The sequence below is a fragment of the Streptomyces sp. NPDC002867 genome (genome assembly GCF_053591895.1).
Genome location: NZ_JBSFUR010000049.1, coordinates 1 through 43,583, shown reverse-complemented (window position 1 = coordinate 43,583; position 43,583 = coordinate 1). Strand labels below are relative to the sequence as shown.

35 protein-coding genes, 1 tRNA gene and 1 rRNA gene are annotated in these 43,583 nt (G+C 71.0%); 23 read left to right on the top strand and 14 right to left on the bottom strand.

All coding sequences use genetic code 11. The annotated features are described in order from the left end of the window. Both rrf and ACWD0A_RS29745 read left to right on the top strand, forming a co-directional pair. Positions 1-86: ribosomal RNA gene (gene rrf / locus ACWD0A_RS29750) — 5S ribosomal RNA — on the top strand; the annotation flags it as partial. Positions 87-264: 178 nt separating this feature from the next. Beyond that, a tRNA-Thr gene (locus ACWD0A_RS29745) sits at positions 265-337 on the top strand. A gap of 52 nt (positions 338-389) precedes the next feature. Here ACWD0A_RS29745 and ACWD0A_RS29740 read toward each other — a convergent pair. Continuing rightward, positions 390-3,044, bottom strand: coding sequence for a SpoIIE family protein phosphatase (locus tag ACWD0A_RS29740; RefSeq protein WP_451303069.1), 2,655 nt, complete (start codon positions 3,042-3,044; stop codon positions 390-392). A gap of 268 nt (positions 3,045-3,312) precedes the next feature. Between ACWD0A_RS29740 and ACWD0A_RS29735 the strand changes: the two genes are divergently transcribed. From ACWD0A_RS29735 to ACWD0A_RS29690, 10 genes are all read left to right on the top strand, one after another. Beyond that, positions 3,313-8,769 (top strand): HAMP domain-containing protein, encoded by a 5,457-nt coding sequence (locus tag ACWD0A_RS29735; protein WP_451303067.1) that lies wholly within the window; start codon positions 3,313-3,315, stop codon positions 8,767-8,769. 274 nt (positions 8,770-9,043) lie between these two features. Beyond that, a complete protein-coding gene (locus ACWD0A_RS29730; RefSeq protein WP_177151715.1) occupies positions 9,044-9,727 on the top strand; it encodes a response regulator in 684 nt (227 codons plus the stop codon). Between the two features lie 135 nt (positions 9,728-9,862). Continuing rightward, the gene (locus ACWD0A_RS29725; RefSeq protein WP_451303064.1) at positions 9,863-12,670 is read left to right on the top strand and encodes a DNA translocase FtsK; all 2,808 of its coding nucleotides are present in this window, start codon (positions 9,863-9,865) and stop codon (positions 12,668-12,670) included. A gap of 189 nt (positions 12,671-12,859) precedes the next feature. Further along, complete coding sequence (locus ACWD0A_RS29720) at positions 12,860-13,681, top strand: helix-turn-helix domain-containing protein (RefSeq protein WP_451303062.1); 822 nt, start codon at positions 12,860-12,862, stop codon at positions 13,679-13,681. A 101-nt stretch (positions 13,682-13,782) separates the two neighbouring features. Continuing rightward, complete coding sequence (gene rimO, locus ACWD0A_RS29715; protein ID WP_451303060.1) at positions 13,783-15,249, top strand: 30S ribosomal protein S12 methylthiotransferase RimO; 1,467 nt, start codon at positions 13,783-13,785, stop codon at positions 15,247-15,249. Beyond that, on the top strand, positions 15,246-15,932 hold the full coding sequence (gene pgsA / locus ACWD0A_RS29710; RefSeq protein ID WP_451303058.1) for a CDP-diacylglycerol--glycerol-3-phosphate 3-phosphatidyltransferase: 687 nt from the start codon (positions 15,246-15,248) through the stop codon (positions 15,930-15,932). Before rimO ends, pgsA begins: the two co-directional genes overlap by 4 nt. Further along, the gene (locus ACWD0A_RS29705; protein ID WP_451303056.1) at positions 15,929-16,438 is read left to right on the top strand and encodes a CinA family protein; all 510 of its coding nucleotides are present in this window, start codon (positions 15,929-15,931) and stop codon (positions 16,436-16,438) included. Before pgsA ends, ACWD0A_RS29705 begins: the two co-directional genes overlap by 4 nt. Positions 16,439-16,547: 109 nt before the next feature. Then, the gene (locus ACWD0A_RS29700) at positions 16,548-16,931 is read left to right on the top strand and encodes a helix-turn-helix domain-containing protein (RefSeq protein WP_177151709.1); all 384 of its coding nucleotides are present in this window, start codon (positions 16,548-16,550) and stop codon (positions 16,929-16,931) included. Between the two features lie 146 nt (positions 16,932-17,077). After that, positions 17,078-17,548, top strand: coding sequence for a Dps family protein (locus ACWD0A_RS29695; protein WP_451303053.1), 471 nt, complete (start codon positions 17,078-17,080; stop codon positions 17,546-17,548). Between the two features lie 193 nt (positions 17,549-17,741). Then, the gene (locus ACWD0A_RS29690) at positions 17,742-17,981 is read left to right on the top strand and encodes a hypothetical protein (protein WP_451303051.1); all 240 of its coding nucleotides are present in this window, start codon (positions 17,742-17,744) and stop codon (positions 17,979-17,981) included. On the opposite strand, the gene ACWD0A_RS29685 is transcribed toward ACWD0A_RS29690, so the two are convergent. From ACWD0A_RS29685 to ACWD0A_RS29675, 3 genes are all read right to left on the bottom strand, one after another. Then, positions 17,929-18,741 (bottom strand): SDR family NAD(P)-dependent oxidoreductase, encoded by an 813-nt coding sequence (locus ACWD0A_RS29685; RefSeq protein ID WP_451303049.1) that lies wholly within the window; start codon positions 18,739-18,741, stop codon positions 17,929-17,931. The genes ACWD0A_RS29690 and ACWD0A_RS29685 overlap by 53 nt on opposite strands. A 32-nt stretch (positions 18,742-18,773) precedes the next feature. Continuing rightward, positions 18,774-19,574 carry an Fpg/Nei family DNA glycosylase gene (locus ACWD0A_RS29680; protein ID WP_451303047.1) on the bottom strand — a complete coding sequence of 267 codons (801 nt, stop codon included), beginning with the start codon at positions 19,572-19,574 and terminating at the stop codon, positions 18,774-18,776. 151 nt (positions 19,575-19,725) lie between these two features. Then, complete coding sequence (locus tag ACWD0A_RS29675; RefSeq protein WP_451303045.1) at positions 19,726-24,351, bottom strand: ATP-dependent helicase; 4,626 nt, start codon at positions 24,349-24,351, stop codon at positions 19,726-19,728. A gap of 89 nt (positions 24,352-24,440) precedes the next feature. Between ACWD0A_RS29675 and ACWD0A_RS29670 the strand changes: the two genes are divergently transcribed. Genes ACWD0A_RS29670 through ACWD0A_RS29660 form a run of 3 tightly spaced genes read left to right on the top strand, consistent with a single transcriptional unit; the run spans position 24,441 to position 26,453 of the window. Continuing rightward, the gene (locus ACWD0A_RS29670; RefSeq protein ID WP_451303043.1) at positions 24,441-25,313 is read left to right on the top strand and encodes a helix-turn-helix domain-containing protein; all 873 of its coding nucleotides are present in this window, start codon (positions 24,441-24,443) and stop codon (positions 25,311-25,313) included. Positions 25,314-25,323: 10 nt separating this feature from the next. Further along, entirely contained in the window at positions 25,324-26,148 is an 825-nt protein-coding gene (locus ACWD0A_RS29665; protein WP_451303041.1) for an AzlC family ABC transporter permease, read from the top strand. Continuing rightward, the gene (locus ACWD0A_RS29660; protein WP_451303039.1) at positions 26,145-26,453 is read left to right on the top strand and encodes an AzlD domain-containing protein; all 309 of its coding nucleotides are present in this window, start codon (positions 26,145-26,147) and stop codon (positions 26,451-26,453) included. Before ACWD0A_RS29665 ends, ACWD0A_RS29660 begins: the two co-directional genes overlap by 4 nt. A gap of 82 nt (positions 26,454-26,535) precedes the next feature. On the opposite strand, the gene ACWD0A_RS29655 is transcribed toward ACWD0A_RS29660, so the two are convergent. Continuing rightward, entirely contained in the window at positions 26,536-27,471 is a 936-nt protein-coding gene (locus tag ACWD0A_RS29655) for a hypothetical protein (RefSeq protein ID WP_451303037.1), read from the bottom strand. Positions 27,472-27,550: 79 nt separating this feature from the next. Here ACWD0A_RS29655 and ACWD0A_RS29650 point away from each other — a divergent pair, with 79 nt between their 5' ends. The 4 genes from ACWD0A_RS29650 to recX all read left to right on the top strand — a co-directional run bounded on the left by ACWD0A_RS29650 (position 27,551) and on the right by recX (position 31,021). Then, positions 27,551-27,745, top strand: a complete 195-nt coding sequence (locus tag ACWD0A_RS29650; RefSeq protein WP_451303035.1) for a DUF3046 domain-containing protein — start codon at positions 27,551-27,553, stop codon at positions 27,743-27,745. Positions 27,746-27,929: 184 nt separating this feature from the next. Next, positions 27,930-29,090 carry an AI-2E family transporter gene (locus ACWD0A_RS29645; RefSeq protein ID WP_451303071.1) on the top strand — a complete coding sequence of 387 codons (1,161 nt, stop codon included), beginning with the start codon at positions 27,930-27,932 and terminating at the stop codon, positions 29,088-29,090. A 233-nt stretch (positions 29,091-29,323) separates the two neighbouring features. Continuing rightward, positions 29,324-30,448, top strand: a complete 1,125-nt coding sequence (gene recA / locus ACWD0A_RS29640; protein WP_177151699.1) for a recombinase RecA — start codon at positions 29,324-29,326, stop codon at positions 30,446-30,448. A 3-nt stretch (positions 30,449-30,451) separates the two neighbouring features. Beyond that, the gene (gene recX, locus ACWD0A_RS29635) at positions 30,452-31,021 is read left to right on the top strand and encodes a recombination regulator RecX (protein WP_451303033.1); all 570 of its coding nucleotides are present in this window, start codon (positions 30,452-30,454) and stop codon (positions 31,019-31,021) included. A 16-nt stretch (positions 31,022-31,037) separates the two neighbouring features. Here the strand turns inward: recX and ACWD0A_RS29630 are convergent, their stop codons facing one another. The 8 genes from ACWD0A_RS29630 to ACWD0A_RS29595 form a co-directional block, all read right to left on the bottom strand. After that, the gene (locus ACWD0A_RS29630; protein ID WP_451303031.1) at positions 31,038-31,424 is read right to left on the bottom strand and encodes a rhodanese-like domain-containing protein; all 387 of its coding nucleotides are present in this window, start codon (positions 31,422-31,424) and stop codon (positions 31,038-31,040) included. Continuing rightward, on the bottom strand, positions 31,421-31,981 hold the full coding sequence (locus ACWD0A_RS29625; protein WP_451303029.1) for a cysteine dioxygenase: 561 nt from the start codon (positions 31,979-31,981) through the stop codon (positions 31,421-31,423). The genes ACWD0A_RS29630 and ACWD0A_RS29625 overlap by 4 nt, the downstream gene beginning before the upstream one ends. Before the next feature lie 67 nt (positions 31,982-32,048). Next, a complete protein-coding gene (locus tag ACWD0A_RS29620) occupies positions 32,049-32,120 on the bottom strand; it encodes a putative leader peptide (RefSeq protein WP_309544753.1) in 72 nt (23 codons plus the stop codon). Between the two features lie 47 nt (positions 32,121-32,167). Next, the gene (locus tag ACWD0A_RS29615; protein WP_451303027.1) at positions 32,168-33,763 is read right to left on the bottom strand and encodes an FAD-dependent monooxygenase; all 1,596 of its coding nucleotides are present in this window, start codon (positions 33,761-33,763) and stop codon (positions 32,168-32,170) included. A 175-nt stretch (positions 33,764-33,938) separates the two neighbouring features. After that, the gene (locus tag ACWD0A_RS29610) at positions 33,939-34,844 is read right to left on the bottom strand and encodes an amino acid ABC transporter permease (protein ID WP_451303025.1); all 906 of its coding nucleotides are present in this window, start codon (positions 34,842-34,844) and stop codon (positions 33,939-33,941) included. After that, entirely contained in the window at positions 34,841-35,509 is a 669-nt protein-coding gene (locus tag ACWD0A_RS29605) for an amino acid ABC transporter permease (protein ID WP_451303023.1), read from the bottom strand. The genes ACWD0A_RS29610 and ACWD0A_RS29605 overlap by 4 nt, the downstream gene beginning before the upstream one ends. A gap of 74 nt (positions 35,510-35,583) precedes the next feature. Next, entirely contained in the window at positions 35,584-36,423 is an 840-nt protein-coding gene (locus ACWD0A_RS29600; protein ID WP_451303021.1) for a glutamate ABC transporter substrate-binding protein, read from the bottom strand. A 51-nt stretch (positions 36,424-36,474) separates the two neighbouring features. Continuing rightward, the gene (locus ACWD0A_RS29595; RefSeq protein WP_451303019.1) at positions 36,475-37,257 is read right to left on the bottom strand and encodes an amino acid ABC transporter ATP-binding protein; all 783 of its coding nucleotides are present in this window, start codon (positions 37,255-37,257) and stop codon (positions 36,475-36,477) included. 308 nt (positions 37,258-37,565) lie between these two features. Here ACWD0A_RS29595 and ACWD0A_RS29590 point away from each other — a divergent pair, with 308 nt between their 5' ends. Further along, positions 37,566-38,273, top strand: a complete 708-nt coding sequence (locus ACWD0A_RS29590) for a response regulator transcription factor (RefSeq protein ID WP_307717695.1) — start codon at positions 37,566-37,568, stop codon at positions 38,271-38,273. Positions 38,274-38,288: 15 nt separating this feature from the next. Beyond that, entirely contained in the window at positions 38,289-39,683 is a 1,395-nt protein-coding gene (locus tag ACWD0A_RS29585) for a sensor histidine kinase (protein ID WP_451303017.1), read from the top strand. A gap of 57 nt (positions 39,684-39,740) precedes the next feature. Here the strand turns inward: ACWD0A_RS29585 and ACWD0A_RS29580 are convergent, their stop codons facing one another. Beyond that, positions 39,741-40,739, bottom strand: coding sequence for a TAXI family TRAP transporter solute-binding subunit (locus tag ACWD0A_RS29580; protein ID WP_451303015.1), 999 nt, complete (start codon positions 40,737-40,739; stop codon positions 39,741-39,743). 227 nt (positions 40,740-40,966) lie between these two features. Between ACWD0A_RS29580 and miaB the strand changes: the two genes are divergently transcribed. Together miaB and ACWD0A_RS29570 are read left to right on the top strand one after the other, a co-directional pair. Continuing rightward, positions 40,967-42,457 (top strand): tRNA (N6-isopentenyl adenosine(37)-C2)-methylthiotransferase MiaB, encoded by a 1,491-nt coding sequence (miaB, locus tag ACWD0A_RS29575; RefSeq protein WP_451303013.1) that lies wholly within the window; start codon positions 40,967-40,969, stop codon positions 42,455-42,457. 300 nt (positions 42,458-42,757) lie between these two features. Then, entirely contained in the window at positions 42,758-43,465 is a 708-nt protein-coding gene (locus tag ACWD0A_RS29570; protein ID WP_451303011.1) for a class III extradiol dioxygenase subunit B-like domain-containing protein, read from the top strand. Positions 43,466-43,583 lie beyond the last annotated feature (118 nt).

Genomic DNA, 43,583 nt, shown 5'->3' with positions numbered 1-43,583 from the left:
GTTACATTCCGAACCCGGAAGCTAAGCCTTTCAGCGCCGATGGTACTGCAGGGGGGACCCTGTGGGAGAGTAGGACGCCGCCGAACAATCATTGAGCCTCAACCCCCGGATGCGGTCCGGGGGTTGAGGCTTTTCTGTGTTCCGCTGCTGCCCTGGCGTCCCGCTCGCCGGCTCGGCACCAAGGCGCTCACACGTTTTGGAATCGCCCGTACGGATGGGCTATGCTTCATCTCGTTGCCGCGAGGAACACCGCGAAAGCAACAGGCCCCTATAGCTCAGTCGGCAGAGCGTCTCCATGGTAAGGAGAAGGTCAACGGTTCGATTCCGTTTGGGGGCTCCGCAATCAAGAAGGCCCCCCGCCATCATGGCGGGGGGCCTTCCGCGTTCGGTCAGTCCTGGTGCGGTTCGTGGACGCGCATCGCCAGGATCGCCATGTCATCCGATGCCGGTTCCGCGGCGAAGCGTTCGACCGCCCTGAGCACGCGGGCCGCCACCGCCCCCGCCGTCAGGCCCGTGCACGTGGTGAAGACGTCGGAAAGGCCGTCGTCGCCCAGCATGCGCGTGCCCTCGCGGCGCTCGGTCACACCGTCCGTGACGCACAGCAGGACGTCGCCCGGATCCAGCGTCACGACCTGCTCGTAGAGCTCCAGGTCGTCCATCACGCCGAGCAGCGGCTGAGGGTCGGCCGCCGGCTCCACGGTGCCGTCCTGGCGCAGGCGCAGCGGCAGCGGGTGGCCGGCACACACGACCTTGAGGACGGCGCTGCCGTCCTCCTGCGGCCACAACTCCCCGTACAGCAGCGTGAGGAATCGGCTGCGGGCGCCCTCGTCGAGGATGGCGGCGTTGAGCCGCTCCAGCACCGCGGGGCCGCCGAAGCCCTCACGAGCCAGCAGCCGCAGGGCGTGGCGTGCGAGGCCGGTGACGGCCGCGGCCTCCGGGCCCGTGCCGCAGACGTCGCCGATGGCGAAGCCGTAGACGCCGTCGCGGATCGGGAAGAGGTCGTAGAAGTCGCCGCCCACCTCGTTGCCCTCGCCGGCGGCGCGGTAGATGACCTCGACCTCGACGCCCGGGATCTGCGGCAGTTCGGGCGGCAGCAGACTGCGCTGCAGGGACTGGCTGATCGCCATGCGCTCGGAGTAGAGGCGGGCGTTGTCGAGGGCGAGAGCGGCCCGGCGTGAGAGGTCCTCGGCGAGTTCCAGGATCTCCTGGCGGAAGTGGTCGTCGGACGGCTTGCCGAGCGTGAGCATGCCGATGACGCGGTTCCTCGCGACGAGCGGGAGAACGACGGTCTCGCCGCCGACGGCCGCGGCCGTCGCCAGCGTCGTGCCGATGCCGGAGGAGACCGGCGGAGTGGAACCGAGGCCCAGTTCGCGCTTGGAGGCGAGCAGAGCGGCGCGCTGTGCGGTCTCTGCGGGCGCGTTCCACACGCGGGCGCCCGGTGTCGGTACGGGGTCCGGGGGATCGATCCCGGACAGGAGGGCCTTGAGACCGTCGATGCGGTCCTCGTCCTCGTGGAGCACATAGCTGAGGTACGGCTCCGACGACTGGTCGGCGATCGTGTAGACCGCGCACCAGGTGGCGAGGGTGGGGACCGTCATCTGGGCCATCAGGGCCAGGGTCTGGTCGCGGTCCAGAGTGCCGGCGAGCAGGTCGGACGCCTCGACGAGGAAGGACAGGGAGCCGCGTCGCAGTCGTTCCAGTTCGCCGAGGCGTGCCGACTCGACGGCCAGGGCGATACGGTCGGCGGCGAACTGCAGCCGCAGCGCCTCCTCGTTGGTGTAGCGGCCCGCGGATTCGGCGGCGACGCCGAGGGAGCCGGTGAGCCGGCCCTCGACCTTGAGCGGGACGGTGACGACCGAGCGCATGCCGGTGGAGTTGAGGAGAGGCACGGCGCCGGGAACGGCGGTGAGATCCTCGTGGACGGCGGGCATGCGCGCCGAGCCGTAGCGGCCCGTGCCGGCCTCGACCGGGACGCGGGCGAAGCGCTGGCGTGCCGAAGGGAGTCCGGTGGTGGCGCGCACTTCCAGCTCGGTCTCGTCGTCGGTGGCGAGGAGCAGGAAGGCGGCGTCGCCGTCGAGCATGTCCCGGGCTCGTTCGACGGTGCGCTGGAGCAGGCCGTCAAGATCGTCCGGGGCGGGCGATCCGATGAAGACCTCGAACGGGTCGGTCGCGCGGTTCTCGGAGCCGTGGTCGGAGCCCGGAGTGCGGTGAGGGGTCTGCAGAATGGCCCGCTCGTCGTCGCGTACGAGGAGACAGACCGTGGACGGCTCACCCTTCGTGTCGCGTACCCGCAGGTGGGAGGCGTAAACGGGAACGACGCGGCCGTCCGTTCCGCGGATGCCGTAGCTGCCTTCCCAGCGGGAGAGTCGCAGTGCCTCGGCGATGCCGGTGCCGATGCCGGGGGTCTGCGGCCAGGCGGCGAAGTCGGTGAGCGGTTTGCCGATGACCTGTTCCGACGGGTAGCCGAAGAGGCGCTCGGCGTCCTCGTTCCATACGACGATCGACCCGCTGCGGTCGATCTGGGTCACGGCCACGCGCACCCGTTCGTCGGCGACCGGGAGCACGGCCGTGGGGAGGGCGGGGCCGGCGGACCGCGTGCCCACCATGCGCTGCGGCAGGTCGAGTTGGAACCAGACCCGTTTGTGGGTGGGCGTGTACTCGACCCCCCATCGGGAGGCGAGTGCCGCGCACAGCAGCAGGCCGCGGCCGTTCTCCCGGTCCGGGCTGCCGAAGTGACGGCCGCTGCCCTGGATCGGGATCTCGCGTTCCGGGTAGCGGTCGGCGACCTCGATCCGGACGCCGTCCTCGCTGCGCAGGCACAGGACGTCGGCCGAGGTGCCCGCGTGGACGACGGCGTTGGTGACGAGCTCACTGGTGAGGACCACGGCGTCGTCGACGACGTCCGAGTACCCCCAGCCCTGGAGGGTGTCGCGGACAAAGGCACGAGCGGTCGCGACGGACCGCCCGACGGGGTCGAAGCTGGCGGCCGCCCGCGCGGTGATCACAGAACTCCTCGTACGCGTCTCGACGCCCGGCTCTGCCATGATCGGCTTGCCCCTCCCCGTGCCCGGTGGTCGTAGATGCACCGCACCGCCCCCGCCGGGCGGACCGGGGCGGTTGGACAGCCGGATGCCAGGTTACTTACCTTCGCTGTCCGAGCGGATGCCGGTTACGGCTGTTTCCGCCCTCCGGGGGTGGGGACGCTATGCGAAGCTGCCGAACTGTTATGGCCTGGTTCCGGCATGGTGAAACACTGGGCAGGCTTCTTGAGTATGCCCGGGCAGTACGGTCAACCCCTGCGGGAGGGACACGGTGGAGTCTGGCGTGGCGGCGCGTGGCAAGGATGCGCGCGCGAAAGGCGGACGGTCCCGGAACAATGGGACAACCGAAGTCGACACAGCGGCTCTGAACCGACTGATGTCGGCTCTGGTGGCGATGCGCGACGGGAACTTCCGCCGTCGCCTGACGGTGTCCGGCGACGGCGTCATGGCCGAGATCGCGGCGGTCTTCAACGAGGTCGCGGACCGTAATCTGCATCTCACCGGGGAGATCGCGCGCGTCCGCAGGATGGTCGGTCGCGAGGGAAAACTCACAGAACGGCTGGAGACCGGGGCCTGCGAGGGCTCGTGGGCCGCCGCAATCGACGCCTCCAACGAGCTGGTGGACGACCTTGCGCGGCCCGTCTCCGAGGTCGGCCGTGTGCTGTCGGCGGTCGCCGAGGGCGATCTGGACCAGCGCATGGAGCTGCGTTCGCAGTCGACCGACGGCCAGGACGGCACGGTGCGGCCGCTGCGGGGCGAGTTCCTCAAGGTCGCCCGTACGGTGAACAGCCTGGTGGACCAGCTGTCGGCGTTCACCGACGAAGTGACGCGGGTCGCACTGGAGGTGGGTACCGAGGGCAAGCTCGGCGGCCAGGCCCAGGTGCGCGGAATGTCCGGTTCGTGGAAGGATCTCACGGATTCCGTCAACACCATGGCGTACCGGCTGACCGCTCAGGTGCGGGACATCGCGCTGGTCACGACGGCCGTCGCCAAGGGGGACCTGTCGCAGAAGGTGACCGTCCATGTGGCGGGCGAGATGCTGGAGTTGAAGAACACCGTCAACACGATGGTGGACCAGCTCCAGTCCTTCTCCTCCGAGGTGACGAGGGTTGCCCGCGAGGTGGGCACGGAGGGTGAGCTGGGCGGTCAGGCGACCGTTCCGGGTGTGGCCGGCGTGTGGAAGGACCTCACCGATTCGGTGAACACGATGGCCGGCAACCTGACGTCCCAGGTGCGGGGCATCGCCGAGGTGACCACGGCGGTGGCCAACGGTGATCTGTCGCAGAAGGTCACGGTCAGCGCGCGCGGCGAGGTGGCGCAGCTCGCCGAGACGATCAACCAGATGACCGAGACGCTGCGGACGTTCGCGGACGAGGTCACGCGTGTGGCCAGCGAGGTCGGCGCGGAGGGACTGCTGGGCGGTCAGGCGCAGGTGCCGGGTGCGGCGGGCACGTGGAAGGATCTCACCGATTCGGTGAACACCGTCTTCCGTAACCTGACCACCCAGGTGAGGGACATCGCGCAGGTGACGACAGCGGTGGCCAACGGTGACCTGTCGCAGAAGGTCACGGTCGACGTCGCGGGCGAGATGCTCGAGCTGAAGAACACCGTGAACACCATGGTGGACCAGCTCCAGTCGTTCGGTTCCGAGGTGACCCGGGTGGCCCGGGAGGTCGGCGTCGAGGGCCGGCTGGGCGGGCAGGCCGAGGTGCCGGGTGCGGCGGGCACGTGGAAGGACCTCACCGATTCGGTGAACACCGCGTTCCGCAACCTCACCGGGCAGGTGAGAGACATCGCGCAGGTGACGACGGCGGTGGCCAACGGTGACCTGTCGCAGAAGGTCACGGTCGACGTCGCGGGCGAGATGCTCGAGCTCAAGAACACCGTCAACACGATGGTGGCGCAGCTGTCCTCGTTCGCCGACCAGGTCACGCGGATGGCCCGGGACGTGGGCACCGAGGGCCGGCTCGGCGGTCAGGCCCGCGTGGACGGCGTCAGCGGTACGTGGAAGGAGCTGACGGACTCCGTCAACTTCATGGCCGGCAATCTGACGTCCCAGGTGCGCCAGATCGCACAGGTGACGACGGCGGTGGCGCGCGGTGATCTGTCGCAGAAGATCGACGTGGACGCGCGCGGCGAGATCCTGGAGCTGAAGAACACCATCAACACGATGGTCGACCAGCTCTCCGCGTTCGCGGAGCAGGTGACCCGGGTGGCCCGCGAGGTGGGCACCGACGGGCGGCTGGGCGGTCAGGCGCAGGTGCCCGGGGTGGCCGGCGTGTGGCGCGATCTGACGGACTCGGTGAACGGCATGGCCGAGAACCTCACCGGCCAGGTGCGCAACATCGCCCAGGTGGCGACGGCGGTGGCGCGCGGTGATCTGTCGCAGAAGATCGACGTGGACGCGCGCGGCGAGATCCTGGAGCTGAAGAACACGCTCAACACGATGGTCGACCAGCTCTCCAACTTCGCGGAGCAGGTGACCCGGGTGGCCCGCGAGGTGGGCACCGAGGGCATCCTCGGCGGCCAGGCGGAGGTGCAGGGCGTCTCCGGCACCTGGAAGGACCTCACGCAGTCCGTCAACTTCATGGCGAACAACCTGACGAGCCAGGTGCGCAACATCGCCGAGGTCACGACGGCGGTCGCCAAGGGCGACCTGTCGAAGAAGATCACCGTCGACGCCAAGGGCGAGATCCTGGAGCTGGTGACGACGGTCAACACGATGGTCGACCAGCTGTCGGACTTCGCGGACGAGGTGACGCGGGTCGCCCGCGAGGTGGGTACGGAAGGTGTGCTGGGCGGCCAGGCGCGGGTGCGCGGCGTCACCGGCATCTGGAAGGACCTCAGCGACAACGTGAACCTGATGGCCAACAACCTGACCAACCAGGTGCGCAACATCGCGCGGGTCTCCTCGGCGGTCGCCAACGGTGACCTGACCAAGAAGGTGACGGTCGAGGCGCGCGGCGAGGTGGCCGAGCTCGCGGACACGGTCAACACGATGGTGCGGACGCTGTCGTCCTTCGCCGACGAGGTGACCCGCGTGGCCCGTGAGGTGGGCACCGACGGGCGGCTGGGCGGTCAGGCGCACGTGCCGGGCGTATCCGGCACCTGGAAGGACCTCACCGAGTCGGTGAACTCCATGGCCTCCAACCTCACCGGCCAGGTGCGGCAGATCGCCACGGTCACCACCGCCATCGCGAAGGGCGACCTCACGCGCAAGATCGACATCGATGCGCGGGGCGAGATCCTGGAGCTGAAGACGACGATCAACACGATGGTCGACCAGCTGTCGTCGTTCGCCGAGGAGGTCACGCGCGTGGCCCGTGAGGTGGGCACCGACGGGCAGTTGGGCGGTCAGGCGCGGGTGCGGGACGTCGACGGCACCTGGCGCGACCTGACCGAGTCGGTGAACGAGATGGCCGGGAACCTGACCCGGCAGGTGCGCGCCATCGCGGCCGTCGCCACGGCGGTGACCCGCGGCGATCTGAACCTGAAGATCGACGTGGACGCGGCGGGCGAGATCCAGGTCCTCCAGGACAACATCAACACGATGATCGCGAATCTGCGCGACACCACCCTCGCCAACGAGGAGCAGGACTGGCTGAAGGGCAACCTGGCCCGTATCTCCGGTCTGATGCAGGGCCGGCGCGACCTGGACGACGTGGCCTCGCTGATCATGAGCGAGCTCACTCCGGTCGTCTCGGCGCAGCACGGCGCCTTCTTCCTGGCGATGCCGACGGGCAGCGGCCAGGAGGTGCCGGACGGCGGGGAGTCGTACGAGCTGGTCATGCGCGGCAGCTACGGCTACTCGGCGGGGCTGATGCCGACGTCGTTCCGGCCGGGGGAGACCCTGATCGGTACGGCGGCGGAGGAGAAGCGGACGATCCAGGTCAATGTGCCGCCGGGTTATCTGAAGATCTCATCGGGGCTCGGTGAGGCGTCGCCGGCGTATGTGATCGTCCTTCCGGTGCTGTTCGAGGGGAAGGTCCTCGGCGTCATCGAGCTGGCGTCGTTCCAGCCGTTCACGCAGATCCAGCGGGACTTCCTGAACCAGATCGCCGAGATGATCGCCACGAGCGTCAACACGATCAGCGTCAACACCAAGACCGAGGTGCTGCTGAAGCAGTCGCAGGAGCTCACGGAGCAGCTGCGCGAGCGCTCCGCCGAACTCGAGAACCGGCAGAAGGCGCTCCAGGCGTCCAACGCCGAGCTGGAGGAGAAGGCCGAGCTGCTGGCGCAGCAGAACCGCGACATCGAGGTGAAGAACACCGAGATCGAGGAGGCGCGGCAGGTGCTGGAGGAGCGGGCGGAGCAGCTCGCGGTCTCCATGCGCTACAAGTCGGAGTTCCTCGCGAACATGTCGCACGAGCTGCGGACGCCGCTCAACTCGCTGCTCATCCTCGCGAAGCTGCTCGCGGACAACGCGGACGCCAATCTCTCGCCGAAGCAGGTGGAGTTCGCGGAGACGATCCACGGCGCCGGTTCCGATCTGCTCCAGCTGATCAACGACATCCTCGACCTGTCCAAGGTCGAGGCGGGCAAGATGGACGTCAGTCCGACGCGTATCGCGCTGGTGCAGCTCGTCGACTACGTCGAGGCGACGTTCCGGCCGCTGACGGCGGAGAAGGGGCTCGACTTCTCGGTCCGGGTCTCCCCGGAGCTGCCGGCGACGCTGCACACCGACGAGCAGCGGCTGCTCCAGGTGCTGCGCAATCTCCTGTCGAACGCGGTGAAGTTCACCGACAGCGGCGCCGTCGAGCTGGTGATCCGGCCGGCCGGCGCCGATGTGCCGCAGTCGATCAGGGAGCAGTTGCTGGAGGCGGGCTCGCTGCGGGACGCGGACGCGGATCTGATCGCCTTCTCGGTGACGGACACGGGCATCGGGATCGCGGCCGGCAAGATGCGGGTGATCTTCGAGGCGTTCAAGCAGGCGGACGGCACGACCAGCCGGAAGTACGGCGGTACGGGTCTGGGTCTGTCGATCAGCCGGGAGATCGCGCGGCTGCTCGGCGGCGAGATCCACGCGGCGAGCGAGCCGGGCCGCGGCTCCACGTTCACGCTGTACCTGCCGCTGCAGCCGACCGAGTTGCCGCCGCACGGGTACCCGCAGCTCGAGCCCGGGACGGGCGGCGCACAGGACGAGGAGATGGACGCGGAGGACGTGGGCGCACAGGTGCGGACCGCTCCCTCGCGTCCGGCCGAGCCCCCCGTGGGCCCGGCGGCGCTGCTGCGCCGGCGCCGCAAGGCTCTGAACGCGAGGAGCGGGCGGCAGGCACAGGCCGGGGAGGCGCAGCCGTGGGGCGATGCGACGGCCGGGCAGGAGGGGGCCGAGGAGCGGCGGGTGTTCGGGTTCGACGGCGAGAAGGTGCTGATCGTCGATGACGACATCCGCAACGTGTTCGCTCTGACGAGCGTGCTCGAGCAGCACGGCCTGTCCGTGCTGTACGCGGAGAACGGCCGTGAGGGCATCGAAGTCCTGGAGCAGCACGATGATGTGACAGTCGTACTGATGGACATCATGATGCCGGAGATGGACGGGTACGCGACGACGACGGCGATCCGCAGGATGCCGCAGTTCGCGGGTCTGCCGATCATCGCCCTGACAGCGAAGGCGATGAAGGGGGACCGGGAGAAGGCGATCGAGTCCGGAGCATCGGATTACGTGACGAAGCCGGTCGATCCCGACCATCTTCTCTCCGTGATGGAGCAGTGGATGAACGTCAAGTGAGCGGGCCCCGCCCGAATCACTGGTTGTTGCTGATCGATCGCGTTCGAAAGCGTGTGGGGCTGAGATTTTCGGGGAACTATCCGATCTCCCCCCACGTTTTTGGTGCGTGCACAGTGACATCACGGTGACAGGGTGTGGCGACGGGCGGGGTGCGGCTACGATGACCGGCACAAGGACGGGCGACGCAAGGGAGTCGTCCCCTGGGGCGGCGCCCGGTGCGTCCTCCGGCTCTTCGAGCCGGAGAGACCCCATGCCGGGGCGAGGAGGACGGGGCATGGTGCAGAAGGCCAAGATCCTCCTGGTCGATGACCGGCCGGAGAATCTGCTCGCGCTGGAGGCCATCCTCTCCGCGCTCGATCAGACACTGGTGCGGGCATCGTCAGGGGAGGAAGCGCTCAAGGCGCTGCTGACGGACGACTTCGCGGTCATTCTGCTGGATGTTCAGATGCCGGGAATGGACGGCTTCGAGACCGCCGCGCACATCAAGCGGCGTGAGCGGACCCGTGACATCCCGATCATCTTCCTCACCGCGATCAACCACGGCCCCCACCACACCTTCCGTGGGTACGCCGCAGGTGCCGTCGACTACATCTCCAAGCCGTTCGACCCCTGGGTGCTGCGCGCCAAGGTGTCGGTGTTCGTCGAGCTCTACATGAAGAACTGCCAACTGCGGGAGCAGGCGGCACTGCTGCGGCTCCAGCTGGAGGGCGCCGGCCAGGCCGAATCGGGCGGCAGTCGCGAGCCCGCCGGCCTCCTCGCGGAACTCTCGGCGAGGCTCGCGGCAGTTGAGGAGCAGGCCGAGGCGCTGTCCAAGCAGCTCGACGACGACTCCGCCGACGCCGCGGCGGTGGCGACCGCCGCCCATCTCGAGCGCAAGCTCACCGGTCTGCGCCGCGCGCTCGACGCGCTGGAGCCCGGCACCGGCGGGGGCGCGCCGACGCTGCCGTCCCAGAGCTGATTCGTGGCGGGCGGCGCCACAGAGGCCACCAGCCCCTGAGGGAGCGTCAGTTCACTGCCGCTGCAGGCACGACACGAACGGGTGAAGCAGTGGGCACACGTGTCCGCTGCCGTCAACACCGGTAACCTCACCACCATGGCCTCACGTACGTCCGGCAAGGGTTCCCAGGGCACGGCGGGCACCGCGAAGCCGCGCGCCGGCCGTACGACCGGCGCGGCGAAGAAGGCGGCGCCCGCCAAGAAGACCGCTGCGAAGAAGTCCGCACCCGCGAAGAGGGCACCGGCGAAGAAGGCCGCGGCCCGCAAGACGGCTGCGCCGAAGCCCGCACCGTCGCCCACCGGGGGCGTGTACCGGCTCGCGCGCGCCCTGTGGCTCGGCCTCGCCCACGCGGTGGGCGCGATGTTCCGCGGGATAGGGCGCGGCGCCAAGGGACTTGACCCGGCGCACCGCAAGGACGGCCTCGCGCTGCTGCTCCTGGGCCTCGCGCTCATCGTCGCGGCCGGCACCTGGTCGAATCTGCGCGGACCGGTCGGCGATCTCGTCGAGATGCTGGTGACGGGCGCCTTCGGACGCCTCGATCTGCTCGTCCCCCTGCTGCTCGGCGCGATCGGCGTGCGGCTGATCCTCTATCCCGAGAAGCCCGACGCCAACGGACGGATCGTGATCGGTCTGTCCGCGCTCGTCGTCGGCGTGCTCGGCCAGGTCCACATCGCCTGCGGATCGCCCGGCCGCGGGGACGGCACCGAGGCCATGCAGGACGCCGGCGGCCTGATCGGCTGGGCCGCCTCCAAGCCGCTGATCTTCATGATGGGCGAGGTGCTGGCGGTCCCGCTGCTGGTGCTGCTCACCGTCTTCGGCCTGCTCGTCGTGACCGCGACTCCCGTCAACGCCATCCCCCAGCGCCTGCGCCTGCTCGGCTCCAAGCTCGGCCTGGTCGACGCCGCGCCCGAGCCCGATGAGGGCACCCGCTACGACCAGCGCTACGACGAGCAGTGGCGCGAGTCCCTGCCCGGCCGTCAGCGTCGCTCCACCGCGCGCCGCCCGGACGAGGCCGACGCCTACGACCACGATCACGATCACGCCGAGCAGGAGGCGCTCCAACGGCGCAGACGACCGCGCCGGCCGTCGGTGCAGCCCGCCATGGGACGCGAGATGGACGCCGTGGACGTCGCCGCGGCCGCGGCGGCCGCTCTCGACGGAGCCGTGCTGAACGGCATGCCGCCCTCCCCGCTCGTCGCCGACCTCACGCGCGACGTCACCGCCGAGCGCCGGCGGGCGGCCTCGCAGGTACCCACCGCGCGCGAGCCCGAGGAGGTGGGGCCGGAGCCGCAGAAGCCGGCGGCCCAGGGCCCCGTACCCGACCTGACGAAGCCGGCGGCCAAGGGCTCCGTACTCGACCTGACGAAGCCGGCGCCCGAGGAGTCCCAGCCCCTGCCGGCGCGCGCCGAGCAGCTGCAGCTGTCGGGCGACATCACGTACGCGCTGCCCTCGCTGGACCTGCTGGAGCGCGGCGGCCCGGGCAAGACGCGCAGTGCCGCCAACGACGCGATCGTCGCCTCGCTGACCAACGTCTTCATGGAGTTCAAGGTCGACGCGGCCGTCACCGGCTTCACTCGTGGCCCGACGGTCACCCGCTACGAGGTGGAGCTCGGCCCGGCCGTGAAGGTCGAGCGCATCACGGCCCTGACCAAGAACATCGCGTACGCGGTCGCGAGCCCCGACGTGCGGATCATCTCGCCGATCCCCGGCAAGTCCGCGGTCGGCATCGAGATCCCCAACACCGACCGCGAGATGGTCAACCTCGGCGACGTGCTGCGCCTCGCGGACGCTGCCGAGGACGACCACCCGATGCTCGTGGCGCTCGGCAAGGACGTCGAGGGCGGCTACGTGATGGCCAACCTCGCCAAGATGCCGCACGTCCTGGTCGCCGGCGCCACCGGCTCCGGCAAGTCGTCGTGCATCAACTGCCTGATCACCTCGGTGATGATAAGAGCGACCCCGGAGGACGTCCGGATGGTGCTCGTCGATCCCAAGCGGGTCGAGCTCACCGCGTACGAGGGCATCCCGCACCTGATCACGCCGATCATCACCAACCCCAAGCGGGCCGCCGAGGCCCTGCAGTGGGTGGTGCGCGAGATGGATCTGCGCTACGACGACCTCGCGGCCTACGGGTACCGGCACATCGACGACTTCAACCAGGCCGTGCGCAACGGCAAGGTCAAGCCGTCCGAGGGCAGCGAGCGAGAGCTCCAGCCGTACCCGTACCTGCTGGTCATCGTCGACGAGCTCGCGGACCTGATGATGGTCGCCCCGAGGGACGTCGAGGACGCCATCGTGCGCATCACGCAGCTGGCGCGCGCGGCCGGCATCCATCTGGTACTGGCGACCCAGCGGCCCTCGGTCGACGTCGTCACCGGCCTCATCAAGGCGAACGTGCCCTCACGGCTCGCGTTCGCGACCTCCTCGCTCGCGGACAGCCGGGTCATCCTCGACCAGCCGGGAGCGGAGAAGCTCATCGGCAAGGGCGACGGGCTGTTCCTGCCGATGGGGGCCAACAAGCCGACGCGTATGCAGGGCGCCTTCGTCACAGAGGAAGAGGTCGCGGCCGTTGTACAGCACTGCAAGGACCAGATGGCCCCCGTCTTCCGCGACGACGTCGTGGTCGGCACGAAGCAGAAGAAGGAGATCGACGAGGACATCGGCGACGACCTCGACCTGCTGTGCCAGGCCGCTGAGCTGGTCGTCTCCACACAGTTCGGCTCCACGTCGATGCTCCAGCGCAAGCTGCGCGTGGGCTTCGCGAAGGCCGGCCGGCTGATGGACCTCATGGAGTCGCGCAACATCGTCGGCCCCAGTGAGGGGTCCAAGGCGCGTGACGTTCTCGTGAAACCGGACGAATTGGATGGAGTGCTCGCCGTGATCCGGGGAGAGACTCTCTCGTAAGGGTTTCGGGAGCAACCGTCTCCCTTGGTCGTACGTCAAGTTGGAGGGAGGGACAGAACGGTGTTCCGCCCCTGGGAACTGCGGCCATTCCGATGGCGTACAAAGTCCCGCCGCCCGGTTGCCCCACCCTTTCGTACCACCCATAGACTGAACCTCCAGCAGGTGGCTACACGCTCGAAAGGCGCCCCCGTGTCCATCGGCAACTCCCCCGAAGACAACCGGCCTTCCGTCGAAGACGCCCGGCCGTCGATCGGTCACATCCTGCAGCAGGCGCGTGTCGGCGCCGGCCTGACCGTCGACGAGGTCAGCTCCTCCACCCGGGTGCGCATCCCCATCGTGCACGCGATCGAGGAGGACGACTTCTCCCGCTGCGGCGGCGACGTGTACGCGCGCGGTCATATCCGCACGCTCGCACGCGCCGTCGGGCTCGATCCGGAACCGCTGGTCGAGCAGTACGACGCCGAGCACGGCGGGCGCCCTTCGCCGACGTCCGCCGCACCGCTGTTCGAAGCCGAACGCATCCGTCCCGAGCGACGACGGCCCAACTGGACCGCGGCCATGGTCGCCGCCATCGTCGTCGTGGTCGGCTTCGCCGGCTTCACGCTCTTCAGCGACGGCAACGGCCAGGGCACCCAGGTCGCGGAGGGTCCGGCGCCCGAGGCCAAGCCCACCCCGACGAAGGCGGGCGGGACCAAGCCGGCCGACCCCAAGCCGGACCCCTCGGACAGCGCCATCGCGGCGGTGCCCAAGGACAAGGTCACGGTGAAGCTCTCCGCCACCCACGACAAGAGCTGGATCTCCGCCAAGTCGCACAACGGCAAGCTGCTCTTCGACGGCACGCTGCTCAAGGGCGAGTCCAAGACCTTCCAGGACGACGAGCGCGTCGATCTGATCCTCGGCAACGCGGGCGCGATCGAGCTGTTCGTCAACGGCAAGAAGGTCGAGGGCGACTTCGAGATGGGCGGCGTCGAGCGGCTGTCCTACACCAAGGGCGACCCCGCGGCCGGCTGACCGGCCCGGGAGCGCCCGGCCCACGGGCGGACGACGGGGGCCAACGGTACGGAGAACCCTCGGGGCAGGGGCGCGGGCCGGGACAAAGTAGTCTTGAGTCCATGCCCGAACGCCGTACCGTCGCCCTCGTCACTCTTGGCTGCGCCCGTAACGAGGTGGACTCGGAGGAGCTCGCAGGCCGCTTGGCAGCGGACGGCTGGGAGCTCGTCGAGGAAGCCTCCGACGCAGATGTCGCCGTCGTCAACACCTGCGGATTCGTCGAGGCCGCCAAGAAGGACTCCGTCGACGCCCTGCTGGAGGCCAACGATCTCAAGGATCATGGCCGTACCCAGGCCGTCGTCGCGGTCGGCTGCATGGCCGAGCGGTACGGCAAGGAGCTCGCCGAGGCACTGCCCGAGGCCGACGGCGTCCTCGGCTTCGACGACTACGCCGACATCTCCAGCCGCCTCCAGACCATCCTGAGCGGCGGCAGCGTGGAGGCCCACACCCCGCGCGACCGGCGCAAACTGCTGCCGCTGAGCCCCGTGGAGCGCCAGCAGGCCACCGAGGTTGCCCTGCCCGGCCACGGTGACGTCGCACCGGCGCCCGAGGACCTCCCCGACGGCGTCGCGCCGGTGTCCGGTCCGCGTGCGCCGCTGCGCCGCCGCCTCGGCACCAGCCCCGTCGCCTCCGTGAAGCTGGCCTCCGGCTGCGACCGCCGGTGCACCTTCTGTGCCATCCCGTCCTTCCGCGGCTCCTTCATCTCGCGCCGCCCGAGCGATGTGCTCGGCGAGACGCGCTGGCTGGCCGAACAGGGCGTCAAGGAGATCATGCTGGTCTCCGAGAACAACACCTCGTACGGCAAGGACCTCGGCGACATCCGTCTCCTCGAGACGCTCCTGCCCGAGCTGGCCGCCGTCGACGGCATCGAGCGCGTCCGCGTGAGCTACCTGCAGCCCGCGGAGATGCGCCCCGGCCTGATCGACGTGCTCACCTCGACGCCCAAGGTCGCACCGTACTTCGACCTGTCCTTCCAGCACTCCGCCCCCGGCGTGCTGCGCGCCATGCGCCGGTTCGGCGACACGGAGCGCTTCTGGGAGCTTTTGGAGACCATCCGGTCCAAGGCCCCCCAGGCAGGTGTGCGGTCCAACTTCATCGTCGGCTTCCCCGGCGAGAGCGAGGCCGACTTCGCCGAGCTGGAACGCTTCCTGGGCGCCGCCCGCCTCGACGCCATCGGCGTCTTCGGCTACAGCGACGAGGAGGGCACCGAGGCCGTCTCCTACGACAACAAGCTCGACGAGGACGTCATCGCCGAGCGCCTCGCGCACCTGTCGAGACTCGCGGAGGAGCTCACCGCGCAGCGCGCCGAGGAGCGCATGAGTGAGACCCTCGAAGTACTCGTCGAAAGCGTGGACGACGAGGACGGCGCCACGGGGCGCGCCGCGCACCAGGCGCCGGAGACGGACGGCCAGGTGCTGTTCACCTCCCCCGAGGGCCTGGTGCCCGGCCGGATGGTCGAGGCGAAGGTCGTGGGTACGGAGGGCGTCGATCTGGTCGCGCAGTGTCTCGGCGAGGAGGCGGGCAGATGACCGGAGTGCCGGCATCCGCTGCGGGCGGCACCGGGAGGCCGGCGCCCGGCGGCAAGCTGGGCGCTGCGGCCGTCAACCAGGCCAGCCTGTGGAACATCGCCAACATCCTGACCATGGTGCGCCTGGTGCTGGTGCCGGGCTTCGTGGTGCTGATGCTCCAGGACGGCGGCTACGACCCCGCCTGGCGTGCGTGGGCCTGGGCGGCGTTCGCCGTCGCCATGATCACGGACATCTTCGACGGCCATCTGGCACGGACGTACAACCTGGTCACCGACTTCGGGAAGATCGCCGACCCCATCGCCGACAAGGCGATCATGGCGGCCGGGCTGATCTGCCTGTCGGCTCTCGGTGACCTGCCGTGGTGGGTGACCGGCGTCATCCTCTTCCGCGAGCTCGGAATCACGCTCATGCGGTTCTGGGTGATCCGGCACGGGGTCATTCCGGCCAGTCGCGGCGGCAAGATGAAGACGCTCGCGCAGGGCACCGCGGTCGGCATGTACGTGCTGGCGCTGACCGGTCCGCTGGCGACCCTGCGCTTCTGGGTGATGGCGCTCGCGGTCGTTCTGACGGTGCTCACCGGTCTCGACTACGTGCGACAGGCGATCGTCCTGAGGCGCAAGGGGCTCGCGCAGGAGCGCGCGGCCCGGGCGGCGCGGACCGGGGCCGAGGACGCGGAACGGTGAACACGGCGGCTCGCGTGCTGGCGCTGCTTGCGGAGCGTGGTGAGACGCTGGCCGTCGCCGAGTCCCTCACGGGCGGTCTGGTGGCCGCGCAGCTGACGGAGGTGCCAGGAGCCTCGCAGTCCTTCCGGGGGTCCGTGACGGCCTACGCGACCACCCTGAAGAGGGATCTGCTGGGCGTGGACGGGACCCTTCTGGCCGAGCGCGGCGCGGTCGACGCGGAGGTGGCGGCGCAGATGGCGGCCGGTGTACGGGGCCGTCTGGACGCCGTCTGGGGCATCGCGACCACCGGTGTCGCCGGCCCCGAACCGCAGGACGGACAGCCGGTCGGCACGGTCTATGTTGCCGTTTCGGGACCTTCCGGAGCCGGGAAAGTGGCCGCATTGCGGTTGAACGGCGACCGGGAGGAAATCCGTAGAGAGAGTGTACGCAGAGTGCTCGACCTGCTCTCTGACGAACTTCACGGGAATGCGCGGACACAGGATACGGAACAGAACGGGGGGACTTGATGTTTGCAGCCCTGAGTGAACACGACATCGCTCCCCGCACGGCCGCGGCGCGAGGCGGTACGGTGGGGCGAGAAGGATGCGGCTACGCGGTCCGAGGAGGGAGCCACCGATGATTCTGCTCCGTCGCCTGCTTGGTGACGTGCTGCGTCGGCAGCGCCAACGCCAGGGCCGTACTCTGCGCGAAGTCTCCTCGTCCGCCCGAGTCTCGCTCGGCTATCTTTCCGAGGTGGAGCGGGGGCAGAAGGAGGCATCCTCCGAGCTGCTCTCCGCCATCTGCGACGCGCTTGACGTACGGATGTCCGAGCTCATGCGTGAGGTGAGCGACGAGCTGTCTCTGGCCGAACTGGCCGAGTCGGCAGCCGCCACCGAGCCGGTGCCTGCACCGGTACGCCCGATGCTCAATTCCGTCTCCGTGACGTCGGTGGCAGGAGTGCCGACGGAGCGGGTGACGATCAAGGCGCCCACGGAAGCGGTCGACGTCGTCGCCGCCTGATCCGTAAGGCACTGCACGACTGGGTTTGAGGCAGGCCCCGAGTGGTACGCGAGTACCGGTCGGGGCCTTCTTCTTGCCCCCGAATGACCCTTTTGTGTAGTTGTGCGATCGTGGAGCGTAGTCGCGTACCCCAAGGGAGGACACGCATGTCTGTCGTGAAGAGCCCTCTGTCCGAGGCCGATCTCAAGACGGTCGGCGACGCGCTGAAAGGTGCGCTGGTCGATCTGATCGATCTGGCCCTGGTGGCCAAGCAGGTCCACTGGAACGTGGTCGGTCCGCGCTTCAGGTCGGTCCACCTGCAGCTCGACGAGGTCGTCGACACGGCGCGTCAGCACTCCGACACGGTGGCCGAGCGTTCGTCGGCGATCGGTGTGACGCCGGACGGGCGGGCCTCGACGGTGGCCGCGCAGAGCGCGATCGGATCCGTGCCGGACGGCTGGATCAAGGACGTGGACGCGGTGCGGACCCTGGTCGACGCGCTGGGCGCGGTCATCGGCCGGATGCGGGAACGCATTGACGCGACGGAGAAGCCGGACCCCGTGAGCCAGGACATCCTGATCGGTCTGACGGCCGACCTCGAGAAGCACGCGTGGATGTTCCAGGCGGAGTCCGTGTAACGGGCGGCGGGGCTCGGAGAGTTCGCGATGCCGCGCCTGCGGTGCTCGCGATGAGGGCATTGGGTGAGGGGTTCCGGCGGCTCCCGGTGCCGGTCGGCCGGGCGGACGCGGCCGTTCGAGCGCCGGGCGCCGCCACCCGTGCGCCCTCCCGGCGATCGTGCCCGCCCCGCTAGCGTGGCCCGGAGGAGGCGGCATGGCGATACGCACAGCGGTTCTCGTGCCCGTCGCGCTGCTCGGGCTCGTGGCGGGCGCGGTGTGGTGGTGGGCCGTCCTTCGGCTGGCTCTGGTGCCGGAGCACGCGGGGGTCATCGAGGGGGCGGTGGCGGCGGGTGGTTGGGGGCTGAGCCTGCTGCCCGTCCATGTCTCGGCGGCCCGCGGCGTCACCAGGGCATGGCGACGCCGCCGTTCGGACGGCATATCTGACCCGTCGTGAACGACGAGGCGTCGGACGCCAGGTGGAGCACCGTGTGCGCGATGTCCTCCGGTTCGCCGACGCGGCGCAGCGGCGACATCCGGATGAGTGCCGCCTCGACCTGCTCCTGGACCCTTGCCTCGTGACGGTTCGTCATGGGGGTGCGGACCCACCCGGGGGCCACCGCGTTGACGCGGACGGCGTGCGGCCCGAGCTCGGTCGCGAGGGTCCTGGTGAGCTGGACGACTGCCGCCTTGGCCACGCTGTAACAGAGCAGCCCCGCCTGGGCCGCGTCGACGGCTCCGGACGTCATGGTGATGATCGAGCCGCGGCTGCGGCTTTCGCCGGTGTCGCGTGGCCGCGGACCCTCGGCCGGCCGGACAGTCGAGGCGATCATGGCGCGGGCCGCCTCCTGGCAGGTGTACAGCACGCCCTTGAAGTTGACCGCCAGGACACGGTCGAGGTCCTCGTCCCGGGTGTCGAGCACCGTGCTGGTGTGCATGATCCCGGCGATCGCGGCCACGATGTCGAGTCCTCCCGTGCTGTCGACCGCGGACCTGACCTGCGACCGGTCGGTGACGTCGACGGTGTGGGTGACGGCGGTGCCGCCGGTCCCGCGGATCAGGGACGCGGTCTCGGCGAGGCCCTTCTCGTCGATGTCGGCGCAGTGCACGACGGCCCCCGCCTCGGCGAGCAGGACGGCCGAGGCGCGGCCGATGCCGCCCGCGGCTCCGGTGACGAACGCGGTCCGGCCGCTGAGGTCGTACGCCGAGAGACCCATGAGCGGACCGTACGGCCATATCTGACGGACCGTCAATCAGGTGGACCCGCCTGACAGCCCGGACACCAGTAGGTGGGGCGCTCGCGGCTGCCGTCTCCCTGGTCGGCCTTGCGCACCGGGGCGCCGCAGCGCGGACACGGCCGGCCTTCACGGCCGTAGACGTACAGCCGTTGCCCGGGGCCGCGGCGGCCCGTGGTGACCCGGTCGGGACGGGACTTGTTGGCCTCGAGGAGCCGCTGGGCGGTGGCCACGAGACGGGCGAGCGTGTCGGCGGGCAGCTCGCCGACAGGGAGCCAGGGCGTCACGCGGGCCAGGAAGGCCAGCTCGGACTTGTAGACGTTGCCGATGCCGGCGAGATTGCGCTGGTCGAGAAGGGCTTCGCCGAGGGGGCGGGCCGGGTCGGCGAGGAGGTTGGCCACCGCTGTGTCCGGGTCCCAGTCGGGGCCGAGGAGATCGGGGCCCAGATGGCCCACGGCCTGCTCCTCGTCGGTGGTCCGGAGCAGCTCCAGGACGGGCAGGCGGTAACCGACCGCCGTGTACGCCTCGTTGCCGAGGACGGCACGGATCTGGTGCGCGGGGCCGCCGCGCCAGCGCTCACCGGTCCCGTACACCTGCCAGGAACCGTCCATCCGCAGATGCGAGTGCAGCGTGAGGCCGCCCTCGATGCGGGTGAGGAGGTGCTTGCCGCGCGGGGTGACGTCCAGGACGGTCCGGCCGGTGAGGTCCGCCGTGGCGAACCGGGGCACCCGCAGATCGGATCTTGTCAGCACGCGGTTGGCCAGCGCGCTGTGCAGGCGGTGGGCGGCCAGCCAGACGGTGTCTCCTTCGGGCATGGCATCCATGATGCGCGACGGCGGGGGAGTGGGCCGTCGCCGCCGGGGCCTGCCCGGAGGTACGCCGGTGCCTCGGGCACGGGCGCCGGTCGGGTGGGGAGGCGGGTGCGTGGGCCACGGGCGCTGGTCCGGACGTACGCCGGTGCGTGGGTCACGGGCGCAGGCGCAGCCCCCTCGGTGTGGCGTGGAACCCGGCGGTCTCCAGGACGCGGCCCAGGGATGAGGTGAGGGCCGGAGAGCCGTTGGCCCGCTCCACGGTCACCGTGCCCAGCGCGCCCTCGCGGGCCGCCGAGGCCAGGGCGGCGGCCGCCGCGTGCAGAGCCGGAGCCTCCGGGTCCGTCACCCAGGAGAGCAGCGTCTTTCCGCCGCGTTCCATGTAGAGCGTCAGCTCGCCGTCCACCAGGACGACGAGGGAGCCGGCCTTGCGGCCCGGCTTGTGCCCGGCGCCCTCGGGAGGCTCGGGCCAGGGCAGCGCCGCCCCGTACGCGTTCGCCGGGTCGGCGGCGGCCAGGACGACCGCGCGGGGTGCCGCCTGCCCCTCTTCCCGGTCCCGGGCGCTGGAGGCGGCGCGCAGCCGGTCGACCGCGCCGTCCATCGCGAACTGGGCGGCTCCGAGGCCCTCGACGACGTAGCCCCGACGGGCCTGCCCGCTGTCCTCGAAGGCCGACAGGATGCGGTACGTCGCGGAGAATCCGCCCTCCACGCCCTCGGCGGCCACCGCGCCGCGGGTCACCACTCCATGGCGGTCGAGCAGGGTGCGGGCGAGAGCGTGCGCCCGGTGGGTCGGCTCGGGCTCGGCGGCCGGCAGCAGGGACCAGCGGCCGCTCACGGTCGGCGGGCCGGAGCGGGAGGTGGGGCGGGCTGTCGCCGTCAGGGTGCCGTAGCGGCCGCGGGGCACCGTCCGCTTGGCGCGGTGGGCCGTCGAGCCTGCCGTGCGGCCCGAGCCCAGCAGGGCGCGCAGGGGCGCGAGGGTGTCGTTGGTGAGCCGGCCGGACCAGGTCAGGTCCCAGACGGCGTCGGCGAGTTGCGGATCGGTGGCGTCGGGGTGGGTGGTGGCGCGGACCTGGTCGGCGATCTGGCGGAAGAACAGTCCGTACCCGCCGGACAGCGCGCCGAGCACCGACTCGTGCAGGGCCGTCAGCTCCAGCGGGTGCGGCGGCGGGAGCAGGAGCGGGGCGGCGTCCGCGAGGTAGAGGGAGACCCAGCCGTCCTTGCCGGGCAGGGCGCCGGCGCCCGCCCACACCACCTCACCCGTGGTGGTCAGTTCGTCGAGGAGCGTGGTGCTGTAGTGGGAGACGCGGGACGGGAGGACGAGCTTCTCCAGCGCGGAGGCGGGAACGGCGGCGCCCTGCAGCTGCTCGACGGCGCGGGCCAGCCCGTCGATGCCGCGCAGCCGGTTGCTGCCCATGTGCTGCCACTGGGGGAGGAACGCGGCGAGCGCGGCGGGCGGGACCGGCTCCAGCTCGTGCCGGAGCGCGGCCAGGGAGCGGCGGCGCAGACGGCGCAGCACGGCCGCGTCGCACCATTCCTGTCCGATGCCCGCGGGATGGAACTCGCCCTGGACGACGCGCCCCGACGCGGCGAGACGGGCCAGGCCGCCCTCCGTGACGGCCGGCCCCATTCCGAAGCGGGCCGCCGCCTGGGCCGAGGTGAACGGTCCGTGCGTCCGCGCGAAACGGGCGAGGAGGTCACCGAGGGGGTCCTTGACCGGCTCCGTGAAAGCCTCGGGGACACCCACGGGCAGCGCGGTGCCCAGGGCGTCGCGCAGCCGGCCCGCGTCCTCGACCGCGGCCCAGTGGTCGGCGCCCGCGATACGGACGCGGATGGCGCGGCGTGCGGCCGCCAACTCCTGCGGCCAGTCCGGGTCGCCACCGCGCTCGGCCAGCTCCGCATCAGTGAGGGGCCCGAGAACGCGCAGGAGATCGGCGACGCCCTCGGCGTCCTTGACCCGCCGGTCGTCAGTCAGCCACTGCAGCTCACGCTCCAGCTCCGTCAGGACGTCCGCGTCGAGCAGCTCCCGGAGCTCGGCCTGCCCCAGCAGCTCGGCCAGGAGCCGGGAGTCCAGCGATAGGGCCGCCGCGCGCCTCTCGGCGAGCGGCGAGTCGCCCTCGTAGAGGAACTGGGCCACGTAGCCGAAGAGCAGGGAGCGGGCGAACGGCGAGGGCTCGGGGGTGGTGACCTCGACCAGGCGGACCCGGCGCGACTCGATGTCGCCCATGAGCTCGGTGAGCCCGGGGACGTCGAACACGTCCTGGAGGCATTCGCGGACCGCTTCCAGGACGATCGGGAACGAGCCGAACTCGCTCGCCACCTGGAGCAGTTGAGCCGCACGCTGGCGCTGCTGCCACAGCGGCGTGCGCTTGCCGGGATTGCGCCGCGGCAGCAGCAGCGCGCGGGCCGCGCACTCCCGGAACCGCGAGGCGAACAGGGCCGAGCCGCCAACCTGGTCGGTCACGATCTGGCTGATCTCGCCCTTGTCGAAGACCGTGTCCGCGGCTCCCACCGGTGCCTGCTCGCTGTCGTACGCCGTGTCCACGTGGACCGGGTCCTGATCGAGCAGGTCGAGTCCCATCAGGTCGGCGTCGGGCAGCCGCAGCACGATGCCGTCGTCCGCGTGCATGACCTGTGCGTCCATGCCGTACCGCTCGGCGAGGCGGGCGCCCAGCGCCAGCGCCCAGGGCGCGTGGACCTGCGCGCCGAACGGCGAGTGGATCACCACGCGCCAGTCGCCCAGCTCGTCCCGGAAACGCTCCACGAGGATCGTGCGGTCGTCGGGGACATGGCCGCAGGCCCGGCGCTGCTCGTCGAGATACGCCAGCACATTGTCCGCCGCCCACGCGTCCAGACCCGCCGCCACCAGGCGCAGTCGGGCGTCGTCGGGCGCCAGCCCGCCGACCTCGCGCAGGAACGCGCCGACCGCGCGGCCCAGCTCCAGCGGGCGGCCGAGCTGGTCGCCCTTCCAGAAGGGGAGGCGGCCGGGGAGGCCGGGGGCGGGCGAGACCAGCACCCGGTCCCGGGTGATGTCCTCGATCCGCCACGACGTGGTGCCCAGGGTGAAGACGTCACCCACTCGGGACTCGTACACCATCTCCTCGTCGAGCTCTCCCACCCTGCCGCCGCCCTTCTTGGGGTCGGCACCGGCGAGGAAGACCCCGAAGAGGCCACGGTCGGGGATGGTGCCGCCGGAGGTGACGGCGAGCCGCTGCGCGCCCGGCCGGCCGGTCACCGTGCCCGCCACGCGGTCCCACACCACGCGCGGGCGCAACTCGGCGAACGCGTCCGACGGATAGCGCCCGGCGAGCATGTCGAGGACCGCGGTGAACGCCGACTCGGGCAGCGAGGCGAACGGCGCAGCACGGCGGACCAGTGCCAGCAGGTCGTCGAACTGCCACGTGTCCATGGCGACCATGGCCACGAGCTGCTGGGCCAGCACGTCCAGGGGATTGGCCGGGACGCGCAGCGATTCGATGGAGCCCGTGCGCATCCGCTCCGTGACCACGGCCGCCTGCACCAGGTCGCCGCGGTACTTGGGGAAGACGACACCCGTGGAGACGGCGCCCACCTGGTGTCCCGCGCGACCGACGCGCTGGAGGCCGGAGGCGACCGAGGGCGGTGACTCGACCTGGACGACCAGGTCGACCGCGCCCATGTCGATGCCCAGCTCCAGACTGGAGGTGGCGACGACGGCGGGCAGCCGCCCCGCCTTGAGGTCCTCCTCGACCAGGGCCCGCTGCTCCTTGGAGACCGAGCCGTGGTGGGCGCGGGCCAGGAGCGGCGGGGCGCCCTGGGCTGCCCCGGACTGCGCCATGATCTCTGCCGGAGGCCCGTCCTCCGGCAGAGGAGCACCCGTAGCACGCTCGTAGGCGATCTCGTTGAGCCGGTTGCACAGACGCTCCGCGAGGCGGCGGGAGTTGGCGAAGACGATCGTCGAGCGATGGGCCTGGACGAGGTCGGCGATCCGCTCCTCGACGTGCGGCCAGATCGAGGGCCTCTCCCCGGGCCCCTCGGACGCGTCGGCTGCGGGCGAGCCCCCGAGCTCGCCGAGGTCCTCGACGGGGACGACGACCGAGAGGTCGAACTCCTTGCCGGAGGGCGGCTGGACGATCTCGACCCTGCGCTGCGGCGACAGGTAACGGGCGACCTCGTCGACCGGGCGCACCGTCGCGGACAGGCCGATCCTGCGCGCGGGGCGCGGCAGCAGAGCGTCGAGACGCTCCAGGGACACGGAGAGGTGCGCGCCGCGCTTGGTGCCCGCCACGGCGTGGACCTCGTCCAGGATGACCGTCTCGACACCCGACAAGGCTTCCCGCGTGGAGGAGGTGAGCATCAGGAACAGCGACTCGGGCGTGGTGATGAGGATGTCCGGCGGCCGTGAGACCAGCGACCGGCGCTCGGCGGCCGGGGTGTCACCGGAACGGATGCCGACCCGCACCTCGGGCTCCGGCAGGCCCAGCCGCACCGCCTCGTGCCGGATTCCCGTGAGCGGACTGCGCAGATTGCGCTCGACGTCGACCGCGAGCGCCTTGAGCGGAGACACGTACAGCACGCGGCAGCGCTTCTTCGTCTCCGCGGGCGGCGGTGTGGACGTGAGCCGGTCGAGGGCGGCGAGGAAGGCGGCGAGCGTCTTGCCCGAGCCGGTCGGCGCCACGACCAGGACGTCCGAGCCCTCCCCGATGGCTTGCCAGGCCCCCTCCTGCGCGGCGGTGGGCGCGCTGAACGCCCCCGTGAACCAGCCTCGGGTCGCGGGGGAGAAGGAGTCGAGCGCAGTCCTGGCCATGCCCCCCATCGTGCACCCGACCACTGACAACCGTGTCCAGGACGTGGACGGGCAGGTCAGGGGCCGGGCCGGCGGCGCAGAATTGCCGTATGGAGAGCGACGCGGCACCGGACCGGAAGGACGAGTGGGCGCGGCACTGGCAGTACCCCGGCGTACCGGGTCTGGACCTGCTGCAGGCCCGCTATGTGCGTCACTCCTTCACCCGGCACACGCACGAGGGCTTCGTCCTCGGCGCCGTTCGCCGCGGCATCGAGGACGTGCTCATGCCGGACGGCACGATCAGTGCCAGGCCGGGCACCGTGGTGATGATCAACCCTGAGGTGCCCCACTCGGCGAAGGCGGGGGTCCCCGAGGGCTGGGTGTACTCGACCCTCTACCCGTCGTCCGAGCTGGTCGCGACGATCGCCGAGGAGGTGACCACCCTGCGCGGCACGGCCGGCTTCGCGGAGACGATCGTCGAGGACCCGGACACCTCCCGCCTGGTGCACGAGGTGCACTGCGCCGCCGAACAGGGCAACGCGCTCGCGGCCGACAGCGTGCTGCGCATCGCGGTCGCGCGGCTGCTGCGGCGCCACGGCCGCGCGCTGCCCGCTCGCGCGCCGCTCGCCTCCGGGGCCCGCACCGCGGAGCTCGCCCGACAGCTCCTGGAGGAGCGGATGGCCGAGCCGCCGTCCCTGGAGGAGCTCGCGCAGGAACTCGGCACCAGTCCCTTCGCGCTCCTGCGCGCGTTCAAGTCCGCGTACGGGCTGCCGCCGCACACCTGGCTGACGGACGCGCGCGTGCGCCGCGCCCGCCACCTGCTGGACGCCGGGACGGCGCCGGCCGAGGCGGCCGTCGCCGTCGGCTTCACCGACCAGCCGCATCTCAACCGTCACTTCACCCGGATCGTGGGCGTGCCTCCCGGGGCCTACCGGCGCGAACGCGCAAGAACGTACAAGACGCCTCACCGGAAGCCTGCGTAACGTCCCTGACGTGGCAGAACAGACAGCTCACCCAGAGATATCCGCGACCGCGGCACCGGGATCCGGGCCGCAGGGAGTGACCAAACCGGACTCGGCCGTCGTCCGGGACGCACTCGGCGTCGGGATCGCCGTCGGCCTGTCCGGATTCGCCTTCGGCGTGACGTCGGCGGGATCCGGTCTCACTCTTCTGCAGACCTGCGCGCTCAGTCTGCTGGTGTTCACCGGCGCCTCGCAGTTCGCGCTCGTCGGCGCCATCGCCGCGGGCGGCAACCCGTTCGCCGCCGCCGCGGGCGCGTTCTTCCTCGGCGTGCGCAACGCCTTCTACGGGCTGAGGCTGTCCCAGCTGCTCGCCCTGCCCCGCTTCCTGCGGCCGTTGGCCGCCCACTGGGTCATCGACGAGACCACCGCCGTCGCCCTCGCACAGCCCACGCGGCGCAGTGTGCGCATCGGCTTCACGGTCACCGGGCTCACCCTCTACGTGCTGTGGAACCTCACCACGCTCCTCGGGGCGCTGGGCGCCGAGGCCATCGGCGACACCGGCGCGTGGGGACTGGACGCGGCCGGGCCCGCCGTCTTCCTCGCCCTGCTCGCACCCATGCTGCGCACGGCCACCGAGCGCGCGGTGGCCGGGCTCGCGGTCGTGCTCGGACTCGGATTCCTGCCCGTCCTGCCCGCCGGAGTGCCGGTGCTGGTGGCGGCGCTGGCCGCGCCCGCCGTGCTGTGGCTCAAGGGCCGTGCGATCGGTCGGCCGGACCGGGTCACCGGCCGCGGACACGACGGAGGAAAGGCCGACGGGCCGGCGCGTACGGCCCGTGGGAAGGGAGAGGACCGTTGAGCGTCTGGATCGCGATCGCGGCGACCGCCGCCGGCTGCTACCTCGTCAAACTCGTCGGCCTGCTGGTGCCCGCCGACACCCTGGAACGTCCGCTCGTGCAGCGGCTGGCCGCGCTGCTGCCCGTAGCCCTGCTGGCCGCGCTCACCGCACAGCAGACCTTCAGCGTCGGGCACACTCTCGTCCTCGACGCACGGGCGGCCGGTCTGGGCGCCGCAGCCGTCGCCCTCGTACTGCGCGCCCCCTTCCTGGTCGTCGTCGGAGCGGCCGTGGCGGTCACGGCGGGCGTACGGGCGCTCGGGGGCTGAGCGCCCACGCGCGCGTGGGCGTCGTCGTCACCCGCGCTTGCGCGCCGGGGCCGGCCGCTCCGCCGGGGAGGGGCCCGGTGGATCATCCGATGGGACGGCCGTACGCCTGGAGGGTCCGCAACGCCTCGACGGTCGCCAGCGGCCGGGCCTCCAGCGCCGTCCCGGGCGCCCACGCGCGGTAGGTGATCGGCCATCCGCCGTCCGGCTCCTGCTGCGCCGCCAGGTGCTCCAGGGAGAGGGCCATTTCCTCGTCCGTGAACCAGCGGCGGGCCAGGGATGTCGGCGTGGGCGCGTAGTGGTGCGGGAAGTGGTGCTCGCCGGGCGCGTAGCCCGGCGCCACCGGCTGGTCGTCGAGCCGGCGGGGATCGAGCGCGACCAGTCGCTGTTCGCGGACCATCCGGCCGAGCCGGTCGGCGGCGGCCTCGGCGCGTGAACGGTCCGGGGCGCTGTCCAGGAAGGCGACCGCCGCCTCGATCTCGTACGGATGGGACTTGTCCAGGGCGTCGACGGCCGCCCAGCAGAAGTCCGTGGCCCGGAACAGCCAGGCGTGCCACACCTGATTGCGGTGCAGCAGGCCCACGACCGGGCCGGTCGCCAGCAGTTCGCTCGGCGGGTCGTCGACGATCTGGAGGAACGGCGCGGCCGGATATCCGCGCTGGGACGGGTGGATGGCAGGCAGCGCCCCGTCCGATGTCGACACCTGCGTGAAGTAGCGGCAGATCCGCTCCACGCGCAGACCGCCGCAGCGGCCGATGGAGGCCAGCACCCGAAGGGCGTGCGCCGTGTGCAGGGGCTGGCTGACAGGGCCGCGCAGATCGGGTTCGAGCGCGTGGCCGTAGCCGCCGTCCTCGTTGAGGTACGCGGCGAGAGCCGTCTCGACGGCGTCCGAGCCGCCGCCGAGGAAGTGGTACGCGAACCGCCGCTGTTCGAGGACACGGGCGGTCAGCCAGATGAAGTGCTCGGCGCGGGCGAGCGGAGACGCGAGAGGGGCCTCATGGGTTGCTCCGGTTCCAGCCATGTTCCGACGGTAGGGCGGAAAGGGCTTCAGGCAAGCCCGACGGGCAGGGCTGCACTCTCAGGGGCGGGATACTGGGGGCATGCGGTTGACGATTTTCTGGGAGCGGATGGCCGACCACTTCGGCGCGGCCTACGCCGACTCCTTCGCACGCGATCATGTGATGGCCGAACTCGACGGCCGCACGGTGCATGAGGCGCTGGCCGCGGGCTGGGAGGCGAAGGACGTGTGGCGCGGGGTCTGCGCCGCGATGGACATCCCCGCCGACAAGCGCTGAGACACCGGGCGGACCACCCCCTGTCACCGGCGTACGGGACACTTGTTTGGTGGACCGGACCGACAGGAACGCCCAGAACGAGACCGCCGCGGACGCGACCGCGCGGGACACCACCGCCGCCCCCACCACACCGCCCGGGACGCCCCCGCCGACCGCGGCCGGCGGGAACGGCGGTCCCGTCCGCATGCCGCGCTGGCTGCCCCGCGCCATGGTGCTGGCGCTCGCGCTCTACGCCTGCTTCCAGCTCGGCAGCTGGGCCTTCCACCAGCTCATCGGGCTGCTGATCAACATCCTGATCGCGTTCTTCCTGGCGCTCGCCGTGGAGCCGGCCGTGGGACGCATGGCCGCGCGCGGTATGCGCCGCGGGCTCGCCACGTTCCTGGTCTTCATCGCGGTGCTGGTGGTGGGAGTCGGCTTCGTCGTTCTGCTCGGCTCGATGCTGGCCGGGCAGATCATCGACATGGTCGAGGACTTCCCCAAGTACCTCGACTCCGTCATCCGCTGGATCAACGGCATCTTCCACACCGAGCTGTCCCGGGTCGAGGTGCAGGACAGTCTGCTGCGCTCCGACTGGCTGCGGAAATACGTGCAGAACAGCGCCAGCGGAGTGCTCGACGTCTCGGCGACCGTGCTGGGCGGGCTGTTCAAGCTGCTGACGATCTTCCTGTTCTCGTTCTACTTCGCGGCCGACGGACCGCGGCTGCGCCGCGCGCTGTGCTCGGTCCTGCCGCCGGCCAAGCAGACCGAGGTGCTGCGCGCCTGGGAGATCGCGGTCGACAAGACCGGCGGGTACCTCTACTCGCGCGGACTGATGGCGCTGATCTCCGGCGCCGCCCACTTCGTCCTCCTGGAGATCCTGGGGGTGCCGTACGCTCCCGCTCTCGCGGTGTGGGTCGGCCTCGTCTCGCAGTTCATCCCGACCATCGGCACCTACCTCGCGGGCGCGCTGCCGATGCTGATCGCGTTCACCGAGAACCCCTGGTACGCCCTGTGGGTGCTCGGGTTCGTCGTGGTGTACCAGCAGTTCGAGAACTACGTGCTGCAGCCCAAGCTGACGGCCAAGACCGTGGACATCCATCCGGCGGTCGCCTTCGGTTCGGTGGTGGCGGGGACGGCGCTGCTGGGGGCGGTCGGCGCGCTGATCGCGATCCCTGCGATCGCGACGCTCCAGGCGTTCCTCGGTGCCTACGTGCGGCGGTACGACGTGACCGACGACCCGCGTGTGCACGGACACCACCGGCCACGCGCGAGCCGGGCGCTCGCCCAGATCCGGGGCGCGTTGCGGCGCGGCCGGGTGGCACGGGACACGGATGCGTCCGGCCCGGGAAGCTCGCCGGAGGCGTGACCTGCGCCGGATGGCCGGAGGACCCTGGAGCTGTGCCGCCGGGCGGGGGCGCGCCGACGGGTGGTGCGCTTGACACCAAAATCGAACATCCATTCTCATGGGGTTCCGGCCCGGATCTCGGCGGAATCCCGTGAGTTATCCACAGGCTGGAGGGACGGCGGGGCCCATTGTCAGTGGCAGGGGTTAGCGTCTTTGACGTGAAGCGATCGACTCAAGCAAATCGGGTGGAACCCATGGCAGGAACCGACCGCGAGAAGGCGCTCGACGCCGCGCTCGCACAGATTGAACGGCAATTCGGCAAGGGCGCCGTGATGCGTCTGGGCGAGCGGCCGAACGAGCCCATCGAGGTCATCCCCACCGGGTCGACCGCGCTCGACGTCGCCCTCGGCGTCGGCGGCCTTCCCCGCGGCCGTGTGGTGGAGGTCTACGGCCCCGAGTCCTCCGGTAAGACGACCCTGACCCTCCACGCGGTGGCCAACGCCCAGAAGGCCGGCGGCACCGTGGCCTTCGTGGACGCGGAGCACGCGCTCGACCCGGAGTACGCGAAGAAGCTCGGCGTCGACATCGACAACCTGATCCTGTCCCAGCCGGACAACGGCGAGCAGGCGCTGGAGATCGTCGACATGCTCGTGCGCTCCGGCGCGCTCGACCTGATCGTCATCGACTCGGTGGCCGCCCTGGTGCCCCGGGCGGAGATCGAGGGCGAGATGGGCGACTCGCACGTCGGTCTGCAGGCGCGTCTGATGAGCCAGGCGCTCCGGAAGATCACCAGCGCGCTCAACCAGTCCAAGACGACGGCCATCTTCATCAACCAGCTCCGCGAGAAGATCGGCGTCATGTTCGGCTCGCCGGAGACCACGACCGGTGGCCGCGCGCTCAAGTTCTACGCGTCGGTGCGTATCGACATCCGCCGTATCGAGACGCTCAAGGACGGCACCGAGGCCGTCGGCAACCGCACCCGCTGCAAGGTCGTCAAGAACAAGGTCGCGCCGCCCTTCAAGCAGGCCGAGTTCGACATCCTCTACGGCCAGGGCATCAGCCGCGAGGGCGGCCTGATCGACATGGGCGTGGAGCACGGCTTCGTCCGCAAGGCGGGCGCCTGGTACACGTACGAGGGCGACCAGCTCGGACAGGGCAAGGAGAACGCGCGCAACTTCCTGAAGGACAACCCCGACCTCGCCAACGAGATCGAGAAGAAGATCAAGGAGAAGCTGGGCGTCGGTGTCCGCCCGGAGGCGCCGGAGGCCGAGCCCGGCGCCGACGCGGCAGGCGCGGCGGCGCCCGAGGACGCGGCGAAGTCGGTCCCCGCACCGGCTTCCAAGGCGAAGTCGGCCAAGACGGCGGCGGCCAAGGGCTGATCCATGGCCCGGCGTACCGAATGGCCGGGCGACAGCGCCGACTCGTCGAGGGCCGAGCAGGCGCTGCCGCCCCAGGATCCGGGGGAGCGGGCGCGGGCGATCTGCCTGCGCCTGCTCACCGGGACGCCCCGCACCCGCAAGCAACTGGCGGACGCGCTGCACAAGCGGGAGATCCCCGCGGAGGTGGCCGAGGAGGTCCTCTCGCGTTTCGAGGACGTGGGGCTGATCGACGACGCCGCCTTCGCCGGCGCCTGGGTGGAGTCGCGGCACCACGGCCGTGGCCTCGCCCGCCGGGCGCTGGCCCGTGAGCTGCGGACCAAGGGCGTCGACGCCACGCTGATCGACGAGGCGGTGGGCCGGCTCGACGCGGACCAGGAGGAGGCGACGGCACGGGAGCTGGTCGAGCGCAAACTGCGCGCCACCCGTGGCCTCGACCGCGACCGCCGCCTCCGGCGCCTCGCCGGGATGCTCGCCCGCAAGGGATATCCCGAAGGCATGGCGCTCAGGGTGGTCAAGCGCGCCCTCGAGGAGGAGGGCGAGGACACCGAGGACCTGGACGACACGGCGTTCTAGCCGGCGGGGTCCGGACCTACGTCGCGACCGGCAGGCCGGCCGCACGCCACGCCTGGAAGCCTCCGATCAGGTCCGTGGCGCGGTGCAGGCCGAGCTGGTGCAGTGAGGCCGCGGCGAGGGAGGACGCGTAGCCCTCGTTGCAGATCACCACGATCCGCAGGTCGTGCCCCGTCGCCTCCGGCGCGCGGTGGCTGCCCTGCGGGTCGAGCCGCCACTCCAGCTCGTTGCGTTCCACGACCAGCGCGCCGGGGATCAGCCCGTCCCGCTCGCGCAGCGCCTGGTAGCGGATGTCCACGAGGAGCGCTCCGTGCTCGGCCGCCTCGTATGCCTCCCGCGGCCCGACGCGCACCAGCCCTTCCCGTATGCGCTCCAACAGCTCGTCGATGCCAGGGTGTTCACTCACTGCCAGTCCTCCGGACGCTCGAGCTGCTCCAGCCGCAGCACCGCGCCCGACCGGCTGAAACGCCGCATCAGCGGGAGCGGCGGATAGTACGCGTGCACGGAGACGGCGTGGACGGTGGACGACTCGTTGAGCACTTCGTGCACGTGGTGCTGTCCGAAGGCGCGTGCCCGGCCCGCCCCCAGGTGGCGCACGCGGTCCACGCCGTCGTTCAGTTCGAGGGTCTTCCAGCCGCTCGCCGGAAGCCGGACGGCCAGGGAGTGCTCCGTCAGCTGCCCCTCGGCGGTGGCGAACGCACCCAGGGACTCGGCGTGGTCGTGCCAGCCGGTACCGGTGCCGGGCGGCCAGCCGATCAACCAGGCCTCACTCCCGCGCGGACCGTCCAGCCGCAGCCAGGTGCGGCCCTCGGGGTCGCGCGGAAGGGAGGCGATCAGTTCCTTGTCGGCGGCGGCGCGCTGTACGAAGTCGAGCAGCTCGGCGGCGGTCGGCCCGCCCGGCTCGAGGGCGTCGGCCGGGCGCGGAGACGAGGTGACAGCGGATGCGGGAGCAGGGTGGGACACGGATACCGTCCTGGAAGTTCGCTGGAGAGCGCGCGGGCACAGCAGGCCACGGCGCGGGGAAGGCGATTCAGCAGGACGGGCGACACACGCAGCCCGCGTAGCGGACGAGGTCCATATGGACCCTCCGCCACAGGCGCACATCGGTGTCGGTCACGCTCCGGAGTACACCATGTGCACCCGCGAGGGTCAATTGATGTCCGCAGTGCGGCCGGTGCGAGCCGTGGACGGTGCGCCGCCGCGGACCGTGTCCGCCGCCGCGTACAGGTCGGCGGGCCGTACACCGGCGAACGCGGCCGCCAGATGCCCGTCCGGCCGGACGAGCAGCACCGTGTGCGCCGCCGCGCCCGGATAGCTCTCCGTCACCAGCAGCTCCGCCGGGACCGGAAGCCCGGCGACGGCCTCCGCCAGCCTCGGCATCACTCCGGCGCTCACCCAGTGCCGCCGGTCCCACACGCCGGTGCCCGGCGCGACGAGGACGACGAGGAGGCGGCCTCGCCCCAGCCGGTCCCCCAGACGTGCGGCCGTGCCGTCAGGAGCCGTCACCCGCACGTCCTCGACGGGGGCACCCGCCTCGGTGGCGACCGCGGCCGACGGGGCCACCGGCTCGGGCGTGAGCACCGAGTGGCCGTAGACGGGGGGCGCGCCGAGCGCGCCCTGACCGAGGTGGCCGTCGGTGAGCATCGTGTCGTGGCCACGCGCTGCTCCGGGCAGGTAGGTCCGCAGACCGCTGCCGCTGCGCAGTATCGGCAGCGACTGGTCGGCGGCGCGAAGCCGTGCGGCGACGGCGGTGCGGCGCTCGTCCTGGTAGCTGTCCAACAGGGTGTCGGAGGGTCCGTGGTGCCAGGCCTGCGCCAGCTTCCAGGCCAGGTTGCCGATGTCCCGCAGCCCCTCGTCGACCCCCTGCGTGCCGAGGGCACCGAGCAGATGCGCTGCATCGCCGGCGAGGAAGGCCCGGTCGACGCGCCAGCGGCGGGCCAGCCGGTGGTGAAGGGTGTAGACGCCGGTGTCGATCAGCTCGTACGGCGGGGTGTTGCCGCACCAGCCCGCCAGGGTGTCCCGCACCCGGGCCACCAGCGCCTCCGGGGTGACCAGTTCGCCGCGCGGCGGCAGCAGCCAGTCCAGGCGCCACACGCCGTCCGGCAGGGGGCGCGCGACGACCTCGTCGCCCCCCGACGGCCACGGCGGACGGCGGTGCAGCAACGCCTCGCCGGACCACGGGAGTTCGGTGCGCAGGGCGGCCACCGCATGGCGTTCCACCGCCGTACGGCCGGGGAAGCGGATGCCGAGGAGCTTGCGGACCGTCGACCTGGCGCCGTCGCAGCCGACGAGATGACTGCCCCGCCACCAGGTGCCCGAGGGCCCGCGGCTGTGCGCGGTGACGCCGCTGCCGTCCTGCTCCAGCGAGTCGAGGCGGCTGTCGGTGACGAGCCGTACGAGGCGCTGCTCGGTGACCGCGTTCCGCAGGCCGCGGGTGAGCGCGTGCTGCGGGATGTGCAGCGGAGCGGGCGTGAGGCCGTCGCCGAGAGGCAGGTGCCGCACCTCCTGCCTGCGCCGCATCGACCGCCAGCCCGTCCAGCGGACGCCCTCTTCACGCAGGGTGTCGCAGCCGAGTCGTTCCACCAGGGCGGCCGTGTCCGCGCGCAGGACGACGGTGCGGGCGGGCCGCGGCTCGTCCTTTCCGTTGCTCTCGTCGAGCACGACGGACGGGACGCCCTGGGACGCGAGGGCCAGGGACAGGGCCAGGCCGACCGGGCCCGCCCCGACCACGATCACCGGATCCACGAGGTGACTCCTCGGGCGCGAAGGGTCGTGCGAAGAGGTGCGGAGGGAGCCCGGTGCGCGATCACAGAACGTATGCAACTCACTGCCGCTGCCTGCGTCAAGCGACACCGGGGTGCGGCGAGGGGCGGTGGCCACATGGCCACCGCCCCTCACTGGTCGAACATCCGATGAACCGTCAGACGGTCCGGCCGCCCTCGGGATTCACGCCCGGCTCGGCAACCGGCTCCTCGGCGCCGCCCTGTTCGGCCGGCAGGACCGCGCCGGTGCTGCGCTTGGCGCGCCGCAGGCGGCGCTCCAGCCACGAGGCGAAGGTCGTGAGGATCAGGTTCAGGACGATGAAGATCACCGCGACGACGATGAAGCTGGGGATGACGTTGGCGTAGTTGGCGGCCAGCGTGCCCCTGGCGTTGAGCAGTTCGGCGAAGGCGAGGACCGCGCCGCCGAGCGCCGTGTCCTTGACGATGACGACGAGCTGGCTGACCAGGGCCGGCAGCATCGCGGTCACGGACTGCGGGAGCAGGATGGTCGTCATCGTCTGGCCCTTGCGCAGGCCGATCGCCTTGGCGGCCTCCGTCTGGCCCTTGGGCAGCGACAGGATGCCGGCCCGTACGACCTCCGCGAGGACCGACGCGTTGTACAGCACGAGGCCGGTGACCACGGCGTACAGCGGACGGACATCGCTGCTGATGTCAGTGGACGTCGAGTAGAACTGGTTCGCGAACAGCATCAGGAGGAGGACCGGAATGGCACGGAAGAACTCCACCACGACCGCGGCCGGAACCCTGACCCAGCGGTGGTCGGACAGCCGCGCGATGCCGAACACGGCGCCCAGCGGAAGCGCGATGACCATCGCCAGCGCTGCCGCCTTCAGCGTGTTGGTGAGTCCGGGCAGCAGATACGTCGTCCAGGCCTGGGCCTCGGTGAAGGGCTTCCACAAGGACCACTCGAGCTGTCCGTTGTCGACCATGACCTCGATGGCCCACCACACGCCGAGCGCGAGCAGGACGAGGAAGGCGACCGTGTAGACGATGTTGCGCCGCTTGGCGCGGGGCCCGGGAGCGTCGTACAGGACCGAGGTCATCGCTTCACCGCCACGCGCTTGCTGACCCAGCCGAGGAGCAGACCGGTGGGAAGGGTCAGAATGACGAAACCGAAGGCGAAGATCGCCGAGATGAGCACGAGCTGTGCCTCGTTCTCGATCATCTCCTTCATGAGCAGAGCCGCCTCCGCCACACCGATGGCCGCCGCGACCGTGGTGTTCTTGGTGAGGGCGATCAGCACATTGGTGAGCGGACCGACGACCGAACGGAAGGCCTGCGGGAGAACGACGCTTGTCAGCACCTGCGTGAAGCTCAGGCCGATGGCCCGTGCCGCTTCCGCCTGGCCGACGGGCACGGTGTTGATGCCGGACCGCACTGCCTCGCACACGAAGGCCGCGGTGTAGGCCGCGAGGCTCAGCACAGCCAGCCGGAACGCCAGCGCGTCGAAGTCGTCCGCCGCGCCCAGGGTCATGCCGAAGACATGGGCGAGACCGAGCGAGGAGAAGACGATGATGACGGTCAGCGGGATGTTGCGGACCACGTTCACATAGACCGTGCCGAACGCACGCATCAGGGGAACCGGGCTCACCCGCATCGCGGCGAGTATGGTGCCCAGCACCAGGGAGCCGATACCGGAGAAGACGGTGAGTTTCACCGTCATCCAGAACGCCCCGAGCAAGTCGTAACCTTCAAGAAAGTCGAACACGATCTCCCGCGCTTCCGCGTGTAGGAGGGCGCGGCGCGCCGCCGTCAGCGGCGGCGCGCCTGGTCAGCCCTGCTTCACTTGACGATGTTGCCGATCTTCGGGGCGGGCTCGTTCTGGTAGTTCGCCGGGCCGAAGTTGGCCTTCACCGCCGCCTCCCAGGACTTGTCCTGGACCATCTTCTCGAGGGCGGCGTTGATCTTCTTGACCATCTCGGCGTCGCCCTTCTTGACGCCGATGCCGTAGTTCTCGTTGCTCAGCTTGAGGCCGGCGAGCTTGAACTTGCCCTTGTACTGGTCCTGCGAGGCGTAACCGGCCAGGATCGAGTCGTCCGTGGTCAGCGCGTCGAAGGCGCCGCTCGCGACTCCGTTGAGGCACTCGGAGTAGGTGCCGACCTGCTGGAGCTGGGCCTTCGGGGCGAAGTCCTTCTTGACGTTCTGCGCGGACGTGGAGCCGGTGACCGAGCACAGCTTCTTGCCATTGAGGTCGTCACCCTTGGTGACGTTGTCGTCGGCGCGGATCAGCAGGTCCTGGTGGGCGAGCAGGTACGGGCCCGCGAAGTCGACCTTCTGCTTGCGCTCGTCGGTGATCGAGTAGGTGGCGACGATGAAGTCGACGTCACCGCGGTCGAGCGCGGTCTCGCGGTCGGCGCTCTTCGTCTCCTTGAACTCGATGTCGCCCTCGGCGTAACCAAGCTCCTTGGCGACGTACTTGGCGACGTCGACGTCGAAGCCGGTGAACTTGCCGTCCGGCGTCTTCAGGCCGAGGCCGGGCTGGTCGTACTTGATACCGACCGTGATCTTCTTGTCGCCGCCGTCGCCCGAGCCGCTGTCCTTGTCGTCGGAGCCACAGGCGGTGGCCGTCAGGGTGAGCGCGAGCACAGTGGCCGAAGCGGCGGTGACCTTGCGAAGCTTCATGATGTGACTTCCCTATGTTGACGCGAAGTGGTGGATCAGCTGATCCAGGACTCAGTGGTGAAGGATCTTCGACAGGAAGTCCTTGGCCCGGTCGCTGCGCGGGTTGCTGAAGAACTCCTCGGGCGTTGCCTCTTCGACGATCTTGCCGTCCGCCATGAACACGACCCGGTTCGCGGCGGATCGGGCGAAGCCCATCTCGTGGGTGACGACCACCATTGTCATCCCGTCACGCGCCAGCTGCTGCATGACCTCGAGAACCTCGTTGATCATCTCGGGGTCGAGAGCCGACGTCGGCTCGTCGAAGAGCATGACCTTCGGATCCATCGCCAGCGCCCGTGCGATCGCGACGCGCTGCTGCTGACCGCCGGAGAGCTGGGCGGGGTACTTGTCGGCCTGCGCGCCGACCCCCACCCGGTCGAGCAGCGCCCGCGCCTTCTCCTCGGCGGCCTTCTTGTCCGTCTTGCGCACCTTGACCTGGCCGAGCGTCACGTTTTCCAGCACGGTCTTGTGCGCGAAGAGATTGAACGACTGGAACACCATGCCCACGTCGGCGCGGAGCCGTGCGAGCTCCTTGCCTTCCTGGGGCAGCGGCTTGCCGTCGATCGTGATCGAGCCGGAGTCGATGGTCTCCAGTCGGTTGATGGTGCGGCACAGCGTGGACTTTCCGGACCCGGACGGTCCGATCACGACCACGACTTCGCCGCGGGTGATCGTCAGGTCGATGTCCTGGAGCACATGCAGCGCGCCGAAGTGCTTGTTCACGTCGCTCAGTACGACCAGGTCGCCCGCAGCGGGTACGGCTTCGTCGCCCTTGGTCACTGACACTCCGCTCATCGGCTTCTTGCTCCGTCCTCCTCGGTTGCAGAGGACCCTAAGCACGCAGTGCGACGACAGTCATTACATCTGAGGGGAAATTGAGCATAACGATCCGGTCGCAATCGGACACTCTGCGTGAACAGGGCGGTGATCAGGGTACCGGCTGGGTAACGGAAACCCCTGTGTAACAGGATGCCCCTTGACTCGGTGCGGGGGCATCGGCGTTCATGCCCTGTTAGGTGCCGGGCCAATACCCTGTCACGCTCACGTCCACAAGATCCCGCGTCGCCGACCGTACGACCATGACGCATGAACGTAGGGGGCCCATGAGGCTGCTGCTCGTCGAGGACGACGACCACGTCGCCGCTGCCCTGTCCGCGGTGCTCGCGCGGCACGGGTTCCAGGTCGTCCACGCCCGCAACGGCGAGGAGGCGCTGCGGGCCGTGCTCCCCGACAGCCACCCCGACAAGCCGCCGTTCGGCGTCGTGCTCCTCGATCTCGGCCTGCCCGACCAGGACGGCTACCAGGTCTGCGGCAAGCTGCGGAAGCTCACCTCCACGCCCGTGATCATGGTGACCGCGCGTTCGGACGTCCGGTCCCGCATCCACGGGCTCAACCTCGGCGCCGACGACTACGTGGTCAAGCCGTACGACACCGGTGAGCTGCTGGCCCGTATCCATGCCGTCAGCCGGCGCACCGGAGCGGGCGACGACGCCTCGCAGGGATCGACGGACGACGCCCTGCGGCTCGGCGCGGTCGTCATCGAGCTGCCCACCCGGCGCGTCAGCGTCGACGGCTCGGATGTCCAGCTCACGCGCAAGGAGTTCGACCTGCTGGCGCTGCTCGCGCAGCGGCCCGGGGTCGTCTTCCGTCGCGAGCAGATCATCAGCGAGGTGTGGCGCACCAGCTGGGAAGGGACCGGCCGCACGCTGGAGGTGCACGTCGCGTCCCTGCGCTCCAAGCTGCGCATGCCGGCACTGATCGAGACCGTGCGCGGCGTCGGCTACCGGCTCGTCGCGCCCGCCGGGGCGTAGGGCCGGCCGTTCCCGGTGCGTACCCGACTGCTTCCGCTGCTCATCGTGCTCATGGCCGGTGTGCTGCTCGCGCTCGGCTTCCCGCTGGCCGTGAGCATCGCGGCCGCCCAGCAGCAGCGCGTCGTCGTCGACCGGATCGACGACACCGTGCGCTTCGCGGCGCTGGCCCAGTTCGTCACGAAGGCGCCGTCGGTGAGGGACGAGCGCCGCTCCACCCTCCAGGAGCAGCTCGACCGCTATTACGACACGTACGGCATACGGGCGGGCGTCTTCTACCGCGAGATGGACTCCATGGCGCGCGCGCCGCAGACCTGGACGCTGCCGGGGGAGGGCGAGGGGTACGAGGCCTTCGAGGAGGCGCTCACCGGCCGGCGCAGTCAGGACCCGCCGCAGGTCTGGCCCTGGCAGCGGGGCGAGCGGCTGGTCGTCGCCTCACCGGTCGTCCGGGACGGGGACGTCGTCGCGGTCGTGTTCACCGACTCGCCGACCGGCCAGCTGCGTTCACGCGTGCTGCGGGGCTGGCTGCTCATCGCGGCCGGTGAGTCCGCGGCGATGCTGCTCGCCGTGGGCGCCGCGTTCCGGCTCACCGGCTGGGTGCTGCGGCCCGTACGCGTCCTGGACGCGGCCACGCACGACATCGCCACGGGCCGGATGAACTCGCGGGTCGCCGCCGCGGGCGGTCCGCCGGAACTCAGGCGGCTGGCGCGCTCCTTCAACGAGATGGCCGACAACGTCGAGGAAGTCCTCGAACAGCAGAGGGCCTTCGTCGCCGACGCCTCCCATCAGCTGCGCAACCCCCTGGCCGCCCTCCTGCTGCGCATCGAGCTGCTGGCGCTGGAGCTGCCCGAGGGCAACGAGGAGATCGCCTCGGTGCGCACCGAGGGGAAGCGCCTCGCCCAGGTGCTCGACGATCTCCTGGACCTGGCGCTGGCCGAGCACGCCGCCGCCGACCTCCAGCTGACCGACATCGGCGAGCTGGCCGCCGAGCGGGTCGCGGCATGGCGGCCGCTCGCGGAGGAGAAGGGAGTCCTGCTGGGCGGGGACACGGCGCCCGTCACCGCGTGGGTGGACCCCGTCGCGCTCTCCAGTGCCCTGGACGCGTTGATCGACAACGCTCTGAAGTTCACTCCGCGCGGGGAGTCGGTCGCCGTCGACGTCGCGTCGAACGGCGCCGCGTCCACGATCGTGGTGACGGACGGCGGCCCGGGGCTGACGGACGAGGAACTGTCCCGTATCGGCGACCGTTTCTGGCGCAGCGGCCGCCACCAGAACGTGAAGGGGTCGGGCCTCGGGCTCTCCATCGCCCGCGCGCTGCTGATGGCGGGCGGCGGCTCGATCGACTACGCCCACCACGAGCCGCACGGCCTGCGCGTGACGGTGAGGGTGCCGCGCACGCCGCCGGGCGGCTGAGGCCGGCGGTGATGCCCGCCTCCCGGTCCCCGGACGGCTACGGCTTGGCAGACCGGGCTACGGCTTGGCCGACCGGTAGTAGCGCCGGGCGCCCTCGTGGAGAGGCAACGGGGCCGTGTAGACCGCGGTGCGCAGATCCACCAGCTGGGCCGGGTGCACCGTGTTGCCGATGTGATCGCGGCTGTCGATCACCGTCCGCGTGAAGCCCTCCGTCATCGCCGCGTCGGTCCGTTCCGTGGTCACGAGGAGGTTCGCGACCGCCACGGTGGACACGTCCGTCCCGCCCTGCGCCTGCATGTACGCGTCCGCCGGCATCACCGCGGAGCGGTAGTAGCTGGTCGTGTCGCCCGTGGCGTGCAGCTTGTCGACGAGCTCCGGTTCCAGCGGGACCAGCCGGACGTCGAACCGCTCGGACAGTTCCTGGACGGTGTTCGTGGGCAGGCCGCCCGACCAGAAGAACGCGTCGAGGCTGCCGTTCTCCAGCCGCCCGGGCATGGTGTCGATCCCGGCGGGGACGGGCGTGATGTCCCGCTCCGGATCGAGACCCGCCGCGGTCATCAACCGGTCGGCGACGAGCCGGACACCCGACCCCTGCTGGCCGACGCCCACCACCTTGCCCCGCAGGTCTCCCACCGACGAGACCGGCGACTTCTGCGGCACGATCAGATGCACGTAGTCGTCGTAGAGCCGCGCGCAGCCGCGCAGCCTGTCGGCGCCGGGCAGACCCTCCCGCTTGTACTTGGCGACCGCGTCGGCCGTGGCGATGGTGAAGTCCGCCTCGCCGGACGCCACGCGCGCGAGGTTCTGCTGCGAGCCCTCACTGGTGATCAGGTCGACCTCCACATCGGGCATGTCCTTGGCCAGCGCCTGCTCCAGCAGCACGCCGTAGCGCTGGTAGACGCCGCTGCGCGACCCCGTGCTGAAGGTGAGCTCCCCGCTCGGCGACGTCCGCCCGATCGGCAGCAGCCACCACAGCAGCAGCCCGAAGGCGACGAGGGCGGCCGCCGAGCCCGCGAGGGCACGACGGCGGCTGATGCGGAGGCCGGCCGGGAACATGGCGCGATCCTGCCAGCTCACCGGGCGTGCTGGCCAGGCCCCTCCGCGGCGGACAGGTCCCGCACGCCCAGGCGGTCCGGTGCGGACAGGGGCCGTGTGTCCCGGGCCGTCCGGTGCGGACGGCGCCCGTGTGCCGGTGCGGTCCGGCGGCGGACGGGGGCCGTGCGTCCGGGGCCGTCAAAGGCAGGGGCGGGGCGGCCCGGGGACCCCGTACCCTGGTTGGCGCGATGAGTGCGAAAACTTACGAGGTGCGCACCTACGGGTGCCAGATGAACGTCCACGACTCCGAGCGGCTGTCGGGCCTGCTGGAGGACGCCGGTTACGTCCGCGCGCCCGAGGGCGCCGACGGTGACGCCGATGTAGTCGTCTTCAACACCTGCGCGGTGCGGGAGAACGCCGACAACAAGCTCTACGGCAATCTCGGCCGCCTCGCGCCGATGAAGGCCAGGCGCCCCGGGATGCAGATCGCCGTCGGCGGCTGCCTCGCGCAGAAGGACCGCGACACCATCGTCACGAAGGCGCCGTGGGTCGACGTCGTCTTCGGCACGCACAACATCGGCAAGCTCCCCGTGCTGCTCGAGCGCGCCCGCGTCCAGGAAGAGGCGCAGGTCGAGATCGCCGAGTCGCTGGAGGCGTTCCCCTCGACGCTGCCGACCCGCCGCGAGTCCGCGTACGCCGCCTGGGTCTCGATCTCGGTCGGCTGCAACAACACCTGCACGTTCTGCATCGTCCCCGCGCTGCGCGGCAAGGAGAAGGACCGCAGGCCCGGCGACATCCTGGCCGAGATCGAGGCACTCGTCGCAGAGGGCGTCTCCGAGATCACCCTGCTCGGCCAGAACGTCAACGCCTACGGCTCCGACATCGGCGACCGCGAGGCGTTCAGCAAGCTGCTGCGTGCCTGCGGCACGATCGAGGGCCTGGAGCGCGTCCGGTTCACCTCACCGCACCCGCGCGACTTCACGGACGACGTCATCGCGGCCATGGCGGAAACGCCGAACGTGATGCCGCAGCTCCACATGCCGCTGCAGTCGGGCTCGGACACGATCCTCAAGGCGATGCGCCGCTCGTACCGGCAGGACCGCTTCCTCGGGATCATCGAGAAGGTGCGCGCCGCCATTCCGCACGCCGCCATCTCCACCGACATCATCGTGGGCTTCCCCGGCGAGACCGAGGAGGACTTCGAGCAGACGATGCACACCGTGCGCGAGGCCCGGTTCGCCAACGCCTTCACCTTCCAGTACTCCAAGCGCCCCGGCACACCCGCGGCGACCATGGAGGGCCAGATCCCCAAGGAGGTCGTCCAGGAGCGCTACATGCGCCTGGTCGCCCTCCAGGAGGAGATCTCCTGGGAGGAGAACAAGAAGCAGGTCGGCCGCACGCTCGAGGTCATGGTGGCCGAGGGCGAGGGCCGCAAGGACGGCGCCACGCACCGGCTCTCCGGCCGCGCCCCCGACAACCGCCTCGTGCACTTCACCAAGCCGGACACCGAGGTGCGCCCCGGTGACGTCGTCACCGTGGAGATCACCTACGCCGCTCCGCACCACCTGCTCGCGGAGGGCGCGGTGACGGCCGTGCGCCGCACCCGCGCGGGCGACGCGTGGGCCAAGCGCAACGCGGCCGAGGCCGCGAAGCCGGCCGGCGTCATGCTCGGCCTGCCGAAGATCGGCGCCCCGGAACCACTGCCGGCCGCGGCTGCGCCGGGCTGCGGCTGCGACTGACCCGCTCGCCGGGCCCCCGACGGACTCGCGTCCGGCACGCGCGCGTGCCGCGGATCGACTCCCGTGAGCCGGACGCGTCCGCGGGCCGACCAGCAGGCCGCCTCGCTCGTGTCCGGTACACGCACGACGCGCGCGTGCCGGCCGGCAGCGATCTGCGGGCGCAGGGACAGGGGCTGGTGCGCCCGCGTACGCAGGGGCGGTGGGTGCAGCCGAACGGAGGGGACGGCGGACCGGCGCCTCCCACAAGGGGGGCGCGCCGGGCGGCGACCCGTGGCGTGACCACGCACTAGGCTGCCGATCATGCTTGTCGCCGCCGCCGTGTGCCCCTGTCCGCCCCTTCTGGTGCCCGACATCGCTGCCGGAGCCGCGCCCGAACTCGACGCAGCCCGCGAAGCGTGCTCCGACGCCTTGGGAGTGCTGGCCGCCGCCAGGCCCGGCCTGCTCCTCGTGGTGGGACCGGCAGCCGGGTCCGAAAGCGGCACGTACCCGGCCGGCGCGCACGGCTCCTTCCGGAGTTTCGGCGAGGACCTGTCCGTACGCCTGGGGGAGGGCCCCGGCCAGGAGCGGCAGCTGCCCCCCTCGCTCTGCGTGGCGGCATGGCTGCTGGAACGTGCGCACTGGGCCGCCTCTCCGGTCGAGGGCCTCGGCGTCGACGACCGGCTCGCCGGTGACCGCTGCGCCGCCGCCGGCCGCGAGGCCGCCGCACGGAGCGAGCGGGTGGCGATGCTGGTGATGGGCGACGGGAGCGCCTGCCGGACGCTCAAGGCCCCGGGCTATCTCGACGCCCGCGCGGAGGGCTTCGACCGCGAGGCCGCGCGGGCGCTGGGCGCGGCGGACACCGAGGCGCTGACGGCCTTGGACGCGGCGCTGGCCCGGGAACTCAAGGCCGCCGGCCGTGCCCCCTGGCAGGTGCTCGCGGGCGCTGCCGAGGGCGCTGGGCTGGAAGGGCGTCTGCTTTACGAGGACGCGCCGTACGGGGTGGGCTACTTCGTCGCCACCTGGTCCTGACCCGAACAAGCGCCGACGGCCGCGGAGCGGCGACCGCGCCGCCCGCGGGAGGTGGGGGGGGGGGGGGGGGCGGCGGGGGGGGGGGGCCCGAGGGGGCCCGGTGGGGGGGCGGCCCCGC

Excerpts from the sequence above, each read along its gene's own strand:
- recA (WP_177151699.1), top strand. The coding sequence starts at position 29,324 with ATGGCAGGAACCGACCGCGAGAAGGCGCTCGACGCCGCGCTCGCACAG.
- rimO (WP_451303060.1), top strand. The coding sequence starts at position 13,783 with ATGCCCGAACGCCGTACCGTCGCCCTCGTCACTCTTGGCTGCGCCCGT.
- miaB (WP_451303013.1), top strand. The coding sequence starts at position 40,967 with ATGAGTGCGAAAACTTACGAGGTGCGCACCTACGGGTGCCAGATGAAC.
- ACWD0A_RS29730 (WP_177151715.1), top strand. The coding sequence starts at position 9,044 with ATGGTGCAGAAGGCCAAGATCCTCCTGGTCGATGACCGGCCGGAGAAT.
- ACWD0A_RS29580 (WP_451303015.1), bottom strand. The coding sequence starts at position 40,739 with ATGTTCCCGGCCGGCCTCCGCATCAGCCGCCGTCGTGCCCTCGCGGGC.
- ACWD0A_RS29670 (WP_451303043.1), top strand. The coding sequence starts at position 24,441 with ATGGAGAGCGACGCGGCACCGGACCGGAAGGACGAGTGGGCGCGGCAC.
- ACWD0A_RS29725 (WP_451303064.1), top strand. The coding sequence starts at position 9,863 with ATGGCCTCACGTACGTCCGGCAAGGGTTCCCAGGGCACGGCGGGCACC.
- ACWD0A_RS29655 (WP_451303037.1), bottom strand. The coding sequence starts at position 27,471 with ATGGCTGGAACCGGAGCAACCCATGAGGCCCCTCTCGCGTCTCCGCTC.
- ACWD0A_RS29700 (WP_177151709.1), top strand. The coding sequence starts at position 16,548 with ATGATTCTGCTCCGTCGCCTGCTTGGTGACGTGCTGCGTCGGCAGCGC.
- recX (WP_451303033.1), top strand. The coding sequence starts at position 30,452 with ATGGCCCGGCGTACCGAATGGCCGGGCGACAGCGCCGACTCGTCGAGG.
- ACWD0A_RS29685 (WP_451303049.1), bottom strand. The coding sequence starts at position 18,741 with ATGGGTCTCTCGGCGTACGACCTCAGCGGCCGGACCGCGTTCGTCACC.
- ACWD0A_RS29695 (WP_451303053.1), top strand. The coding sequence starts at position 17,078 with ATGTCTGTCGTGAAGAGCCCTCTGTCCGAGGCCGATCTCAAGACGGTC.
- ACWD0A_RS29645 (WP_451303071.1), top strand. The coding sequence starts at position 27,930 with ATGCCGCGCTGGCTGCCCCGCGCCATGGTGCTGGCGCTCGCGCTCTAC.
- ACWD0A_RS29590 (WP_307717695.1), top strand. The coding sequence starts at position 37,566 with ATGAGGCTGCTGCTCGTCGAGGACGACGACCACGTCGCCGCTGCCCTG.
- ACWD0A_RS29570 (WP_451303011.1), top strand. The coding sequence starts at position 42,758 with ATGCTTGTCGCCGCCGCCGTGTGCCCCTGTCCGCCCCTTCTGGTGCCC.
- ACWD0A_RS29740 (WP_451303069.1), bottom strand. The coding sequence starts at position 3,044 with ATGGCAGAGCCGGGCGTCGAGACGCGTACGAGGAGTTCTGTGATCACC.
- ACWD0A_RS29600 (WP_451303021.1), bottom strand. The coding sequence starts at position 36,423 with ATGAAGCTTCGCAAGGTCACCGCCGCTTCGGCCACTGTGCTCGCGCTC.
- ACWD0A_RS29680 (WP_451303047.1), bottom strand. The coding sequence starts at position 19,574 with ATGCCCGAAGGAGACACCGTCTGGCTGGCCGCCCACCGCCTGCACAGC.
- pgsA (WP_451303058.1), top strand. The coding sequence starts at position 15,246 with ATGACCGGAGTGCCGGCATCCGCTGCGGGCGGCACCGGGAGGCCGGCG.
- ACWD0A_RS29690 (WP_451303051.1), top strand. The coding sequence starts at position 17,742 with ATGGCGATACGCACAGCGGTTCTCGTGCCCGTCGCGCTGCTCGGGCTC.
- ACWD0A_RS29675 (WP_451303045.1), bottom strand. The coding sequence starts at position 24,351 with ATGGCCAGGACTGCGCTCGACTCCTTCTCCCCCGCGACCCGAGGCTGG.
- ACWD0A_RS29595 (WP_451303019.1), bottom strand. The coding sequence starts at position 37,257 with ATGAGCGGAGTGTCAGTGACCAAGGGCGACGAAGCCGTACCCGCTGCG.
- ACWD0A_RS29610 (WP_451303025.1), bottom strand. The coding sequence starts at position 34,844 with ATGACCTCGGTCCTGTACGACGCTCCCGGGCCCCGCGCCAAGCGGCGC.
- ACWD0A_RS29650 (WP_451303035.1), top strand. The coding sequence starts at position 27,551 with ATGCGGTTGACGATTTTCTGGGAGCGGATGGCCGACCACTTCGGCGCG.